The following is a 56,006-nucleotide window of genomic DNA, read 5'->3' on the forward strand; positions in this document are numbered from 1 at the left end:
CGCCGGAATCGACGCCGACTCGTACCAACCAGCCAGCTGCGGCTTCACCTTCGACTCGACGTACTTGCGCACCGTGTCGCGGATCGCGACATCCTCCTCCGAGAGCAACGCGTCGGTGTCGAAGAACTGGAGCGGCGTCATGGGTGCCTTCGACGCGGCGGTGGTGGGGTGGTCGTTCACGGGGTCACTCCTGGGCGGGATCGGTGGGGGCGTCATGCGGAACGGTCGGGCCGGGCGCTACTTCGCGAGGTCGGCGAAGGCGCGCTCGGAACCGGGGTGCACCGGCACGGGGTCGCTCTTCTCACCGTTCTCCAACGCGATCTCCTTGGCCGCCGGGTGGACGTCGACCAGCTTGTCGGTCTCGCCGAAGACCAGGGTGGTCAGCGCGCAGGCCAGGTTGTCGCGCATGTCGTTGCGGACCATCAGCAGGTTGGGCACCACGATCGACGGGACGTCCTTGTCGAGCTCGTAGGTGGCGGCGGGCACGGTGCCGGCCTCGTAGACCTGGTTGATCTTCTTCAGCTTCGGCAGCAGCGGTGTGGCGTCGAGGAACTTCACGTCGTCACCGACCGAGGTGACCAGGTCGGTCAGCGCCGGGGTCGGGATGCCACCGGACCACACGAGGCCGTCGATGCTGCCGTCCTTCATGCCGTCGATGGTCTTGGTCAGGTCGAGGCGCTGGGCCTTGACGTCGCTGGTCTTCAACCCGGCGGCCTCGATCAGCTTGTTGGCGATCACCTCGGTGCCGGACTGCGGCGAGCCTGTCGAGATCCGCTTGCCCTTGAAGTCGGCCACCGAGTCGATGCCGGAGTCCGTGCGCACCACGATCTGGGTGTAGTTGGAGTAGATGCGACCGATCGTCGACACGTCTTCGGCCGAGTCGAAGTCACCTTCGCCGTTGACCGCGTCTGCAGCGGTGTCGGCCAGCGAGAACGCCACGTCGTAGTCGCCCTCGACCAGCTGCTGGATGTTCTGCACCGACGCCCCGGTCTCCGCGGAGGTGGCCTGCACGTCGGTCTCGTCGTTGATCAGCTTGGCGAGGCCGCCGCCGACCACGAAGTAGACGCCCGTGGAGTTGCCGGTGGCGATGCTGAGGCGCCCTTCGCCGGCGTCACAGCTGGACTCGTCGGCTCCGCTGCCGGCTTCGTCCCCGGCCTGTTGACCACCGCACGCGGCCAGGGTCAGGGCGGCGGTGGCGATGCCGGCGGTGAGGAGGGCGAGCTTCTTCTGCTTCTTCATGGGAGTGACCGTTTCTCTGATGGGGTGGGACGGAGGGAAGGTGACGCGTGGGCGGGAATGGGGATGCTCAGGACTGTGGGGCGGGCTCTGCGGTGCGGTCGCGCCCACGCACCGCCAGGTGGAGCAGTACGGCGACGGCCAGCACGACGCCGCCGGCGATCATCGAGAGCGGCTCGAGGTAGAGCAGCAGCAGCGCGGCGGCGAGGCAGAGGAGCCGTTCGACCAGGCGGGTGGGGCCGAACATCCACCCAGTGGTGGCGACGGCGAGCCCGGCGACGGCGAGGCAGCAGACCACCGTGGCACCGACGACGCCGGCCAGGCTCCCCCGGCCGAGCAGCAGCGACCCGTTGTCGGTGACCACGAACGCGAGCGGTGCCAGGAAGGCCGGCAGGGTGTACTTGCAGGCCTGCATCATCGTCGGGATCACCTTGCCGCCGGTGATGGCGGCGGAGGCGACCGCGGCCAGCGCCGTCGGCGGGGAGACCTCCGAGAGCACGGCGTAGTAGAAGATGAACATCGCCACCTCGGGGGCGCCGACACCCAGCGAGATCAGGGCCGGGCCGATGACCACCCAGCTGAGGATGAACGACGCGGTGACCGGCACGGCCAGGCCCAGGATCAGGATCGCGATGGCGGAGAAGATCGCCGACAGCAGGATCAGCACGGCGTGGTTCGGCGCGATCGCCTCGGCCGCCTGCACCAGGAAGTCGGCCAGGACCTGGCCGAGGCCGGTCTTGGCGATGGTGGAGGTGATGACACCTGCCGCCGCGCAGACGGCGATCACCGGCAGTCCGGAGCGGATGCCGCCGGCCAGGGCGCCGTACAGGCGGGAGACGAAGTTGACCAGCGAGGCCTTCAGCTCCATCCGCTCACCGGGGCCCTCGTCGGTCTCACTGAACCCGCTGACCACCGGGCGGCGGGAGAGGAACGCCTCGGCCAGGCCGAAGGCCGCGGCCACCAGCGTGGCGTAGACGACGGCCTTGAACGGCGGCACGTCGATGGCGAGGAAGAAGATGATCACGCCCAGGCTGAGGAAGTGGTAGCCGGAGCGGGCCAGCAGCTGCCAGGGGCTGCCGATCGCGAGCTCGACCCGCTTGGCGCCGAAGCGCCGGGCGTCGATCTCGACGGCGATGAAGATGCCGACGTAGTAGAGCAGGGTGGGCACGATCGCCCAGCCGAGCACGGTGATGTAGGAGACGCTGAGGTACTCCGCGATGATGAACGCGGCAGCACCCATGGTCGGCGGCGAGAGGATCGCGCCGATGCCGGAGGCGGCCAGCATGCCGCCGGCGGACTCCTTGGGGTAGCCGGCCCGCTTGAGGATCGGCCAGGCGAACGAGCCGAGGGTGACCGCGGTCGCCGTACCGGAGCCGGAGACGGTGCCGAGCAGGAAGCCCGAGGTGGCCACGGTGCGCCCCGGCGCGGTGGAGGACTTGCGGAAGAGCGAGAACGCGAACTCGACGAAGAACCGGCCTGCGCCCATCCGCTCGAGGACGGCGCCGTAGATCGTGAACAGCACGATGTACGTCGCGGCGACGTCGAGCGGCACCCCGAAGAATCCGCTGGCCTCGTTGTAGAGGGCGTTGACGATCTGGTCGATGTTCAGGCCCATGTGCGAGATGGTCCAGTGGATCGGCAGGTAGCCGCCGTAGTAGGCGTAGGCGAAGAAGACCAGGCAGACGGCGGGCAGGACCAGGCCGGTGGTGCGGCGCGTGGCCTCGAGGACCAGCACCATGAGCAGCAGGCCGGCCGCGATGTCGAGGTCGAGCAGCGATCCCTGCCGGTCGAGGAAGCCTTCGTAGCCACCGAACCCGTACGACGTCTGCGCGATCGGCAGCACCGGATAGAGCCCGACCACCAGGGTGATCAACGCCAGGGCCCAGTCGACGATGCCCGGGTTGTCGTTGCGTTCGGTGGCGTTGAGCGCCTCGATCGGGTCGTGTCGTGAGGCCCGGAACCGGTAGCAGACGAAGGCCAGCGGGAGCGTGGTGGCCAGGAACAGCACGAGGTAGTACTGGCTGCCCAGGGTCAGCGGCCAGAACACCTGCTTGAGCACGAACAGGGCGACCAGGAAGCACCAGAGGTTGACCAACCGGTCGACCCGCAGCGACAGCCGTCGGCCGGGCCGCTCCTCGTCGAACTCTGCGGCCAGCTTCTCGGCGTCGGCGGCGGACAGCTCGAGGCCGTCCGTGCGGTCGCGGGGGGTGGCGGTTGGGGTAGGCATGCTGGGTAACGTATGGACGTGAACCACGTCACATCCACACTTGGCTGCGAGACTTTACAGAGCCTTGAGGTACGCCGCTCCGATCCCTCCTGAGGACCCATGCGCATCCTTCTCGTCGAGGACGACGACCGAGTGGTCGCCGCCCTCGAACCGGCCCTGCAACGGGCCAACCTGATCGTCGACCGGGCGGCGACCGCGGCCCAGGCGATGACGATGCATGCGGCCGCCGACCTGATCCTGCTCGACATGGGGCTCCCCGACCAGGACGGCTTCGCCCTGTGCCGCCAGATCCGCGAGGTGAACCCCGTGCCGATCATCGCGGTCACCGCCCGCCGCGAGGAGTCCAGTGTCGTGGCCGCACTGCGTGCCGGGGTCGACGACTACGTCACCAAGCCCTACCGGCTCGCCGAGCTGATGGCGCGGATCGAGGCGGTGATGCGCCGCAGCGGTCGGCGTACGGTCTCCGAGCGCGCGGAGTTCGGCGGCATCCGGGTCGACACCGGGGCCCGCCAGGCGTACGTCGACGACGAGCCGGTCGCGCTCGCGCCCAAGGAGCTGGACCTGCTTGCCCTGCTGGTGCAGGGCAATGGCGACGTGGTCACCCGGGAGTCGATCATGGAGGCGATCTGGCACACCTCGTGGGTGGGCGCCTCCCGCACGATCGACGTACATGTCGCGAGCCTGCGCGGGAAGCTCGGCCGGCCGGAGCTCATCGAGACGGTGCGCGGCACCGGCTACCGGGTGGCTCCCGCTCGCGCCGAGGGGACGTGAGCGGGTGAGGCGCCGACTCGTCACGGTGGCGGCCGCCCTGCTCGGCATGCTGCTGGTCGCGCTGATGGTGCCGCTGGTCAACGCGTACGCCGAGGATCGCACCCAGGACGTCTTCGTCCGCCGCCTCACCGACGTGACCCGCTTCGCGGTGCTTGCCGAGCGGGCGTTGGAGGACGGCCACTTCAACGAGCTGGAGACCGACCTCGAACGCTACGCCGACGTGTACGGCGGCACCGTCGTCGTCACCGACGCCAACTCGGTGGTGATCGCCGCATCGACGCCGGGCGCCGACGCCCGGGACCCGGACGTCGCCCGGGCCGTCGAGCAGGCACTGTCCGGCAGTGGCACCTCACCGCCCCCGACCGCGTGGCCGTGGCAGGGCGACCCGATCGTGCTCGGTTCACCGGTGGGCCGCGACGCCCAGGTCCTCGGCTCGGTGATCCTCGTGACGCCCACCGACGACATCCGGTCCGACGTCGGGGTGCGGCTGGGCCTGCTGGTCCTGGCCGGTCTGGCCGTGCTGGTGCTGACCGCCGTGGGCGTGGTCGGGCCGTTCGTGCGCTGGGTGCTCCGACCGGTCAGCAGCCTGGACGAGGCGGCCCTGAAGCTGGCCGAGGGAGACCTGTCCACCCGGGTGCCGGCGCTGGCCGGGCCACCCGAGCTGCGGCACCTCGCACGGTCGTTCAACCAGATGGCCGACAACGTGGAGACCTCCCAGCAGCAACAGCGCGACCTGATCGCGGACGCCTCCCACCAGCTGGGCAACCCGTTGACCGCCCTACGGCTGCGCCTGGAGAACCTGCGCGCGACGACCGGCGACGAGGGCGAGGCCGACCTGGCGCTCGACGAGGCAGACCGGCTCAACTCGATCGTCGAGTCGCTGCTCGACCTGAGCCAGGTGGGTGCCCACCAGGTGACGGCGCAGCCGGTCGACGTGGCCGCGCAGGCCCGACACCGCTGCGAGATGTGGGCGCCGGTGATCGAGCACCTCGAGGTCGACCTGCCCGTGAGCGCGACGGCCCTGGCCACGCCCGACATCGTCGACGTCGCCCTCGACGCCCTGCTCGACAACGCCGCGAAGTTCGCCGCCGGGTCCCGGGTCGAGGTGCGGCTGCGCACGCTCGACGACCACGTCGTGCTCAGCGTGCGCGACCACGGTCGGGGCCTGCATGCCGATGACCTCTCGCAGGTCGGTGCCCGCTTCTTCCGGGGCCGCGAGCACCAGAACATCGGCGGCACCGGGCTCGGCCTGGCGATCGTGCGGGCGCGCGTGGAGACCTTCGCTGGCCACTTCGCGATCGGTCCGGCCGAGGGCGGCGGGCTGGTCGCCGAGGTGATGCTACCGCGTTGGACGGGGGCTCAGCCCCGCTCCCTGAAGTAGCGCAGCGCGCCGGGGTGCAGGTCGAGCGGGCTGGTGAAGATCGCCGCGTTCAGGTTCGGCTGCGGCACACCCGGTGCGATCCGGTCGATCGCGTCCTGCGCCTCGAAGATCACCCGGCAGACGGCGTAGGCCACGTCGTCCGACATGCCCGACGACACGACGAGGTAGTTCTTCACGCTGACCGTCGGCACCACGTCGGGCAGGTCGTACGTCGAGGCCGGCACCAGACCGTCGACGTACTCCGGGCCGTAGGTCTCGGCCATCGGGTCGACGGACTCGGACAGATCGACCAGGCGGATCGTCGTACGCCGACTCAGGTCGAGCACCGCTTCGTTCGGCAGCCCGCTGACGAAGAAGAACGCGTCGAGGTCACCGGCCTCGAGGGCCGCGGTGTCGTCCTGCAGTGACTGGCCCGAGGCCGACACGTCGTCGAGGCCCAGGCCGTTGCGGCCCAGGATGCGCTCGGCGGTGACCCGCGTTCCAGACGACAACGCACCCAGACCGACGCGGCGTCCGGCCAGCTGCTTCACCGCGGTGATGCGCGAGTCGGCCCTGACCACGAGGTGCACGAAGCTGTCGTAGGAGCGGGTCAGCGCCTGCACGTCCAGTGGTTCCGCGAAGCTGCCGTTGCCTCTGCTGGCGTCCGAGGCGGTGTCGCCGAGCGAGAACCCGAGGTCCGCTCCGCCCTCGGCGACGAGGCGCAGGTTCTCCACCGACGCATCAGTCGCGATGGTCCTCGCACTGAGCCCGTCGAGGCGGCGGGCCAGGACGGTCGCCAGCGCCTCGCCGTACCGCATGAACACGCCGCCCGGGTTGCCGGTGGCCAGGGTCAGGTCGACGTCCGCGAGGTCGGACCAGTCGTCGCCGAGGCACCCGGCCAACGACCAGGCGGCCGGCGCGACCAGGCCGGTCACCAGCAGTCGCCTGCGGGAGACGACGAGGGAGGGCATGACCCGAGGTTAGTGGCGAGGACCGCGGTCCGGGGCTGCGCCTGCGCTACGGCTCGGTCAAGGTGGCTTCTGAGTACAGCGCACCGACCTGAAGGTCTACAGGGACGCCCAGCTTCTTGGACAGGGCTGCCTGTTCCGTGCCGGGGTCGCGGTTGCCGAAAGCCTTTCGCCTCACGATGACCACCAGCATGCGATCGGCGACCAAGACATGGGCGACGGGGTAGTCCATGTCGGTGTGAAGCACTGCCAACCGGGCGCGTTCCAGATCACCTCTGTCGGGGGTTCCCGGTGCGGGTGAGACGTGTCCGACCGCGAACACGAGAAAGACGAGACATGCAACTGCGGACCCCACCGCAGCGACCCATCGGCGTCGGCTAGCCAGCACTGTGGCCACCCTCGCCGGGGTTGCCAGAAAAGTGGACCTTGGATACTTCAGTCGTCGACATGGGCGCCCACTCCGTCTAGTGGCTGGTGACGTCGACTGTAGGGATCGGAGAACGTCATGGTTGCGAATTCGCGCGACCGTATTCGTTCCGTGACCAGCATCAGGAAGCTACTTCTCGAATCCCTGCGCGCTGATCACAGGCTCGCGAAGTTGTGGGGCACGCCAGGGGATGCCCCGCGAAATCACAAGAACCGCAGGCCGGGAAACAAGCCCCTGACCTGCGGTCCTTCTCTGAGCCGCCTGTCAGAATCGAACTGACGACCTAATCATTACGAGTGATTCGCTCTACCGACTGAGCTAAGGCGGCGCGTTGTCCGGGACGGATCCCGGACAACGCGGGGAAGNGAAATCAGATCGACGACCGGCCCCGGAGCCGGTCGTCGAGGGTGAGGTTCCGGTGGATCAGGCCGCGTTGGCGGCAGTCTTGGCGGCGGGCTTGGCAGCGACCTCGGACTGTCCGCCGGTGGTGCCGTTGTGCCAGAGCTGCTCGGAGCCGCACCAGCAGGTGTAGGTCATTGCGGTGACGCCGTCGATCTGGGCCATGCCCGTGACCTGGCTCGGGAAGATCAGCATCTTCTGGTCGCATGCGGTGCAGTGGTTGACGAACATGGTGACCCCCTCAAGGTCTCGTTGATGCCGGTTGGTTGAAACTGGCACTACCAATTCTCCGACAGAACAACCAATAGGGGTAGCCTCTCTTTCCTGTAGATCCTCAAGGGAGTCCCTATGCTTTCCCTGCACCAGCTGCGCTGCTTCCTCACCGTCTATGAACGCGGCTCACTGACCGCGGCCGCCGAGCACCTCGGCTACGCCCAGCCCTCGATCTCCGAGCAGATCCGCACGCTGGAGAAGACGCTCGGCGTGCAGCTCTTCGCCCGGGTCGGTCGCGGCGTCACGCCCACGGCCGCGGCCGAGACCCTGCGTCCGCACGCCGAGCGGACCGTCGAGTCCGCCGAGGAGGCCAGGCGCGCGGTGCAGTCGGTGACCGCCCTCGAGACCGGCACGATCCGCTTCGGCATGTTCGGCACCGCCCGGTTGTACGCCGGCGCATCGTTGATCGCCGACGTGCTCGAACGGCACCCCGGCGTCCGCGTCGAGCTCGTCGGCCAGAACTCCTCTGACGTCCAGGAGGACCTCCGCCGCGGTCGCATCGAGGCGGCCATGATCGCCGTACCGCAGGTCAGCAGCGAGGGCATGGCCGTGACCCCGGTGGCCCACGACGAGCTGGTCTACATCAGCGCCCATCCCGAACGGCTGCGCACCCCGGTGACCGCACAGCGGCTCGCGAAGGCGTCACTCGTGATGCCCGAGACGACCTGGCGCGCCGACGACTCCACCCGGATCGTGCTGCGCGGGATGATGCACGAGACCGGCCTGAACCCACAGACCCGCATCGAGGTCGAGGACGTCGAGACCGCCGTCGAGCTGGTCGGCATGGGACTGGCCGACTCGGTGATCCCGCGCGGTGCGGCGGACTCGCTGCTCCCCCGGCTGGCACCCAAGGCCGGGTTCGTGTCGCTGCGACCGCGTCAGGTCGACACCATCGCGATCGTGCACCGGGTGGGGGCCACGCTCTCCCCCGCCGCGAAGCTGATGATCGAGCTGGCGACCGCGCGGATCCAGGCGATCGCCGAGCCGATCTGACCAGCCTGGGAACACTCGTTGGTGGCTCATGGCTGTTGCAAGGCGCCGAGACGACCAGCATCCACCAACGAAGCGACGAGCCGTCTCGAAGGGCGCTCGTTCCCCACTCCCCTCACACCGTGGAAGCTACTTGCACTCCACGTCGGCGGTGGGGACCTCGCCGTCGATCAGGTAGGACTCGATCACGTCGTCGACACAGTCGTTGCCCATGTTGTAGCCGGTGTGGCCGTCACCGTCGCGGCTGACCAGGATCGCCGGGTCGAGCTGCTTGGCCAGCGCCTGCGCCCACTCGTAGGGCGTGGCCGGGTCGCGCGTAGTCCCGACCACCAGCAGCGGGTCGGCGCCGGCGGCGGTGAGAGGCGGACGCTTGGCCGGCTTGGGTCCCTGGTAGCCCTCGCAGCCCGCCATGCCCCAGGCGAAGACCTCGCCGAAGGTCGGCGACGCCTTGCGGAACGCGGCGAACGTGGAGGGCACCTTGCGGATCGGTGTGAACGACGGGTCGTCCTGGCAGTTGATCGCGAAGATCGCCTCGGAGCTGTTGTCGTCGTAGCCGCCCGAGGCGTTGCGCGAGGAGTAGAGGTCGGAGAGCTGCAGGAGCCCGGTGCCGTCGCCGTCGAGGGCGTCGCCGAGGGCGTTGTCGAGCAGCGTCCAGTAGTCGGCGTTGTAGAGCGGCGCCACGATGCCGTAGAACGCGTTGCCGATGGCGAGCTGTCGGCTGCCCACCGTCATTGGCTTCTGGTCGACCCCGGCCAGGAAGTCCTTGATCGTCTTCAGTGCCGCGGCACGGGTGTCACCGAGGTAGCAGTCGCCGCCGTCCACGCAGTCGTCGACGTACGCCGTCAGCGCCCGCTGGAAGCCCTCGGCCTGGCCGAGGCTGGCCTGCTTCGAGCTCAGCGACACGTCGACGGCGCCGTCGAGCACGAGCCGGCCGGAGCGGTCGGGGAACAGGTCGGCGTACGTCGCACCGAGCTTCGTGCCGTACGACGCACCGAAGTAGGTCAGCTTGTCTTCGTCGAGGGCAGCGCGCAGGACGTCCATGTCACGGGCGGCCTCGACCGTCGAGACGTGGGCCGCGACGTCACCGCTGAGCCTCTTGCAGCCCGCGCCCATGCGCAGGTTCCACTGGCGGAACGCCTTCACCTCGGCGGGGGTGTCGGGGTCGGGGTCCCCGGCGATGTAGCGGTCGAGCTGGGCGTCGCTGAGACAGTCGACCGGCGAGCTCTTGCCCGTGCCGCGCGGGTCGAAGCCGACGATGTCGAACTTCTGGCGCACCGGGTCGCCGAACGCATAGTCGGCCTGGTCGGCGTAGCTGGTGCCGGGTGCGCCGGGGCCGCCCGGGTTGACGACCAGGTAGCCGACCTTGCCGGCGTCGTCGTCGGCCGGGCGCATCAGCAGGTTGAGGTCGATCGTCGCGCCGGTCGGGTCGTCATAGTCGAGCGGCACCTTGATGGTCGCGCACTTGCGGGCACCGCAGGCGGACCAGTCGACCCGCTGGTCGTAGAAGGTCTGGAGCGCGGGATCGGGAGCCGCCTGGTCGCCACCGGTCACCGAACCGTTCTCGTCGTCGGGGACCGCCGGTTCGCCGATCGTGCCGGACGAGTCGTCCTCGTTGTCGAGGGCGAGGTTCCAGACCGTGGTGCCGACCACGAACAGCACCAGGACGGCGAGGCAGACGATGGCGACGATTCGTTTCACGCTGGCTTCTCCTGGGTCACGGACGGGTCCCCTCGGGCAGGCGCAGGGCGACCATCATGGACTCCAGCGCCAGGGCGGGCGGCACGTTGAACTCGAGCATCTGCTCGCGGGCGGTGAAGATCGCGGTGATCCGCTGGAGGTTCTCCTCGGGCGTGGTCACCCGGACCAGTCGGTCGAGGTCACGCCGCAGCTCCTCGTTGACCAGGTCGGTGCCGGCGCCGGTGGCGATCACGAGGGCGTCGCGGTAGACCGAGACGAGGTCCATGAGCCCACGGTCGATGACGTCGAGGACCCGGCGCTTGGCCCGGGTCTTCTGCCCCTTCTCCAGTGCGGAGAGGGCCGGGTTGTACTCGCGCGGTCGTCGGCCGCGGTCGACCACGCCGTACGTCGTGTCGAGGTCGGACTTCTCACGCACGTCGAGCTCGGCGGTGATCGCCTCGGCCTCCTCCTTGGCCACCTCGTGCAGGTTGGTGGCCGCGGTCATCGCGGAACCGAGCGAGGTGAGGGTCACCGGCATCGACACGACGTCGCGTCGCCGGTTGAGGGTGGCCTCGTCGGTGGCCAGCGCTCGGGCCCGCCCGATGTGGCCCTGGCTGGCGCGTGCGGCGTACGACGCCTTGGCCTCGCCGACCCCGAGGGTGCGCACGAGGAACGACGCGACGTCGGCGGTCGACGGGGTCGACAGCGTGACGAGCCGGCACCGCGAGCGGATCGTCGGCAGCACGTCGTCGACGGTGGGCGCGCAGAGCATCCAGACGGTGCGGTCGGTCGGCTCCTCGATGGCCTTGAGCAGGGCGTTGCAGGCCTGCTCGGTGAGCCGGTCTGCGTCTTCGACGATCAGGATCTGCCAACGCCGGCCGACCGGGGCGAGTGCCGAGCGGCGGACCAGGTCACGCACCTCGTCGACGCCGATGGAGAGGCGCTCGGTGCGGATCACTGAGACGTCGGCGTGGGAGCCGGCCAGCACCGTGTGGCAGGAGTGGCACACCCCGCACCCCGGGCCGGCGTCGCTCTCGCACTGCAGGGCCGCGGCAAAGGCGATCGCGGCGTTGGAGCGTCCGGAGCCTGGAGGGCCGGTGAAGAGGAACGCCTGGCTCATGCCGTGGCCACCCGCGGCCGTGCGCAGCGCGGAGATCACCGGCCGCTGCCCGACCAGGCTGCTCCAGACGTCGCCGGGCCGCGTCGCGGGCTGTGTCGTGCTGGTCATCGGCGTGCCGCCTGGCCCAGCATCGGCTCGACGCGTTCGCGCACGGCCTTGGCGATCGCGTCGATCGGCAGCCGGGCGTCACACACGAGGTAGTGGTCGGGGTTGGCCTCGGCCATCCGCAGGAACGCCCCGCGCACCCGCTGGTGGAAGTCGTCGGTCTCGCCCTCGATGCGGTCGCGCTCGGTGAAACGACCGAGCCCGTGCTGCGGCTCGAGGTCGAGCACGACGGTGAGGTGCGGGCGCAGGTCGTGGGTGGCCCAGCGGTTGACCTGCTCGACCTCGTCGACGACCAGGTCACGGCCGGCGCCCTGGTAGGCCAGTGCGGAGTCGACGTAGCGGTCGGTGATCACGACCTCGCCGCGGGCCAGCGCCGGCGAGACCACGGTGTCGATGTGTTCGGCCTTGTCGGCCGCATAGAGGAGCGCCTCGGTGCGGTGGGACAGCTCGCCGGTCGCCGGGTCGAGCACGATCTGCCGGATCTGGCGACCGACCGCGGTGTCACCCGGCTCGAAGGTGAGGACGACGGCGTAGCCCTGCTCCTCGAGCCACGCCCGCAGCAGCGTCGACTGGGTCGACTTGCCGGCGCCCTCGCCACCCTCGAAGCAGACGAAGACGCCCACACTTGAATAGCTGCCCGGTGACGTCACGTCGTACACCCTATGAGGTGCCACCCACTGGTGGCCTCACGCCTTCTTGGCAGTCTTCTTCGCCGCAGCCTTCTTCGTCGTCTTCTTGGCCGCAGCCTTCTTGGCGGTCTTCTTCGCCGGGGCCTTCTTCGCGCCCTTCTTGGCCGTCTTCTTCGCCGGGCCCTTCTCGCGACGCTCGGCCAGCAGCTCGGCCGCGCGCTCGATGGTGATCGCCTCGACGGTGTCGTCCTTGCGCAGGGTGGCGTTGTACTCGCCGTCGGTCACGTAGTCACCGAAACGACCGGACTTCACCACCACGGGCTGGCCGGAGACCGGGTCGGGCCCGAGCTCCTTGAGCGGCGGGGCGGCCGCGGCGCGACCACGCTGCTTGGGCTGGGCGTAGATCGCCAGCGCCTCGTCGAGCGTGATCGAGAGCAGCTTCTCCTCGGAGTCGATCGACCGGGAGTCGGTGCCCTTCTTCAGGTAGGGACCGTAGCGACCGTTCTGCGCGGTGATCTCGACACCCTCGGCGTCCTCGCCGACCACCCGCGGCAGTGAGAGCAGCTTGACCGCGTCGTCGAGCGAGATGGTGTCGAGCGACATCGACTTGAAGAGCGAGCCGGTGCGCGGCTTGGCCTTCTTCGGAGCATCCTCGGGCAGCACCTCGGTGACGAACGGGCCGTAGCGGCCGTTCTTGGCGACCACGGTCAGGCCGGTCTCGGGGTGCTCGCCGAGGTGGATCTCCTCGCCGGCCGGGTTGGCCAGGAGCTCCTTGGCCTTCTCCATGGTCAGCTCGTCGGGCGGCAGGTCGTCGGGCACGTTGGCCCGCTTGCCGGCCGGCGCCCCGTCGTCGCCGGGGCCCTCGAGGTAGGGGCCGTAGCGGCCGACGCGCAGCGCGATGCCGCTGTCGGGTCCGCCGACCGGGAAGGTCGCCAGCTCCTTGGCGTCGATGTCACCGAGGCCGTTGACCAGCGGGTGCAGCCCGGCGACCTTGTCGGAGCCGTAGTAGAACTCGGCCAGCTCGGTGTTGCGGTCGCGGCGGCCACCGGCGATGTCGTCGAGGATGTCTTCCATGCCGGCGGTGAACTCGTAGGAGATCAGCCGGGTGAAGTGGTCGGTCAGCAGCCGCACCACGGAGAACGCCAGCCAGGCCGGCACCAGCGCGGTGCCCTTCTTGTAGACGTAGCCGCGGTTCAGGATCGTGCCGATGATCGAGGCGTACGTCGACGGGCGGCCGATCTCGCGCTCCTCGAGCTCCTTGATCAGCGTGGCCTCGGTGAAGCGGGCCGGCGGCTTCGTGTCGTGGCCCTGGGCCTGCAGCGACGCCGCGGTGACCCGGTTGCCCTCCACGAGCAGCGGAAGGCGGGTCTCCTGGTCGTCACGTGCGGCGGCCTTGTCGTCGGTGCCCTCGACGTACGCCTTGAGGAAGCCGTGGAAGGTGATCACGCGGCCGCTCGAGGAGAACACGACGTCCTCGCCCGAGGCGGCGGCCCCGCCGTAGCGGATCGAGACCGAGTTGCCGACGGCGTCCTTCATCTGGGAGGCGACGGTGCGCATCCAGATCAGCTCGTAGAGGCGGAACTGCTCACCGGTCAGGCCGGTCTGCGCCGGGGTACGGAAGCTCTCGCCGGCGGGGCGGATCGCCTCGTGCGCCTCCTGGGCGTTCTTGACCTTCGAGGCGTAGACCCGCGGCTTGTCGGGGAGGTACTCGGCGCCGTACAGCTCGCGGACCTGGTCGCGGGCGGCACCGATCGCCGACCCCGACAGCGTCGTGGAGTCGGTACGCATGTAGGTGATGAAGCCGTTCTCGTAGAGACGCTGCGCCACCGACATGGTGCCGGAGGCGCTCATGCCGAGCTTGCGGCTGGCCTCCTGCTGGAGCGTGGTCGTGCGGAACGGGGCGTACGGCGACCGCTTGTAGGGCTTGGACTCGACCGAACGGACGTCGTACGTCGTGTCCTGGAGACCCGAGACCAGGGCCTCGGCACGGGCGCGGTCGAGGTGTACGACGGACTTGCTGGCACTGGACGCCTTGAGCTGGCCGTCGTCGCCGAAGTCGGAGCCGCGGGCGACCCGCGAGCCGTCGATGGAGTGCAGCTTGCCCGGGAAGATGCGCGGGTCGAGACCGGCGCCGGCGTCGAAGGAGCCGTCGATGTCCCAGTAGGACGCGGAGCGGAAGGCCATCCGCTCCTTCTCGCGGTCCACCACGAGGCGGGTGGCCACCGACTGCACGCGGCCGGCGGAGAGACCGCTCATCACCTTGCGCCACAGGACCGGCGAGACCTCGTAGCCGTAGAGGCGGTCGAGGATGCGGCGGGTCTCCTGGGCCTCGACGAGGTCCATCGCGATCTCGCGGGGGTTCTCGACGGCGGCCAGGATCGCGGCCTTGGTGATCTCGTGGAAGACCATCCGCTTGACCGGGATGTTCTTCGGCTTCAGCTCGTCGAGGAGGTGCCAGGCGATGGCCTCGCCCTCGCGGTCCTCATCGGTGGCGAGGAAGAGCTCGTCGGCGTCCTTCAGCAAGCCCTTGAGCTTGGTGATGTGGCTCTTCTTGTCACGCGGGACGACGTAGTAGGGCGTGAAGTCGTGCTCGACGTCGACCGCCAGGCGGCCCCACGGCTTGTCCTTGATCTTCGCCGGGGTGTCGGCCGCGTTGTTCGGAAGGTCACGGATGTGGCCGATCGACGACTCGACGACGTATCCCGCGCCGAGGTAACCCGCAATGGTGCGGGCCTTGGCGGGGGACTCGACGATCACCAACTTGTGTGCCACTGAACTCGTTGTCTCCTTCTCGAAGCAGAGCTCCGTCGGGAATCGAACAGGGCTCTCGGCGGCTTACGGTAGCGCGTGCAGCAATCGGGCCGACCCGGACCGGCCAACGGGTGGTCAGTCCACGGTGATGCCGGCCACTGCGGCGTTGAGCTGCTCGAGGAGCTGGGTGTCACCGATCGGGACCACTCCCGCGAAGATCGCGAAGGTCTCCGGGTCGCCGGTGTCGACCGCCACCACGACCGCCGTGTCACCGGTCGCCTTGACCTTGGGCTCGTTGATCTCGATCTCGGTGTCGACCCGCCAGGCGTCGTGGCCACCCACGTCGAGCGCCTCGGAGGCGCCCGGACGGATGTCGGTCACGTTGCGGTAGAGCCGCGTGGACCTGGCCATGCAGCCGGCGATGCTCTCGGCGGCCTGTTGCACGTCGGTGTAGCCGTCAGACTTCTTCACGCTGCCGACCACGACCATCGAGATCCAGCCGGAGTCCTTGGTCTTCTCGATGACCTTCATCTGCCCGTTGGGAGCGCTCAGGAAGTCGAACGCGTCCTCGTTCTGGTCGGCGTCGGCGCCGTCGCTGTAGCCGTTGGTCAGCGGGAACGAGATGCCGCCGCCGCTGACCTGACCGGGCTTCGACACGCCCTTGGCGGCCGGCCCGGCGGTCGGGCAGGTCTCCAGGACGGGGGCGCCGGACGTCTCGGCGTCCGTGGGCCCGTCGGTCGGCTCGTCGGTCTGGTCGGTGGTCGGCTCGTCGGTGGGATCGTCGGTCTGCGACGAGTCGTCGGAGGCCTTCTTGTCATCGGAGTCGTCGTCACCGAGCGTCAGCACCGCGGCGATGCCGCCGCCGACCAGGATCAACACGGCCAGCACACCGCCGATCAGCACCCAGAGCTTGCCCTTGCCGCCACCGCCGTTGCCCCCGCCGGCGCTGGGCATCGGCGACCACTGCTGACCCGACGTCGACTCCTGGCCGGGCCACCCCTGGGACTGCTGCCCCTGCGGCGACCACTGCTGCTGCGGCTGCTGTGCCGACGGCTGGGGCTGCTGCGGCGCGCCCGGAGCCTGACCCTGCACGCTGGGCGGCGGGTCGGCGTACGGGTTGGAGGTGGTCTCCGCGCTCCACGACTGGCCGTTCCAGTAACGGTAGGAATTCGGCTGGCCGGAGGGGTCGGGATACCAAGCGGGCTGGGACACGCCCACAGAGTAGACGACGAAGCCGGACCTCTCGTCCGGCCGACGTCGGGCCGGCGCTCGGAGCGCCTACGCCAGGAAGCCCTCGGCGACGAGCTCGCGGACGGTCGGCAGGTGCGCCGCGCGGGCCTCCTCCGCGTCGACCTCGAGCAGCACCGACAGTGCGTCGATGATCTGCCCGACGGTGAGCTCGCCGTCGCAGGCGCCGACCAGCGCGGCCACCAGGGTGTCGGCCTGCCGGGCCCGGCGCAGGCCGCGCTGCTGGCGGAGCACCACCGTGTGCGGGTCCTCCGCACCCGGGGCACCCACGGTCTCCTGCTGCACGTCCGTGCGTACGACGAGCCGCGCGGCGAGCAGTGCCTCGTCGTCGAGGCCGGCCAGCCGGTCGACGGCGACGCCCCAGTCGTGGACCGTGGGCGCGATCGGCTGCTCCACGTCGTAGGGCCACTCCTCGAGTCGCACGGTGGGAGCACTGTCGGTGCGGCGAAGGTTGATCCAGCCGAACCCGACGGCCTCGATGCCCTGTTGGTCGAACCAGCCCAGCCAGGTGTCGTAGCGGCGGACGTAGTCGGGCGACCCCTGGAGGCCGGCGTCCTTGAGCCACAGCTCGACGTACGTCGCCGGGTCGACCACCTCGCGCTGCACGACCCACGCGTCGCAGTCGGTGACCCACTCGGCCAGTCGCTCGTCCCAGGAACGGTCGTCGGCGATCACCCAGTTGGCCAGCACCTGGCACCACCCACCGGTGGTCAGGTGCGCCGGCGCGGCCCGGACGATGTCCTCGACGACGCGGTCGCCGGGGAGCCCGGAGTCGCGGTAGACGAGCCGCTCCCCCGTCGCCGGCGAGATCACGAACGGCGGGTTGGTGGAGATCAGGTCGAACTGCTCGCCACGGACCGGCTCGAAGAACGACCCCTCGCGGACGTCGACCCGGCTCGCGACCTCGTTGAGCTCGGCGTTGAGGCGGGTCATCCACAGCGCACGCTGGTTGACGTCGGTGGCGACCACACGCTCGACGTGCCCGGCGAGGTGCAGGGCCTGGACGCCGCAGCCGGTGCCGAGGTCGAGTGCACTGCCCACGGCCTCGCGAATCGTCAACTGGGCAAGGGATGTGGAGGCCGAGCTGATCCCGAGAACGTGGTCGGCGCCGACCTTGTTCGGTGTGCCGTCCAGGCCGGGGGTCAGGTCGCTGACCACCCAGAGGTCGCGCTCCTCGTCGGCGTACGGGCGCACGTCGAGGCGGGCCGCCACCTCGCTGACGCTCTGCTCGAGGAGGCCCTCGACCGCCATCCGGTCGACCAAGCCGGGCAGTGCCTTCTCGGCGTCGGCCAGCGACACCGGGGTCTGCAGGAGGAACAGCCGGGTCAGGGTCTCGAGGGGTGTGCCACCGCGGGTGCGCTGCAGGCCCGGCACGGTCTCGTTGCGGGACAGTGCGCCGTGGGCCGTGGGCCCGAGCAGGTCGGCGACACCGTCGTAGGTGTAGTCCGCCGCGGCGAGCGCCGTACGCAGTCGGGTCGGCAGGTCGGAGGCGGGAGGGTTCGAGGAAGGCACGCGCCGAGCCTAGTTCGTGGCTCAGACCGTGGCGGAAACGAGCGACCCGTCGCCAGTTCGTGGAGAACTGGCGACGGGTCGATGGGTGATGAGGTCAGGCGCTGGCGGAGACCTCCGACGCCGTGGCGTCGTCGCCGATCGCGATCGGACGCCGCTTGGCGATGTAGACAGCGACCGCGATGATCGCCACGGCCACCAGGGCGATGGTGATCCGCAATGCGTCGTTCTGGTCCTCGCCGACGCTCATCGAGACGACGGCACTGGCGATCAGCAGCGAGACCAGGTTCATCACCTTGATCAGCGGGTTGATCGCCGGGCCGGCAGTGTCCTTGAACGGGTCACCGACGGTGTCACCGATGATCGTCGCCTCGTGGGCAGGGGAACCCTTGCCACCGTGGTTGCCGTCCTCGACGAGCTTCTTGGCGTTGTCCCAGGCCCCACCGGCGTTGGCCAGGAAGACCGCCATCAGGGTTCCGGTGCCAATCGCACCGGCCAGGAAGCCGGCCAACGAGGCCGCACCGAGTCCGAAGCCGACCGCGATCGGTGCCAGGACCGCGAGGAGTCCGGGTGTCACCAGCTCACGCAGCGAGTCCTTGGTGACGATGTCGACGACCTTGCCGTACTCCGGACGTCCGGTGCCCTCCATGATCCCGGGGATCTCGCGGAACTGGCGCCGCACCTCGTAGACCACGGCGCCGGCGGCCCGGCCGACGGCATTGATGGCCAGGCCGGAGAACAGGAAGACGACCGCTGCACCGAGCAGGACACCGACCAGGACGCCGGGGTTGTAGACGAGGAAGTTCAGCAGGGTCTCGTCACCCTTGGTCAGGTCGCCCGCGTCGTCGACGGCCTCTGCGACCGACGTCGAGTAGGAGCCGAACAGCGCCGTTGCCGCGAGCACCGCCGTGGCGATCGCGATGCCCTTGGTGATCGCCTTCGTGGTGTTGCCGACGGCGTCGAGCTCGGTGAGGATCTGCGCGCCCTCCTCGCTGACGTCACCGGACATCTCGGCGATGCCCTGGGCGTTGTCGGAGACCGGACCGAAGGTGTCCATCGCCACGATCACGCCGACGGTGGTGAGAAGGCCACAACCGGCGAGCGCCACCGCGAACAGGGACACCGTGACGGTGGCGCCACCGAGCAGGAACGCCCCGAACACTGCGGCGCCGATGACCAGCGTGGTGTAGACCGCCGACTCGAAGCCGACGGAGAGACCCGACAGGATCACGGTCGCGGCGCCGGTCAGCGACGTCTTGCCGACGTCCTTGACCGGACGGTGCTCGGTGCCGGTGTAGTAGCCGGTCAGCGCGAGGATGCCGGCCGCCATCACGATGCCGATGACGACCGCGGCCGAGGCGATCAGACGCGGGTCGCCGGACGCGTCGGCCATGTCGAGGCCGGTGGCGTTCTTGAAGTCGGCGAAGTCGCCGGGCAAGTAGGCGTACGAGAGGATCACGGAGCCGAGCGCGCCGACGGCCGCGGAGATGTAGAAGGCCCGGTTGATCGTCTTGAGGCCGTTCTCACCGACCTTGGGCTTGCACAGGTAGACACCGAGCACTGCGGTCAGGGCCCCGATGGCGGGAATCAGCAGTGGGTAGACCAGGCCCTTGTCACCGAAGGCCTGGGAGCCGAGGATCAGCGCGGCGACCAGCGTCACGGCGTACGACTCGAAGAGGTCGGCGGCCATGCCCGCACAGTCGCCCACGTTGTCGCCGACGTTGTCGGCGATCGTGGCGGCATTGCGGGGGTCGTCCTCGGGGATGCCCTGCTCGACCTTGCCGACCAGGTCGGCACCGACGTCGGCGGCCTTGGTGAAGATGCCGCCACCGACTCGCATGAACATCGCGAGCAGGGCGGCGCCGAAGCCGAAGCCCTCGAGCACGTGGGGCGCCTCGTCCTTGTAGAGGAGGACGACGACGCTGGCACCGAGGAGGCCGAGCCCGACGGTCAGCATGCCCACCGTCGCGCCGGTGCGGAAGCCGATCTTCATCGCCGGTTCTCGACCGGTCTCCTCCGCGGCGGCGGCCACCCGGAGGTTCGCCTTCACCGCCAGCGACATGCCGAGATAACCGACCGCGGCAGAGAATCCGGCACCGACCAGGAAGAAGATCGAGCGCCCGATCCTGACCGCAGTGTCATCTGCTGGCAGGGCGAGGAGGAAGAAGAACGCAACCACGGCAAAGATGCCGAGGGTGCGGAACTGGCGGGTGAGGTAGGCGTTGGCGCCTTCCTGGACGGCCTGAGCGATCCGCTTCATGTTGTCGGTGCCTTCACCGGCGGCCAACACCTCGGCCCGGAACATCGCGGCCAGGCCAAGTGCGACAAGCGCAATGGCTCCGACCACGATCACCAGGACGAGGTTGCCTCCGGAGACATCCACAGCAGCGGGGTAGATCCCGGGCATGGCTCTCCTTTGAGTGTGACGCGGGTAACACGAGTGGCCCGGAGTCTACGCATGACGCCGGGACCTGCATGTGACCCCCGCCACATTCGTCATAAGGGCGCGCGAAAACACCGGGACGAACCGGCGGGAAGGGACGAAAGGTCAGGCCGAGGTGGCGGCGTCGGCCGACGCGTGGATCGCGAACACCTTCGCCAGGCCGGTGATCCGGAAGATCTTCAGGAGGCGGTCCTGGTTGCACACCAGCTGGAGCGACCCGTCGTGGGCGCGCACCTTCTTGAGGCCGCCGACCAGGACACCGAGACCGGTGGAGTCGAGGAACTCGACGCCCTCCATGTCGATGATCAGGTGGTAGGACCCGTCGGCGACGAGCTCGGTGATCTTGTCGCGCAACTTGGGAGCGGTGTAGACATCGATCTCGCCCTCGACCGCGACGATGGTCGCGCCATCGACCTCGCGTGTCACAAGCGTCAGGTCCACGTCTCTCCTCCGAGGGCCGGCTGGCCATTGCGCGCCGGAGCCCCCAGTTGCCCCGACACTTCTCGCCATATCAAACCATGCACATCCGCCTCGCGCATGTGGTGGCGCGAATCCGGGCTGTCGGAGGCCCTTGCCACACTGGTCCCGTGCCCCCACTCCACCCTCCCTCACGGCCTGAGGTGCGGGGCCTGATCGACGCCGTGGCGACCCCGTCCCGCGCCGACCGGCTCCGTCATGTCGAGGTGCTGCCCCCGCGCGCCCCGACGTACGCCGAATGGCCGGCGTGGGTGGCCGCGCCGGTGCGCGAGGCGTTCGCCGCTCGGGGAGTCGTACGCCCGTGGCAGCACCAGGTCGAGGGCGCCGAGGCGGCGCACTCCGGGCGACACGTGGTGGTGGCCACCGGCACCGCGTCCGGCAAGTCGCTGGTCTACCAGGCGCCTGCCCTCACGGCCTGCCTGGAGCAGCGCGGGCCGCGCGGCGAGCGGGGCGCGACTGCGCTGTACGTCGCCCCGACCAAGGCGCTGGCCCAGGACCAGCTGGCCTCCCTGCATGCCCTGGGACTCGACGTCCGGGCGGCCACGCACGACGGTGACAGCTCCCGCGAGCAGCGCGACTGGGCCCGCGACCACGGCGAGTACCTCCTCACCAACCCCGACATGCTGCACCGTTCGATGCTGCCCGGGCACGCCCGCTGGGCCAGGTTCTGGCGGTCCCTGCGCTACGTGGTCATCGACGAGTGCCACCACTACCGCGGGGTCTTCGGCGCCCACGTCTCCCACGTGCTGCGCCGGCTGCGCCGGGTGTGCGCGCTCTACGGCGCGTCCCCGACGTTCGTGCTCGCCTCGGCCACGGTCGCCTCACCTGCCGAGCTCGGCCTGCGCCTGACCGGTCACGAGATGGTCGCGGTCACCGACGACACCTCTCCTCGCGGCCAGGTGGCGCTGGCGCTGTGGGAGCCGCCGTTCGTCTCCCACCTCGGCGAGAACGGCGCACCCGTACGCCGGGCCGCGACCTCCGAGGTCGCCGACCTGCTCACGGACCTCGTCGTCGCGGGAGTGCGCACGCTCGCGTTCGTGCGCTCCCGCCGTGGCGCGGAGTCCGTCGCGGCCATCGCCGCCGAATCGCTCGGCCAGGTCGCCCCCGAGCTGGCCGGCCGGGTGGCGCCGTACCGCGGCGGCTACCTGCCCGAGGAGCGCCGCGCCCTCGAGCAGCGGCTCCGCTCCGGCGACCTGGTCGGGCTGGCTGCCACCAACGCCCTCGAGCTCGGCATCGACGTGAGCGGACTCGACGCCGTGCTGCTCGCCGGTTTCCCGGGCACCCGGGCCGCCCTCTGGCAGCAGGTCGGCCGCGCCGGGCGTGAGGGCCAGGACGCGCTCGGCATCCTCGTGGCGCGCGACGACCCGCTCGACACCTACCTGGTCACCCACCCCGAGGCCCTGATCGGTCGTCCGGTCGAGGCGTGCGTCTTCGACCCGTCGAACCACTACATCCTGGGCCCGCACCTGCTGGCCGCCGCCGAGGAGTTGCCGCTCTCGCCGGACGAGCTCGGGCTGTTCGGCGAGACGGCGCGCGAAGCGGTCGACGCGCTGACCGAGGCCGGCCTCCTGCGCCGGCGCGGCCGGGACTGGTTCTGGACCGACCGGCGGCGGGCCAGCGACTTCGCCGACATCCGCTCGGCCGGCGGGTCGCCCGTGCAGCTCATCGAGGGCTCAACGGGTCGCGTGATCGGCACCGTCGATGCGGGGTCGGCCCACGGCACCGCCCACGCCGGTGCCGTCTACGTGCACCTAGGAGAGACGTGGCTGGTCTCCTCGCTCGACGTCGAGGACAACGTCGCGATGATGGACCGCGCCGACCCGTCGTACTCCACGTCGGCCCGCGAGACCACCGACATCCGCATCGCCCAGGAGCGGCGCCACGAGCCGTGGGGGCGCTGTCGCATGTCGTTCGGTGAGGTCGACGTCTCCCACCAGGTGGTCTCGTTCCTGAAGCGGCGCGTCCCCAGTGGCGAGGTGATCTCGGAGGAGCCGCTCGACCTGCCCGAGCGCACGCTGCGCACCGCTGCGGTGTGGTGGACCGTCCCGGCCGCGGTGCTCGAGGACGCCGGACTCGCCGAGGCCGACCTGCCGGGATCGGCACACGCGGCCGAGCACGCCTCCATCGGCCTGCTGCCGCTCTTCGCGACGTGCGACCGGTGGGACATCGGCGGCGTCTCCACGGCCCTGCACGCCGACACCGGCCAGCTGACCGTCTTCGTCTACGACGGCCACCCGGGCGGCGCGGGCTTCGCCGAGCGCGGCTTCACGGTGGCACGCGAGTGGCTGGCCGCCACCCGCGAGGCGATCGCGAGCTGCGCCTGCACCGAGGGCTGCCCGTCGTGCGTCCAGTCACCCAAGTGCGGCAACCAGAACCACCCCCTCGACAAGCCGGGGGCGGTCCGGTTGCTCGACGTGCTGCTGGGGTGATCCGTCAGCCGAAGCAGTCCTGGCTGTCGAGCTCGACGGCCAGCTCGCCGACGCGTCCGTCCTGTTCCACGCCGAAGTAGTACGACGTTCCCTTCTGGCCGGCCACCGGCACGTACCAACCGTTGGGTGCTTCCTCCACCGTCGGATAGGCGGCGCGCACCTGGTCGAGGGTCGACCCGAGGCCGATGCCCTCGGGAGTCTCCATGTCGTCGGCCGCGAAGACCGCCGCGACGCCGTACTTCTCGGAGTAGTAGCCGGACGTCGTGTTCCTGGCCGGCGGGTGGGCGGTCAGCGACATCGTGCGACACGTCTGTCCCGGACCGCCCCCGCCGATGTCGACCACGCCGGTCGCCTCGGCCTCGTCGAGCCCCATGCCGAGCTTGAGGTCGCCGTACCCGTCGGGTCCGAGCACGTCGGCCTCGGCCGCCACGACCTGGTCCTTGTCGCCACCGTGGTCGTCGGGCGAGGCCAGCCAGGCGGTCGCTCCGGCACCGCCGATCAGCACTGCGGCGGCGAGTCCGCCGATGGCCGCGGTGCGCCGGTGGCGCCTCTGGGCACCCGACCGACGGACCAGCCCGGGGTTGACCGGTGTGGCCCGGTCCTGCGCGGTGCGCGCGAGGGTGAGCAGCGCGCCGAGTTCGTCGTCAGCCATGGTGTGCCTCCGTCTGGTCGGACTTGTCTGTGAGGAGTTCGGCGAGGGCGGCGCGTCCGCGGGCCAGCCGTGCCTTGACGGTGCCCGTCGGTACGCCGGTCTCGCGGGCCACGTCCGCGACGGAGAGGTCGCAGAGGTGGTGGAGGACGATCGCCCGGCGCTGGTCGGCCGTGATGCCGCGCAGGGCCGTGACCAAAGCCGTGTGTTCGACGTCGGGGACCACGGGTGGCGCGTGCCCTTCGTTGAGCCGGTTCAGCTCGCGACCGCGTCTCGCCCGGTTGAAGCGGCTGATCGCGATCCGCCAGGCGACCGTGCGCACCCAGGCCTCGGGCGAACCGACGTTCCGGAGCGTGCGTCGGTGGTCCCAGGCACGGACGAACGCCTCCTGGACGCAGTCCTGGGCCTCGGTGAAGTTGCCGGTCATCACATAGAGATGTCCGACCAGCCTCGAGAACGACGCCGCGTAGAAGTCGTCGAAGTCCGCCTCGTCCACGGTGCTCCCTCCGGGTTGGTGTGACTCCACGGTGTCCGGAGTCCTGAACACAAGAGCGATGGCGCGCTGATCCGGTTGCATCGATCTGGTTTGCACCGTTGCGGGGAGTAGCGTGACCGACATGGTGATTCTCGGTCTTCTGCTCATCGCCCTCGCGGTCATCGCGATCCTCGGTGGCGTCTTCCTCGTCGACGGCGGCAACGTCGAGTACTTCGGCATGGAGGTGCCGCCGGTGACGCTCTTCGTGGTCGGCGCGCTCAGCGTCGTGTTCATCGGCCTGGGCGCCAAGTTGATGGCCTCGGGCACCAAGCGCAGCATCCAGGCCCGTCGCGAGCACAAGCAGCTCGAGAAGCTCGCCGAGCAGCGTCAGGCCGATGCCGACCCGGGTCGCGAGGCCTGAGCGAGACCTCAACGGCTTCAGCGAGACCTCAGCGGAGGAACCGGAGCACGGCCAGCACCCGCCGGTGTGCGGACTCGTCGGGCAGCAGGCCGAGCTTGGCGAAGATGCGCTGGGTGTGCTTCTCGACGCCGCCGAGCGTGACCATGAGGCGCTCCGCGATCGAGGTGTTGGAGAGCCCCTCGGCCATCAGCCCGAGCACCTCGCGCTCGCGCGGCGTCAGCGACTCGAGCGGGTCCGGTCGGCGGCCCATCAGCTGGGAGATGACCAGCGGGTCCATCACCGTGCCGCCCTCGGCGACCCGCTGGAGCGAGTCGAGGAAGTCGTCGATGTCGCTGACCCGGTCCTTGAGCAGGTAGCCGATGCTGCCCTGGCCGCCGGCGATCAGCTCGTCGGCGTAGGAGACCTCGACGTACTGCGAGAGCACCATCACCGGTGCGGCCGGCCAGGCGCGGCGTACGTCGACCGCGGCGCGGAGGCCCTCGTCGGTGTGTGAGGGCGGCATCCGGATGTCGACGATGCTCACGTCGGGGCGTTCAGCCAGGGCAGCCTCGACGAACGACGGACCGTCGCCCACAGAGGAGACCACGTCGTGGCCGGCCTCGGTGAGCAACAGCTGCAGCCCCTCGCGGAGCAGCAGGGAGTCGTCGGCGATGACTATGCGCACGGAAGCTCCGCCCTGATCGTGGTCGGACCGCCGGCCGGCGAGTCGATCCGGAGCACACCGTCGGCGGCACGCACCCGCTGTTCGAGCCCGGCCAGGCCGTGCCCCTTGCCCGACGCGGCACCACCGACGCCGTGGTCGACGACCTCGACCGCGAGCAGGTCGCCGTCGCGGCGGACGTCGAGGCGGGCGTGGTCGACCCCGCTGTGCTTGGCGACGTTGGTCAGCGCCTCGGAGGCGACGTAGTAGGCGGCGGTCTCGACGTGGGGCGGCACCTCACCCAGGTCGTCGATGGCTGCCGTGACCGGCACCGCGGCGCGTCCGGCCAGCTCCTGGAGGGCAGCGGCCAGGCCGCGGTCGACGAGGATCGGTGGCGCGATCCCGCGGGAGAGTGATCGCAGCTCCTCCACGGCCTCACGCGCCTGCTTCAGGGCGGTGTCGATGGTGGTGCGGGCCAGGTCGGGGTCGGTGTCGAGCTGCTTGCGAGCCCGACCGAGGTCCATCCCGAGGCGGACCAGGCGCTGCTGGGGACCGTCGTGGATGTCGCGTTCGAGGCGGCGCAGTGACCCGGCCTCGGCGAGGCGAGCGGCGTGGCGGGTGTCCTCGAGGCGGGTCATCTCCTGCTGCAGCACGCCCCGGCTCGAGAGCATCACACGACTCAGGCTGGACTGCACCAGCGCGACCAGGCGCATCACGAACGGCAGGGTCAGCAGGGCCACGACGCCGATGATCAGCATCAGCACGCTCTCGGCCCGGCGCCCGTCACCGAAGCCGAGCAGCTCGGCGAGCGTCTGGTTGCCCTCGTCGTCGAAGGGGATGTAGCGCTGCCAGAACCAGTAGGTCAGGCCGCCGGCGGTCACGGACCACCAGACCACCGTGGCGACGAACGCGAGGATCGAGGTCGCGAAGCCGACCACGGACCAGACGATGTCGAGCCACGACTGCGGATCGGTCAGGGGCGCGACGGCCCGTCGCAGCCAGCCCGACTCGTCACGGGCCCGGCGGTAGTGCGGCGTCGGTGCGTCGGCGTACAACAGGGTGCGCACGCGGCGGCGCTCGACGTGGGCGAAGCCACGGGCGACGTACGCCGTCAGGGCCAGGACCGGGAGCCCGAACAGGGTGACCGCCAGCGCCACGCCGACGGCCAGCCCGGTGACCATCAGCACGAAGGCAGGTACGGCGAGCGCGAGGGCGCTCACGTTGTAGGCCGAGTCGAGCAGCACGCGGCGCCCCCACGACGGCGAACGTCGTGCGGTGTCGTGGGGTGCTGACGGTGTGGCGATCGGCTCGATCCAGGTCGTGGTGTCCCCGCCGGGGACGGCGGGCTCGGCGGGGTGCTCTGTCAGTGCGTGGCTCATGTCGTCAACGCTAGGAATTCGGGCGTCCGGAAACGATCCTGCCAGCACCACACCTGTTGTCGGGGAAACCCGACACCCGCTCGGCGATCTCACCCGGTGGGTTGAGGGCCGGCACGCGAGTGGCCGGTGATCTCGAAGGTGTGGCCCAGGAACTCGGGGCCCTCGACCCGCACGGAGACCACCACGTCCTCGCCGAACAGGTCACACGTGGTCAGCTCGGCCTCGTTGGCCGCCGCCACTCCCGACGCGGCCGCGCAGGCATCGCCGGCGTCCTGCAGGGTCACCGCACCCGCGAGCGCCGCCAGGTCTGCCCCGGCCTGGGCCCGGCGGTGGGCGGCCGCCGTCGCCGTCATGAACGCGGCGGCGAGCCCGAGCAGCACGACCACGCCGATCAGCGAGACCACGAGCAGGGACGCCGAGCCGCGTTCACCCCGCATCGTCGGACTCCTCCCGCAGGGCAGTCGCCTCGCCGTGGGTGTCGCCGCTCAGCCCGTCGAACACGCCTCCGGGCGACGGCACCTGGTCGCTGACCACCACGGTCACCGTGCCGTCGCCCTCGCTGATGCTCACCGACGCACCGGGAGCGACCTCGTGCGCGAGCGCGACGGCCCGGTCGGCGGTCTCACCACGGGCCAGCGCACGAGCGGCCTCACGCGCGGCATCGGTCGACTTCATCTGGGCGACGCCGAAGGTCAGCAGCCACACCATCGCCAGGGTCACCGCGACCAGGAGCGGGAGGGCGAGCGCCGTCTCCGCGGTGACCGCCCCCCGCTCGTCGCGCCTCATCCGATGCCGAGCATCCCGAGCACATGGTTGAACATCTGCCGCAGCATCTGGTCGCCGAAGCCGCCGGTCACCAGCTGGTAGAGCACACCGGCCAGGCCCGCCCCGGCCGCCGTGCCCACCGCGTATTCGGCCGTGGTGATACCCCGCTCGTCGCGGCGCGTCGTGCCTGTCACTGTCATGGACAACCTCCTTCTTCTCCGGCCACGGGCGCGGCCGGTGCTTCCACCCTCGCCGTTTCCGGGTCCCCTCGTGGACGCCCCGACCCGCCCTGTGGAGAACACCTGCAGCAACCTTCCTGTGCACGGAAACCGGTGGGATCACCACGACAGCGACCCCAACGCCGCGGCGATCACCGGCACGATGCCGATCACCAGGAACGCGGGCAGCAGGAACAGGCCGAGAGGCACCGCCGCGCGGACGCCGACCGTGCGGGCACGGTCCTCGACCCGGGCCCTCTCCTCGCGTTCGAGGTCGTTGCCGAGCCGGCGTACGACATCGGCGATGGGAACACCGGACGCCTCCGCCCGCAGGAGTGCGCGCCCCACCCGGTCGTACGCCGGCACGGCGGACAGCTCGCGCCACACGTCGACCGGCGCCATCCCGATGCCGAGCCTGGCCTCGGCCCGACGCAGTGGTTCGGCCCCGGGGCCGGGAAGCGCCCGGGACACCTGTCGCACCGCCTCGGGCAGGGACCCGCCGGCGGCCAGCACGAGTCCCAGCAGGTGCACGACCTGCGGCAGCTCACGCACGGCGGCCTCGCGTTGTCGGCGTACGGCAGCCGGCTCCGAGCGGCCGATGGTCACCCACGCGGCCACGAACCCGACGACGGCCACCACGCCTCCCAGCGGCATCGAGAAGAACGTCACTCCCCCGAGTGCGGCGCACGCACTCACCAGCGGCCGGAACCGCACCAGGAGCGAAGCCTCCCGCTGCAGGTCCGCCGGGTTGTGTCGGTCTGGTCGACGCACGGTGCGGCGCGGCGGGAACACGAGGAACACCGCGGCAGCCGCCAGCAGCGCCGTCATCACCGCGGGGGTCACGCCGTCGCCTCGACTCCGGACGCGATGGACTCGATCCAGCGCAGCCCCACCACGGTCAGCAGGACGCCGACGGCCAGGCAGCCCAGGCCCAGAGGAGTGCCGACCAGGAACCGGAACGGGTCGCCGCCCGCGCCGGACCCCATGGCCAGGGTGAGCGCCGGGAGTGCTGCCATCAACCTCGCCGTCGAGCGCGCCGAGGCCAGCTCCGAGCGGACCAGCCGCCGGGTCGCCTCGCGAGCCCGGACGGTCTCGGCGACCCCGGCGAGTGCCTCCGCCAGGCCGCTCCCCGACCGGACCGCGACCTGCCAGGCCGCCGCCACCAGCCGCAGGTCACCCGCTCCGGGGCGCACCGCCAGCTCACGCAACGCGTCGGGCACCGAGCCGCCGAGGGTGTGGGCAGACGTCACGGCTGACATGGGAGGCCACACCGAGGCGGCCTCGGAGAGACACCGACCCACCGGCATGCCGGCCTGGAGCTCACCGCTGATCAGCTCGCACACCTCCTGGATGTGCGCGCCGGTGCGGGCCGCCTCGACGGACCGACGGCGCTTGGTGCGCAGGGAGCCGAGGCCGGCAACGGCACCGACGCCGATCACCGCGGGTGCCGCGAACCTCCACGGCACTCCACCCGAGAGGGCGACGGCACAGACAGCGACGACCAGGCCCGCGAACCAGACGTGCCTGGCGAGCGGACGACACCGCGGTAGCGGCCGGACCAGGAGCACGGCGACTCCGGCGAGGCCCGCCGCGACCAGGGCACTCACGGCTCCGCCAGGCGGTCGGCCAGGCGCTCGATGCCCGGCCCCTCACGCACCCGGCCGTCGACCGGGAAGCTGACGGCGGTGAGCGCGTCGACGAAGCCGGTCGGTCCGCGGGCGGGCACGGCGATCTCTGCCAGCCGGCGCTCGCCCGCGCGGTCGCGACCGAGGTGCAGGAAGACGTCTATCGCCGACGCCAGCTGGCTGTGCACGGCGTCGCGCCCGAGCCCGGCGGGCAGGGCCAGCGCCTCGACGCGGGCGGGTACGTCGGCGGCGGAGTTGGCGTGGAGCGTGCCGCAGCCGCCCTCGTGCCCGGTGTTGAGGGCGGCCAGCAGGTCGACCACCTCGATGCCACGGACCTCGCCCACGACCAGCCGGTCGGGCCGCATGCGCAGGGCCTGGCGCACGAGGGTGCGCATCGGGATCTCGCCGGCGCCCTCGACGTTGGCCACCCGTGCCTCCAGCCCCACCACGTGGGGGTGGTCGGGGCGGAGCTCACTGGAGTCCTCGACGAGGACCAGCCGGTGCGCCGGGTCGACCTCGCCCAGCATCGCGGCCAGGAGGGTCGTCTTGCCGCTGCCCGTGCCGCCCGAGACCAGGAACGAGAGGCGCGCGGCCAGCACCCGGCGGATCAACGTGAGCGCGTCGCCACCCAGCATTCCGCGGTCGGCGAGCTCGTCGAGGGACCAGCCGGCCGGCCGCGGCACCCGGAGCGAGATCACCGTGCCGGGGCGGGCGACCGGAGCGAGCACGGCATGGCAGCGGGTGCCGTCGCGCAGGCGCACGTCGACGTAGGGGGTGGCGTCGTCGAGGCGACGCCCACCGGACGAGGCCAGCCGTTGCGCGAGTCGGCGTACGGCCTCCTCGTTCGGGAACCGGACTCCGGCCGACTCGAGGCCGCGGCCACGGTCGAACCAGACCGAGTCGGGGCTGTTCACCAGGACGTCGGTCACGCCCTCCTGTCGCAGCAGCGGCTCGAGGATGCCCACGCCGACCACGTCGGCGCGCAACGACTCGTGCACCGCGAGCACCGTGGCGTCGCCGACCGGTCGCCCCGCCGACCGCAGTGCCTCCGCCACCCGCTGCGGGGTGAGCAGGTGCCCGTCGCGGGCCAGGCGTTCGCGGACCTCATCGAGGAGCTCCTCGGGCACCTCACCGATCACGCCGCCGACCTGGCCGCGGCCGCCGGGCCCACCGCCCGCAACACGTCCCGGGCAGCCTTCGCGAGGACTCCGCGGCGCGACTTCACCGGCCCCTGGCCGAGGTCGATCGCCTCGTCGAGGCCGCGTTGGTCGGGCATCGCCGCAAGCACCGGCGCACCGACCAGTCGCTGGGCCTCGGCCGCGTCGACCCCCGACCCGCGGACCACCAGGGCCAAGGGCCCGGACCTGCGGGCCAGCTCCGCGAAGCGAGCCGCGGACGACAGACCGGGCAGGGTCGCCCGGGTCACGACGACCAGCGACTGGCATCGCGCCATCAGCTCCTCGGCAAGGTCGCCCCCGGCGCGCGGCAGGTCGAGCACCACCACACGATGGCCCCGGGTCGCCGCCGCCACGGCCGCCCGGGCAGCGAACGGCTGCAGGGTCTCGACGCCACTCGGGCCGCCGGCGCCGAAGGTCAGCACACCCAGATCGCCTCGCCGGGGCAGGGCATCGCGCAGCGCCCGCGCACCGAGCCGGCCGGTGGTCTGCTGCAACGCGTCCCACCGGACGCCGTCTAGGCGCTCCATGCCGAGCACCTGGTCGGCGCCGGGCCCGAGCGGATCGGTGTCGATCAGGCAGGCCGGGCCCTCACGGGCGGCCATCATCGCCAGGGCACAGGAGAACGTGGTGGCCCCGGCACCGCCCGACCCGCCGACCACGCCGATGGTCACGCCGTCGACGTCGAAGCGCTCCGAGGAGTCGGCCAGCACCTCGAGGACCCAGGAGTCGCAGCCCGGCAGCTCGACGACGTTCTCGATGCCGAGGGCCAGGGCGGTGCGGAACGCCTCGTCGGGCAGGTGGCCCCAGGCCACGAGATGGACGCCCACGCGTCTCGGCGGTTCGATCGCGGCCAGCTCGTCGGCCACGTCGGCACCGAGGAGGACGACGGACGCCGTCGACCAGGACCGCAGGGCGGCGGCCGGGTCGGAGGTGACGTCGGGAACCACACCGGCCGCCGCGGCCAGTCGCTGGAGCTCGTCGTGGAGGGCCTGGTCGCGCGTGATGATGAGGGGATTCGTCATGCCACCAGAGTTGCCCGCATGAGGGGCGGTCGACTCCTCGTCGTACGGCATCTGTGGATAACCTGGTCGCGACCGCGCCTGTGCACGGAAACCGGCCGGCTGCCTGCCCAGGTGGGCGATTCCAAGGGTGCCGGATCGGGGAGCGGCGCACCGCGAGCCCGGCACTCCCCTTGGAATCGTCCACCTAGGATGTGGCCATGCCTGCATCGGCCCAGCGCCCGCACCATCCGGGCGGCTCTCGCGAAGCCGCCTTCTTCGACCTCGACAAGACGATCATCGCCAAGTCGAGCACGCTCGCGTTCAGCAAGCCCTTCCAGGCCGGTGGCCTGATCTCGCGGCGGGCCGTGCTGCGCAGCGCCTACGCCCAGTTCGTCTACCTCGTCGGGGGCGCCGACCACGACCAGATGGAGAAGCTGCGGCAGTTCATGTCGCAGCTGTGCGCCGGCTGGAACGTCGCCACCGTGCGGGAGATCGTCGCCGAGACACTGCACAACATCGTCGACCCGCTGGTCTACGACGAGGCGGTCAGCCTGATCGAGGAGCACCACCTGGCCGGCCGCGAGGTGATCATCGTGTCGACCTCGGGTGCCGAGGTGGTCGGCCCGATCGGAGAGATGCTCGGCGCCGACCGGGTCATCGCCACGCGCCTGGAGATCGTGGACGGCAAGTACACCGGCGAGATCGACTACTACGCCTACGCGGAGACGAAGGCCGAGGCGATCCGCGAGCTCGCCGCGGAGGAAGGCTTCGACCTCTCCCACTGCTACGCCTACAGCGACTCGATCACCGACCTGCCCATGCTCGAGGCGGTGGGGCACCCGCACGCGGTGAACCCCGACAAGGAGCTGCGCAAGGCGGCCGTGGAGCACGAGTGGCCGGTGCTGGTCTTCACCAAGCCGGTCAACCTCGGCCGCCGGGTGAAGCTGCCTCCGGCCAAGCCGACACTGGCCGCACTGGCGGTCGGAGGCCTGATGGTAGCCGGTGGGGCGATCGCGGTGAACCTGCGCAGGCGTGGCCCCGCCTGACCGCTCCACGTGGCCCCGCGGCACACATCAATGGACCCGTAAGTCAACCCTTGAAGTGCATCCGGAACCGGCGTACACATGGACATACAACTCAAGAGTTTGCACGTGAACCAGGTACCCACGCGGCGATCTACCCTTCTTCAGGGCGCTTGCCAAGATCGGGTCTGACCCCGAGGGCAGTAGTTAGATAGTGCACGCTTGTTACCCGGGTTTCGCGTGTCAGCGGCGGCACCCGAATCCATGCGAGTCGGGTGCCGCTCGCATGTCCGGACCGATGCAGACTCAGCCGCGCACGGGGCTGGCCTCGGCCGCCGCCGCGTAGGCCTCCGCCGCGTAGAGCAACCACGCGTGCACTCCGCTGCTGCCGCTGGCGTTCGCATAGGCGCGCAGGTTCGACTCGTACTCCGCGCGCAGGGCCAGGTGGCCCGCCTCGGGCACCAGCAGCGACTTCTCGTCGACCCCGCGGGCCACCAGCACGAGGCGTTCGGCGGCCCGGGCGACGATGCCGTTGTGCGAGGCGAACGGTGCCGCCGTCGCCAGCTCGGCGTGTACGACGGCCGCGACCAGCATCGCCGGCGCGGTGGTGGGTGCCAGCAACCTCTGGCCGAGGATCCTCAGCCGCTCCGCCGCGTCGCCGTCCCGCGGGCGGCCCAGCTGCTCGTCGGCCAGGGTGCCCTTGCCGGCCAGGGCGTGCAGGCGGGCAAAGGCCTGCAGGGGCGCGGTCTTCAGCGTCGGCACCAGCGAGAGCGCCTGGGTCGAGACCCTGATCGCCGCCTGTGCGGTCTCGTCGCCGTCTCCGGCGCGGATCTCGTCCAGGCTGGAGCCGGAGCCTTCCAGCACGCCGCTGGCACAGGCGCCTCGGAGCAGCGACTCGGTGGTCAGCTCGGGCGCCGTCTTGCGCAGGCCGCGATCCCGCAGCATCGCGTCGACGCCGTCCCTGGTGCCGGCGAAGGCCGACGGCACTCCCTCGAGCGCAGCGAGGGAGGCCAGCGGATCGCCGTTCGTGACACTGCTCATGCCTCGCAACGTTAGAGGTGCCGCGGGTGGGGGCTGTCGAGCGGGGCTGCGGGCAGCCGACATTCGGCCTGTCCGCGGGACCTCTTGCTACGCAGCTTCGGCGGGTCCAGCAGGTAGCCTCGGATCAATGGACCACCAGCGCGCTCCCCAGGACCGACCCGCCTTCCCGGCCGAGGCCGTGCAGTGGTTGCTGGGCTCCTCGCCGCGCACCGTCGTGGTGCTGGGTGACGCGGACGTCGCCGAGGCGATCGCCGTGGACGGCCACGACGTCACCGACGTGGAGGGCACCGGCGAGCCGCTTCCGTTCCCCGACCGCAGCATCGACGTCGTCCTCTCCACGCACGGCGTGCCCGACGACCTCGAGGCGATCGCGCGGGTGCTGCGTCCCGGTGGCCAGGTCGCCCTGGTCTGCAACGAGCGCGACCAGCGCATCCCCTGGGCCCGCAAGCTCGACGGTGTGCTCGGCAACACCCCCGCTGGCGACGCCCCGGCAGTCGGCCTGGTCAACTCCACCCTCTTCGGCTTCGTGAGCGACTCCCCCTTCCGCTACTGGCAGGTCGTGAACCGCGAGTCCCTCGAGGCGATGGTGCGCACCGAGCTCTCCGGGCGTGGTGACACCGAGATCGAGCGTCGTACGACGGCCGCACTCGCGCTGTACGACGACTACGGTCGGGGCGCCGACGGGATGCAGATGCCGTGGCTGAGCCGGTGCTTCAAGGCGACCGTGGTCGAGAACGCCTGGGCGCCGCCACACGGGCTCGACGAGCAGCACGACCCCGACGCGACGGACCAGGCAGACGACTCCGGTGACGACACCGACCAGCGGCCGCCCACACCGCAGGACGGCTCGGAGTCCGATCTGCTGCTGATCGACTTCCGCTAGCGCGGTTACGCCCTAGTGTGTGGCCATGGCGTTCGGCTGGCGGCGTTCCCACCTCGTCACAGAGGCTGATCGGGCGACGTTCCGCACCCTGCACACCGCATCACGGGCCTCGCCCGCACTGCGTGAGGGCCTGACGAGTGCCAGCGCCGAGCGCAGCGTGCGCCACCTGCGGGCCCTGCTGGGCGCCCCGGCGCTGGCCCTCACCGACACCGCCGGCCTGCTGGCGTGGGACGGCACCGGCGACCACCACTCCACCCACTGCCCCGAGCTCGCCGCGATCGCCGTCGAGGAGGGCCGCACGCACGTGGCGCAGCGCAGCGTCACGTGCCACGTGCCGAACTGCCCGATCCGCTACGCCGTCGTCTCCCCACTCGTCGTGGACGACCTGATCGTCGGCACCCTGCAGGCGTTCACCCCCAGCGCCACCGCCGGCCTGGTGCGCGCCGCCGACGAGGTCGCCACATGGGTCTCGGGGCAGCTCGAGCTGGCTGAGCTCGACGCGTCGCGCACCCGGTTGATGGAGGCCGAGGTGCGGGCCCTGCGCGCCCAGATCAGCCCGCACTTCATCTACAACTCGCTGGGCGCGATCGCGTCGTTCGTGCGCACCGATCCCGACCGGGCCCGTGAGCTGCTGCTGGAGTTCGCCGACTTCACCCGCTACTCGTTCCGCAGGCACGGCGAGTTCACCACCCTCGCCGAGGAGCTCCGGTCCGTCGAGCGCTACCTGCTGCTCGAACAGGCCCGGTTCGGTGACCGGCTCGGCGTCACCCTCCGGATCGCGCCGGAGGTGCTGCCGGTCGCCGTACCCTTCCTCTGCATCCAGCCGCTCGTCGAGAACGCCGTACGCCACGGCCTGGCGGAGAAGGGGGACGGCCACATCACGATCACCGCCCGCGACCACGACGCCGACTGCGTGATCGAGGTCGAGGACAACGGCGCGGGCGAGGATCCCGAGCGGGTACGCCGGGCGCTGGCCGGCGACGCCGACCTCGACTCGGTCGGCCTCGGCAACGTCGACGTCCGGCTGCGTGACACCTTCGGCGACGACTACGGCCTGATCGTCGAGACCGCCCCCGGCGCCGGGACGAGAGTGATCGTCCGGGTGCCCAAGTTCGCCCCGGGAGTGCACCCATGACCGCCCTGAGAGTCCTCGTCGTCGACGACGAACGCCCGGCCCTGGACGAGCTCACGTTCCTGCTGGAGCGCCACCCCGACGTGGCCTCGGTGGTGGCCGTCGACTCCGCCACCGAGGGGCTCCGGCTGCTCCAGGACACGACCATCGACGCGGTCTTCCTCGACATCCAGATGCCCGGCCTGACCGGGGTGGAGCTCGCCCAGGTGCTGAGCCGCTTCCGCAACCCTCCCCCGATCGTGTTCGTGACCGCCCACGAGCAGCATGCCGTCGACGCCTTCGAGCTGCGGGCCGTCGACTACGTGCTCAAGCCGGTGCGGGAGGAGCGCCTCGCCGAGGCGGTACGCCGCGTGGTCGAGGGCGTGGCCCAGCCGGCGGCCAGCGGCGACGAGCAGATCCCGGTCGAACGCGGCGGCGTGACCCGCTTCATCAACCGCAGCGACATCACGCACGTCGAGGCGCAGGGCGACTACGCGCGACTGCACACCCCGCACGACTCCTACCTGTTGCGCACTCCCCTGACCGTGCTCGAGGAGCAGTGGGGCCCGGCCGGCTTCGTGCGCGTCCACCGCTCCCTGCTGGTCGCGCTCGCGCACATCAGCGAGGTGCGCATGGAGAGCGGCCGATGCACCGTGCGGGTCGGTGAGGGCATCGACCTGGTCGTGAGCCGGCGGCACACCCCGGCGTTGCGCGAGCTGCTCAACCGGGGCCGGCCATGAGCACCGGTCCCCCCGAGCGGGTCCGGGTCACCGGGCCTCCACGGCGTACGACGAGTCGCCGGACCAGGGCCCACGAGATCGACGACCAGACCCTCCTCGGAGCGGTGATGATCCAGTCGCTGCTGCGCGCCCAGCTGCGGCTCGCCGTACTCACCCTGGCGCCGCTCTTCGCGTTCGCGGTCGCGCTGCCGCTGACCTTCCACCTCTTCCCGCGGTTCTCGGACCTCCGGGTGGCCGGGGTCCCGGTGGCGATCCTGCTGCTCGGCGTCCTCATCTACCCCGTGCTGGTCCTGCTCGGCTGGTCCTACGTACGGCGGGCCGAGCGCCACGAACGCGACTTCGCCGAGCTCGTCGAGATCGCCGAGTCATGACGGTGCAGACATGACGGGGCAGCCATGACGGGGCAGCCATGATCACCTCGGTGCCGAGCGTCGTCGCGGTGGCACTGGTCGCCGTCGCCACGCTGGCCATCGGCACATGGGGACTGCGCTTCTCGCGCACCACCAGCGACTTCTTCGTCGCCTCCCGGTCGGTGCGACCGGCGCTCAACGCCTCGGCGATCGGCGGCGAGTACCTCTCCGCGGCGTCGTTCCTCGGCGTCGCCGGGCTGGTGCTGGTCTTCGGCGCCGACATGCTCTGGTACCCCGTCGGCTGGACGGCCGGCTACCTGGTGCTGCTGGTGCTGGTGGCCGCGCCGTTGCGTCGCTCGGGCGCCTACACACTGCCCGACTTCGCCGAGGCCCGGCTGGCCTCGGCGCGGGTCCGCACCACGTGCACCCTGTTGGTGGTGGCCATCGGCTGGCTCTACCTCGTGCCCCAGTTCCAGGGCGCCGGCATCACGCTCGAGTCGACGACCGGGGCGCCGCCCTGGCTCGGTGCCATGGTCGTGGCGGGCGTCGTGCTGGTCAACGTGCTCTCCGGAGGCATGCGCAGCATCACGTTCGTGCAGGCCTTCCAGTACTGGCTCAAGCTGACCGCCCTCCTGGTGCCGGCGGTGGTGATGGTCGGCGTGTGGCTCGGCGACGGACGGCCCGGCCCGGGCGCCGGGTCCGGCGGCGACTGGTCCCTCCCCCTCGGCGAGGGCGGCGGGCAGGGCCTCTACCTGACCTGGTCCCTGATCATCGCCACGTTCCTCGGCACCATGGGCCTCCCCCACGTCGTGGTGCGGTTCTACACGAACCCCGACGGCCGGGCGGCTCGACGTACGACGGTGGTGGTGCTGGCCCTGCTCAGCGCGTTCTACCTGCTGCCACCGGTGTACGCCGCACTCGGCCGGGTGTACGGCGACACGACCCACTCCGACGTGTTGGTGCTCGAGCTGCCGAGGCTGATGGTCCCGGGCGCGGCCGGCGAGCTGCTCTCGGCACTGGTCACCGCCGGCGCGTTCGCGGCGTTCCTCTCGACCTCGTCGGGGCTGTCCCTGGCGGTGACCGGCGTGCTCACCCAGGACGTCTTCCGCGGCACGCGCCTCACCGGCGTACGCGCCTTCCGCGTCGCGGCCGTGGTCGCCGTGGTGACGCCGTGCGTGGCCGCCGTCTCGGCGCCGGACCTCGGCATCGCGAAGGCGGTCGGGTTGGCCTTCGCGGTCGCCGCCTCGACGTTCTGTCCCCTGCTGGTGCTGGGCATCTGGTGGCGCGGGCTGACCGACGTCGGCGCCCTGGCGGGGCTCGGCGCCGGCTTCGTCTCGTCCGGCATCGGCGTCACCTACTCCCTGAGCCCCTACTCGACCACCGGCTGGGTCGACGCACTGCTGAGCCAACCGGCCGCGTGGTCGGTGCCGCTGGCCTTCGTCACCATGTACGTCGTCTCGCGGGCCACCGCCTCTCGTGTGCCGCCACACGTGCGCCGGTTCATGGTGCGACTGCACACGCCGGAAGCCGTGGCGCTCGACCGCGGCTGACCGTTCGTCGCACCGATCGCACCGCCCGCCGATTCGGCCGTTCCACTGGCCGCGCAGTCTGGTCGCACCCCTGATGCTGCGGCGCCGTAGTTCCTAGCGTGACTGGTGTCACACCCCCGCACGAGAGGCGATCCCGTGACCGATGCACACGGCGTACACCGACGCTCGCAACATCCGATCTACCAAGAGCTCCACGACTCGGCCGAGTTCGCCGACCTGCGTCGGCGCTACCGCAGCTTCGTCATCCCGTGGACCGTGGCCTTCCTGGCCTGGTACCTGCTCTACGTGATCATGTCGAACTGGGCGAACGACTTCATGAACACCAAGCTCGTCGGGCACATCAACGTGGCCCTGGTCTTCGGGCTGCTGCAGTTCGCCTCGACGTTCCTGATCGCCTGGCTCTACGCGCGGCACATGAACCGCAATGTGGACCCGGTCGCCCGCCAGCTCGAGGCCCGCTACGACGCGGTCATCGAGGGCGAGGGGAGGCCCGCATGAACGGCACCGAGCTCCTCACCGCCGTCCTCTTCGTCGGCGTCGTCCTGATCACGGTGGCGATCACCTTCTGGGCCAGCCGACAGACCTCGGGCACGGCGAACTTCTACGCCGGAGGGCGCCAGTTCAGCGGCTTCCAGAACGGGATGGCGGTCTCGGGCGACTACATGTCGGCCGCCTCGTTCCTCGGCATCTCCGGGCTGATCGCCCTCAACGGCTACGACGGCTTCCTCTACTCGATCGGGTTCCTGGTCGCCTGGCTGGTGGCCCTGTTGCTCGTCGCCGAGCTGCTCCGCAACTCGGGCCGCTACACGATGGCCGACCAGCTGGCCTACCGCATGAAGCAGCGGCCCGTGCGTACGGCGGCCGCCACGTCCACCGTCGTGGTCTCGATCTTCTACCTGCTCGCCCAGATGGTCGGTGCGGGTGCACTCGTGACCCTCCTCCTCGGTGTCGAGAGCGAGCTCATGAAGGCCCTCGTGATCGTCGGAGTCGGCCTGCTGATGATCTTCTACGTCACCGTCGGCGGCATGAAGGGCACCACCTGGGTGCAGATCGTCAAGGCCGTGCTGCTGATGGCCGGCACCGTCCTGATCACCTTCCTGGTCCTGGCGAAGTTCGACTTCAACTTCTCCGAGCTTCTCGGTGCCGCCTCGGACAACACCGGCAAGGGCGAGGCGTTCCTCCAGCCCGGCCTGAAGTACGGCATCGACATGACCAGCAAGCTCGACTTCATCTCGCTCGGCATCGCGTTGGTGCTCGGCACCGCCGGCCTGCCGCACATCCTGATCCGCTTCTACACGGTGCCGACCGCCAAGGCGGCCCGCACCTCAGTGATGTGGGCGATCGGCCTGATCGGCACGTTCTACCTGATGACCCTTGCCCTCGGGTTCGGTGCGGCTGCCCTGCTGGACACCGGTCCGGGCAGCAAGGTCGCGGAGAGCGGCGGAAACCTGGCCTCACCACTTCTGGCCGAAGCCGTGGGCGGTGGAGCCGGCACCACCGGAGGCGCCGTACTGCTGGCCCTGATCTCGGCGGTCGCCTTCGCGACGATCCTCGCAGTCGTGGCCGGGCTGACCCTGACCTCCGCGTCGTCGGTGGCGCACGACCTCTACGCCAACGTGTGGAAGAAGGGCACCGCGACGGAGACCCAGGAGGTCCACGTGGCCCGCATCTCCGCGTTCGTGATCGGTGGTGTGGCCATCGCGCTGGCGATCCCGGCCCAGAAGCTGAACATCGCCTTTTTGGTGGCCCTGGCGTTCGCGGTGGCGGCCTCGGCGAACCTGCCGTCGATCATCTACAACCTGTTCTGGAGGCGGTTCAACACCCAGGGCGCGACGTGGGCGATCTACGGCGGCCTGATCTCCTGCCTGGTCCTGGTGATCTCCTCGCCGGTCGTGTCGGGGAAGCTCAACGCCGACGGGACCAATGCCGCGCTGCTGCCGAAGAGCGTCGACTTCTCCTGGTTCCCACTGGACAACCCCGGCATCGTCTCGATCCCGCTCGGCTTCTTCTTCGGCTGGCTCGGCACGGTGCTGTCGAAGGAGACGGACTCGGAGGCGGCGTACGACGAGCTGGAGGTGCGTGCGCTGACCGGCGCGGGCGCCGAGGCGGCCGTCAAGGAGTGAGATCCACCTGATTCCGGTCCGGGGGTCGCTGCAACGTGGCCGCAACCTCCGGACCGGAATCCTGCTTTGTGCCGAGACCGCTCTCGTCGCACAGCGGATACCGGCCTAGGCTGCATGTGACGGCCGGCACAGAAGAGCGAATCAAATCAGGAGTGAATGTGAGCGAGCGTCCAACGTCCAGCGAGACCCTGTCCAACCTGAGCCACGAGGAGCGACGCTTCGCTCCCCCCGAGGAGCTGGCCGCCGCCGCCAACGTGAAGGCAGACGCCTACGCCGCCGCGGACGAGGACTTCGAGGGCTTCTGGGCCACGCAGGCCGAGCGCCTCGACTGGGGCCAGAAGTGGGACCGCGTCCTCGACTGGGACAACCCACCGTTCGCCAAGTGGTTCACCGGCGGCACGATCAACGCGGCCGTCAACTGCGTGGACCGGCACATCGAGGCCGGCAACGGCGACAAGGTCGCCATCCACTGGGTCGGTGAGCCCGAGGAGGACTTCCGCGACATCACCTACGCGCAGCTGGGCGAGGAGGTCAACAAGGCCACGAACGCGCTCATCTCGCTCGGCGTCCAGAAGGGCGACCGGGTCGCGATCTACCTGCCGATGATCCCCGAGTGCGTCTTCACGATGCTGGCCTGCGCCCGTCTCGGTGCGCCGCACACCGTGATCTTCGGCGGCTTCTCGGCCGACGCGCTGGCGTCCCGCATCACCGACTGCGGCGCGAAGCTGGTCGTCACCTCCGACGGCGGCTACCGCCGGGGCGCCCCCTCCGCGTTGAAGCCCGCGGTCGACGAGGCGGTCACCAAGGTCGACGGGCTCGTGGACAACGTGCTGGTGGTGCGCCGTACCGGCCAGGACGTCGCGTGGAACGACGACGTCGACGTGTGGTGGCACGAGCTGGTCGACTCGCAGTCGACCGAGCACGAGGCCGAGATGCACGACGCGGAGCACCCGCTCTACGTCATGTACACCTCCGGCACGACCGGCAAGCCCAAGGGCATCCTGCACACCACCGGCGGCTACCTGGTCGGCACGTCCTACACGCACTGGTCGGTCTTCGACCTCAAGCCCGAGACCGACGTCTACTGGTGCACCGCCGACGTGGGCTGGGTGACCGGCCACTCCTACCTGGTCTACGGCCCGCTCGCCAACGGTGCCACCCAGGTGATGTACGAAGGCACGCCCGACGCACCTCGCAAGGGCCGTTGGTGGGAGATCGTCGCGAAGTACGGCGTCACGATCTTCTACACGGCGCCCACCGCGATCCGCACGTTCATGAAGCAGGGCAGCGAGATCCCCGACCAGCACGACCTCTCCTCGATCCGGCTGCTCGGATCGGTCGGCGAGCCGATCAACCCCGAGGCCTACATCTGGTACCGCGACACCATCGGCGCCGGCAAGACGCCCGTGGTCGACACGTGGTGGCAGACCGAGACCGGGCAGATCCTGATCTCGCCGCTGCCCGGCGTCACCCACGGCAAGCCCGGCTCGGCGATGAAGGCCCTGCCCGGCATCAGCGCCGACGTGGTCAACGACGAGGGTGAGTCCGTGCCCGACGGCTCGGGCGGCTACCTGATCCTGCGCAAGCCGTGGCCCGCCATGCTGCGCACCATCTGGGGCGACGACGAGCGCTACAAGGACACCTACTGGTCGCGCTGGCCCGGCGTCTACTTCGCCGGCGACGGTGCCAAGAAGGACGAGGACGGCGACATCTGGGTGCTCGGGCGCGTCGACGACGTCATGAACGTCTCCGGCCACCGCCTCTCCACCACCGAGATCGAGTCCGCGCTGGTGTCGCACCCGAAGGTCGCCGAGGCGGCAGTGGTCGGTGCCACCGACGAGATGACCGGCCAGGCCGTCTGTGCGTTCGTGATCCTGCGTGAGAGCGCCGGCGGCGAGTCCGGTGACGCCCTCGTCCAGGAGCTGCGCAACCACGTCGCCAAGGAGATCGGCGCGATCGCCAAGCCGCGCCAGATCATGATCGTCCCCGAGCTGCCCAAGACCCGCTCGGGCAAGATCATGCGTCGCCTGCTGCGCGACGTGGCCGAGAACCGCGAGATCGGCGACGTCACCACGCTTGCCGACTCGTCGGTGATGAACCTGATCCAGACCGGCCTGTCCGGCGGAGGCTCCGACGAGTAGTCCCGCCCTCCACCCCTCCTCCCCGTGTAACGCGGGGTTACGGTCGCTCCACACGTGTTGTGACGCGTGCGGAGCGACCACACCACCGCACAAGTCCGGGCACGCGTCGTACGACGAACGAAAACGGCCGCCACTCCCGCGAGGGGAGTGGCGGCCGTTTCGTCGTCGTACGGCGTGTGGCGTCAGCGTGCGCGGCGGGAGAGCCGCTCGATGTCCATGATGACCACGGAGCGGGGCTCGAGGCGCAGCCAGCCACGGGAGGCGAAGTCGGCCAGGGCCTTGTTGACCGTCTCGCGGGAGGCGCCGACCAGCTGGGCGAGCTCCTCCTGGGTGAGGTCGTGGTGCACGTGCACGCCGTCGTCGGCGGTGCGGCCGAAGCGGTCGGCGAGGTCGAGCAGCGCCTTGGCCACGCGACCGGGCACGTCGGAGAAGACCAGGTCGGCGTTGACGTCGTTGGCCTTGCGCAGCCGGGCCGCGATCTGGCCGAGGAGGCTGTGCGCCACGATCGGGCGACCCTCGAGCCACTTGAGCAGGTCCTCGTGGGAGAGCGAGGCGAAGGTGGCGTCGGTGACCGTGGTGACGGTGGCCGAGCGCGGACCGGGGTCGAAGAGCGAGAGCTCACCGAACATCTGGCCCGGGCCGAGGATCGCGAGCAGGTTCTCGCGGCCGTCGGAAGACGTGCGACCCAGCTTCACCTTGCCCTCGAGTACGACGTAGCACTTGTCGCCGGAGTCGCCCTCATGGAAGAGCACCTCGCCTCGGCGAAGCCTGGACTCGGCCATCGACGACCGGAGCGCCGTCGCTGCCTCGTCGTCGAGCGCGCTGAACAGCGGGGCCTGACGAAGCACGTCGTTGTCCACAAGTTCCTCCCATGTAGTAGCGGGTTCCGAGCCGATCCTAGCCGTGGCCCACGTCACATCATCAACCATGGGTGGCGAAAAGGCCGAACGCGACCAGGATCCGGGCCCTGTCGGCGTCTCCACGTAGGGTGTGGCTGTGCCCCAGACTCCATCGCAGACGGTCCTGGTTCGACGGGCCCGCAAGATCGATCGGGTCCTTGGCGAAACCTACCCTGAGGCCAAGTGTGAACTCGACTTCGCCAACCCCTTCGAGCTTCTCGTGGTCACCGTGCTCAGCGCGCAGACCACCGACAAGCGGGTCAACGCCGTGCGTCCGACGCTGTTCGCGGCCTATCCCGACGCCGCTGCCATGGCCGGCGCCGAGCGCGAGAAGATGGAGCAGATCATCGGTCCGCTCGGCTTCTTCCGGGCCAAGACCGAGTCGCTCCTCAAGCTCAGCAGCGCGCTCGTCGAGCACCACGGCGGCCAGGTGCCGCCCCGCCTCGACGACCTCGTGAAGCTGCCCGGCGTGGGACGCAAGACCGCCAACGTCGTGCTGGGCAACGCCTTCGACATCCCTGGCATCACCGTCGACACCCACTTCGGCCGGCTGGTCCGCCGCTTCGGCTGGACCGAGGAGACCGACCCGGTGAAGGTCGAGCACGCCATCGGCGCCCTGTTCCCCAAGCGTGACTGGACGATGCTGTCGCACCACGTCATCTGGCACGGCCGCCGCATCTGCCATGCCCGCAAGCCCGCCTGCGGCGCATGCCCGATCGCGCGCTGGTGCCCGGCGTACGGCGAGGGCCCGACCGACGCCGACGAGGCGGCCAAGCTGGTCCGCACCGAGGGCCGCGCATGAGAAGGGCGCTGGCCGCTTCCCTGCTGGTCCTCCTGGCGTTGCAGGGGTGCGACAAGATCTCGCCGCCCGAGATCGACCGGGCCGGCAAGTCCGACGTCGACGTCGACACCCCGGCGCTGCGCACGCTCAAGGCCCGGGCCGACGTCGCTCCGTGTGCGCCCGGTCCCGGCGACCACGTCGACGGCGGCCTCCCCGAGGTCACGTTGCCCTGCCTGGGCGGCGGCGAGGACGTCGACGTCTCCAGCCTGCGCGGGCCGATGGTGGTCAACCTGTGGGCGGTCTGGTGCGAGCCGTGCCGTCGCGAGCTGCCGATCTACCAGCAGTTCCACGAGAAGTACGGCGACCGGGTGTCGGTGCTCGGCATCGATTTCCAGGACACCCAGCCGGGCCCTGCGCTAGAGCTGATCCGCGACTCGGGGGTCACCTATCCGCAGCTGGCCGACCCGCAGACCGACCTGAGCCTGAAGGAGCCGCTGCCCAACATCGCCGGGCTGCCCTACATCATCCTCATCGACGAGGACGGCACGGTCGTCGACCAGCGCTTCGAGAAGATCACGAAGCTCCGCCAGCTCGAGGACCTCGTCGAGAAGCACCTCGGGGTCACCCTGTGATCCCGCAGTGGCTCGAGCCGCTCCGCGAGGGCGCGCAGTCCATCACCGTGCACGACCTGACCCGCTTCATGCCGCCCGAGGGCAGCGACCCGCGGCGTGGCGCCGTCCTCATGCTCTTCGGCGAGGGTGAGCAGGGCCGTGAGCTGCTGCTGACCGAGCGGTCCCACACGATGCGCAGCCACCCCGGTCAGGTGTCGTTCCCCGGCGGCGGCATCGACGCCGGCGAGAGCGCCCACGACGCGGCGCTGCGTGAGGCCTGGGAGGAGACCGGCCTCGACCCCGACGGCGTCGAGGTGTTCGCCGAGCTGCCCGAGCTGTGGCTGCCGCCGAGCAACTACGCAGTGACGCCGGTGCTGGCCTGGTGGGCCGACCCGTCGCCGGTCACCACTCACTCGGTCGAGGAGGTGCACGCGATCCACCGGGTGCTGATCTCCGACCTGGTCGAGCCCACGCACCGCATCATGGTGCGCCACCCCAGCGGCTGGCTGGGCCCGGGCTTCCTGATCGGCGACGGCCGCGACGTCATCCTGTGGGGCTTCACCGCCGGCATCATCTCGCGGCTCTTCGAGCACGTCGGGTGGTCCAGCGAGTGGGACACCGGCGTGGTGCGCGAGTTGCCCGCCTACATGCTGCAAGGTGAACCCGCACGTTCGGAGATCCCGCCGAACACCCGCTTCCAGGAAGGACCCGGCCGATGAACGCCCTCGACTGGATCCTCGTCCTCCTCGTTCTCGCCTACGCGCTCTCGGGCTACTGGCAGGGCTTCGTCACCGGCGCGTTCGCGACGGCCGGCCTGCTGCTCGGGGGCCTCTTCGGCATCTGGCTGGCGCCGATCGCCCTGGGCAACGCCGACCCGTCGGTGTGGGTCTCGATGGGTGCCCTGTTCATCGTGGTCCTGTCGGCCACCCTCGGCCAGGCGCTGCTCCAGTACGCCGGCGCGAAGGTGCGCGACCAGATCACCTGGCAACCCGTGCGCGCGGTCGACGCCGTGGGCGGTGCCGCGCTCAGTGCGGTCGCCGTACTCCTCGTCGCGTGGGCGCTGGGCGTGGCCGTCTCCGGCTCGCGCATCGGCTCGGTGACGCCGATGGTGCGCGAGTCCGTGGTGCTGGCCAAGGTCGACAGCGTGCTGCCCGCCCGCGCCTACGAGACGCTCAACGCCTTCAACAACGTGGTCGGCACGACGTTCTTCCCGCGCTACCTCGAGCCGTTCGCACCGGAGCGCATCGTCGAGGTCGGCCCGCCGAACGCACGCATCGCGCGCGACCCCGACGTCGCCGACGCCCAGGAGAGCGTGCTCAAGATCCACGGCGACAACAGCTGTGGCCGTGGCGTCGAGGGCACCGGCTTCGTCTACGCGCCCGGCCGCGTGATGACCAACGCCCACGTGGTGGCCGGCGTCTCCGACCCCGAGCTGGTGGTCGGTGACGACACAGTCGACGCCGACGTCGTCTACTACAACAGCGACCTCGACGTGGCGGTGCTCAGCGCCGACGGCCTCGACCGGCCCAAGCTCGACTTCGCGACGAACGCCGAGTCCAACGACGACGCCGCCGTCCTGGGCTACCCGCAGGACGGCCCCTACGACGTCCAGCCGGCGCGTGTGCGCGCCGAGCAACGCCTGCGCTCACCCGACATCTACGGCCACGGTTCGGTGATCCGCGACGTCTACTCGTTGCGTGCGCTGATCCGGCCGGGCAACTCCGGTGGGCCGATGGTCAACTCCAAGGGGCAGGTGACCGGAGTGATCTTCGCGGCGTCGGTGACCGACGAGCAGACCGGCTACGCACTCACCGCCGGCGCGGTGACCGAGGCCGCCGCCCAGGGTCTGACCAACAACAACGAGGTCAGCACCGGCGACTGCGCCGGCTGAAGGCCAGCCCACGCGGCAGAATCGTGTCGTTTAGGCAGTTTCACAGGCCCGCCTGTGAAACTGCCCGAAGCGGCGGCCCGTCAGGAGCGCTTGAGCGCGGTCTTGGTGGCCTGGGCCTGGGCGATCGCCTTCTCGGGGCCCTTGACCTTCTTCACCGAGCGCACGCCGAGGAATCCGAGCAGTGCGGCGATCAGGACGTAGAGCACGAACACGATCAGGTAGGCCCAGTGGCGGTCGAGGCCGTCGCCGTTCCAGTGGATCAGCTCGGCCAGGAAGATCGAGAAGATGATGACGGCGAGCACCAGCATGAAGCCGGCGGCAGCGAAGAGCCCGATGCCCATGCCACCAGCCTTGACGCTGACCTTGAGCTCAGACTTCGCGAGCTTGATCTCGTTGGAGATGAGGCTCGAGATGTCACGTTGCGCGTCGACGACCAGCTTTCCGATGGTCGGCTCTTCGCCCTTCACCTCGTCGAGGGACATGCGGTTTGCTCCCTGGTGTCTCGCGGTCAGTCAGTCCGTTGCGGACTCTACACGTCACCACGGGCCTGCTCGGCGACCCTACGGTGCACGCGATTGCGCCCGACCAGGATCGTCGCGCCGAGGCATGCGGCGATCAGTGAACCGAACAGCACGGCCGTCTTGGCGGCCTCACGTTCGGCTCCGGTGAAGGAGAGATCGGAGACCAGGAGCGAGACGGTGAATCCCACCCCGGCCAGGACGGCGATGCCGAAGACGTCGACCCAGTTGATGTCCTCGTCGATCTCCGCGCGGGTCAGCTTGGTCAGCAGCCAGGAGCCGCCGAACACGCCGATCGGCTTGCCGAGGACCAGGCCGAGCACGACGCCGATCACCACCGGGTCGCCGACCAGCTCTGCTCCACCACCGATGACGACGCCGGCCGACATGAGGGCGAAGAACGGCACGGCCACCCCGGAGGACCAGGGCGAGAGCACGTGCTCGATCCGCTCCGCCGGGCTGCTGTCCTCGGCGTTGTCGGTGCGCACCCGGGTCAGGAGGCCGAGCACCACACCGGCGATGGTGGCGTGGATGCCGCTCTCGTGGGTGAACCACCAGGCTCCCACGGCGAACGGAAGGTAGACCAGGACGTTGGGCACGCGCAGGTACTGGAGTGCGGCGTACGCGGCGCAGCACAGGACCGCGAGCACGAGGGCCCCGAAGTCGAAGCCGTGGGCGTAGAAGGCGGCGATGATCACGATGACGATCAGGTCGTCGACGACCGCGAGGGTCAGCAGGAAGGCGCGCAGCTGTCCGGGCAGCGACGAGCCGACGATCGCCAGCACGGCAAGGGCGAACGCGATGTCGGTGGCCGACGGGATCGCCCAACCGCCGCGGTGCCCGTCGCCCACCACGTTGACGATGGTGTAGATCAGCGCCGGTACGGCGACGCCGCAGGCGGCCGCCACGACCGGGACGATGGCGTCGGAGATCTTGCTGAGCGAGCCGATCAGGAACTCGCGCTTGAGCTCGAGCCCGGTGACGAAGAAGAAGAGCGTCAGGGCACCGTCGGCCGCCCACTGCTCGACGTTGAGCGGACCGATCTCGAACGCTCGAAGGTGTTCGTAGCCGTCGCCGAACGTCGAGTTGGCCCAGACCACGGCGACAAGGGCGGCGATGAGGGCGACCGCTCCGCCGACCGTCTCGCGACGCAGGAAGTCGCCGACGAAAGTGTCTTCGCGGGTGGTCGGGTCGGGCAGGAACCTCAGGCGGGTGAGCTTGGACATGGTCCTCGTTCAGGAGTCGGTTGCAGAGCTTCCGCCGGCAGTTGCGCGCGACGGGCCGACCAGACTTCCCGGCTCACCAGAACCCACCCTACCGATACTCCCTGACGTTCGCGTCCTTCAGGTCGCGGCGAGGTAGGCGAGCTGGGCGCGGACGCTCAGCTCGGCGGCCCCCCACAGGACCGGGTCGACGTCGGCGTAGACGATCTCGACGACCTGGCGGGGCACGTCGTCGGCAGCCACGCCCTCGGGATGGGGCCGCGCCTCGAGCGCGGCGACGGCGGCCTCGACCTGCGCCAGCCGTTCGCGCCGGTGGGCGAGGTAGAAGTCGAGCGCCGCGAGGGCGTCGTCGATCACCGGCCCGTGTCCGGGCCAGATCGAGGTGATCGAGTGCTCTGCGGCCAGCCGATGCAGTCTGTCGAGGGAGTCGAGGTAGGCGCCGAGCTGCCCGTCGGGGTGTGCCACGACCGTCGTACCGCGGCCGAGCACGGTGTCGCCGGTGAGCACCGCGCCTTCGGCCGGCACCAGGAAGGAGAGCGAGTCGGCGGTGTGGCCGGGGGTGGCGACCACGTGCACCTCGAGCCCGTCGACGGCGACCACGTCTCCGTCGCCCAGGCCCTCACTGCCCAGCTGGTACGCCGGGTCGAGCGCGCGCACCCCGCACCCCATGCGCTCGGCGAACTCGCGCGCGGCCTCGGAGTGGTCGTGGTGGTGATGGGTGAGGAGTACGGCGGCCACCGGCCCGGAGGCGGCCTCGATGGCGTCGAGGTGGCTCATGATCGACGGCCCGGGGTCGATGACCACCGAGCGCCGGGCGTCGGGCTCGCGCAGCACCCAGGTGTTGGTGCCGTCGAGCGTCATCATGTTCGCGTTGGGAGCGAGCACGCACTCCGCCCGCTCGCCGAACGACCCGCCGGCCCAGCTCAACGCGACCAGCTCATCGGGCGAGTGCCTCGCCGACCCGGGTGCCCAGCTGCACGATGCGGTCGTTGCTCTCGAGGCGGTTCGTCTCCGGGTTGAACGTGGGCGTGATCATCTCGAACGGCACCGACGTCGCGTGCTCCAGCGCCGCGGCCGGCGACGTGGCGTCGTACATGTCGCAGAGGGTCGCGTAGGTCGGCGGCATCAGCATCATCTGCCCGTCGTCGGCCAGCCGGAGCGCGTCACGCACGCTGAACCAGGCCACCTTGTCGGACTCCGTGGAGACGTCGCGGGTGACCTGTCCCTCGGGCAGCGCGGCCACGAAGAACCAGGTGAGGAACCGCTTGGGCTCGAACACCGGGGTCAGCCAGCCGCCGAGCACCGCGAGCAGGTCGGTGCGCAGCACGAGTCCGCGCGCGGTCAGGAAGTCGGAGAAGGCCAGCTCGTGAGCCTCGAGCGCCGCCCGGTCGCGCTCCCAGTCGTCGCCGGTGGTGTCGGCGACGACGGTGTCGGCGGTGCCGGCGAGGAGGACGCCGGACTCCTCGAACGTCTCACGCACGGCGGCACAGACCAGCTCGCGCGCCTCGACCGGCGTGCAGCCCATGCGTGAGGCCCACTCCTCCGGTGAGGGCCCGGCCCACAGCGAGGGGTCGACCTCCGAGTCGCGCGGGTCGACGCCGCCGCCGGGGAAGACGCTCATTCCGGCGGCGAACTTCATGCCGACGTGACGGCGCAGCAGGTAGGACTCCAGGCCGCCGGGGCGACCGTCGCCGTCGCGCAGCAGCACGACCGTCGAGGCCGACCGCGGCGCAGCCGGCTCACGAGTGCCGTCCATGAACTCCCGGGCCTGCTCGAGGAAGCCGGGCGGCAGGGTGCGTGTGGGATCCACGGATCAGACCTCGACGATGACTTCGACCTCGACCGGTGCGTCCAGCGGCAGGACGGGTACGCCGACCGCCGAGCGCGCGTGCACACCCGCGTCGCCGAAGACCTTGCCGAACAGCTCGGAGGCACCGTTGGCCACCCGCGGCTGCCCGGTGAAGTCGGGCGTCGAGGCGATGAACGCGACGACCTTCACGATGCGCTTGACCTGGTCGAGGTCGCCGATCTCGGACTTCACGGCGGCGATCGCGTTGAGCGCGCACTGCTGGGCGCAGGCGAGCGCCTCCTCCTCGGAGACCTCGCCGCCGACCTTGCCGGTGACCATCAGCTCACCGGACTGCATCGGCAGCTGGCCCGAGGTGAAGATGTGGTTGCCGGAGCGCACGGCGGACACGTAGGCGGCGACCGGCTTGGCCACCTCCGGAACGGCCAGGCCCAGTTCGGCGAGGCGGTCCTCTACGGCGCTCATGCGATCGGCCTCTTGAAGAAGGCGACGGTGCCGCCCTGCGCGCTGGTCTGCAGCTGAACCAGCTCCCAGCCGTCCTGGCCGAAGTTGTTCAGCATCAGGGCCTCGTTGTGGAGCGGAATCGGCGCCACCTGGTATTCCCACTTCGTCATGCTCGGCACCCTACTCGCGCCCGCCCGACGTCATCGAGCAGCCCTGTCACGCATGCTTGAGGGCCTCGCGCCGCGACAGCCCCGAGAGCCGGCCCTCGCGCTCGGTGACGAACGCGCGCACCCAGTCCGGGTCGGTTCTGAAATGGTCGCGGAGCGCCCACCCGATCGCCTTGCGCACGAAGAACTCCCGGCCGTACGGCGACTCCGGCGGGCTGGTGCGCGTGGAGCCGTCGAGGTTGGCGTCGATCGCGTGCGTGAGGAGCTCGCGGTCGATCCGCTCGCGCAGCCCGACCTGGCAGATGATCGCCGTACGCCGCAGCCACAGGTCGTCGTCGACGGCCCAGTCACGCAGTGTGGGCGTGACCGCGTCCGGGAAGCGCTCCAGGAGCTCACGGACCCGGTGGGTCGCGACGTCGTCGACGTGGTCCCACCACGCGCCCGTCACGACCAGGTGCCGCCACAGGTCCAGCGTGCAGGGCTGCCGGTGCTCGCGGTAGAGCCGGTGGCCGGCCAGCGTCGTCGCGGCGTACCGCTCCTCACGGAACTCCGCGTCGTCCCAGAGCTCCAGCACAGCCTCGCGCCACGACTCCTCGTCGGGCAGCACCCACTCGGCGTACACGTCGCGGCACAGGCGGGTGAGTGGCTGCGAGGTCACGCCGCGGTAGGGCATCGTCGACTTCATGTAGGCCTGCATGGCCGGCGCCTTCTCCGGGTCGGCCGCGGCGGCGATCTGGTCGCGCACCATCGCGACGAGCTCGTCGGGTCGGATCGCGTGCGGCACGCCGTCAGCGTAGTTGTGCACACACCGCCCACCCGACGCCACCGAGGATCAGACCACGGTCTGACGTACGACGGGCTGGCGCCGCATAGTCTCTGGCCATGCGGCAGCCGTGGCGACTCGACGAGCGCGGACAGCGCGTCCTCGACGCCTCGCTGGCCGGGTTCCTCGTCTTCACCGCCGTCGCCGGCACCCTGCTCGGCGGCTTCGACCCCGCGGTCGGCCTGCTGTGCCTGGTCCAGTTCGTGCCCCTGTTCTGGCGCCGGCACCATCCGGTCGCCTCGGCCACGGTGGTGGTGGCGGCGTCGCTGCTGCAGGCGGTGGTGCTCGACGAGCCGATCTGGGGCCAGGTCGCCTTCCCGGTCGCGGTCTACTCGGTGGCGCGTTTCGCCAGTGCACGTTGGGGATTCGCTGTGTTGGCGGTCGGCGTGATCGGTGCGGGCGTGTCGTCGTACGACTGGCTGAGCCCCTACCCCACCGCCGGGACGCCCACCGCCTACACGGCGTACTTCCTGTCCATCGCCGCCATCGTCGCGGCAGCCTGGGCCCTCGGCACCCTCGGTCGCACCCGGGCGGCGTACGTCGCCTCGCTGGTCGAGCGCGGCGAACGACTCGAGCGCGAGGCCGTCCAGCAGGCGCAGCTGGCCGCACAGGACGAACGCGCCCGCATCGCCCGCGAGATGCACGACGTCGTGGCGCACGGCCTCTCGGTGATCGTGGTGCAGGCCGACGGTGCCCGCTACGCCTCCGCCAAGGATCCCGCCGCGGCGACCACGGCGCTCCAGACGATCTCCGAGACCGGGCGCGATGCGCTCACCGAGATGCGCCGCATGCTGGGTCTGCTGCGCTCAGACGGCGGATCCGGCACCGCCCCGCAGCCCGGCCTGGTCGACCTGCTCCACCTCGTCGACGAGACCCGCGCCAGTGGCATGGACCTCGTGGCCCACCTTCCCGACCCGATGCCCGAGGTCGCCGAAGGCGTGGGCCTGACCGTCTACCGCATCGCGCAGGAGGCGCTGACGAACGTGCGCAAGCACGCCGGGGTGGCGCACGTCCGGCTCGACCTGGCCCATCGGAACGGCGAGCTGCGCCTCGACGTGGCCGACGACGGCCGCGGAGCCGCGGCGCGTTCCGACGGCAAGGGGCTCGGCCTGCTGGGCATGCGCGAACGGGTCACGGTGCACGGGGGGACCCTGACCGCGGCCCCGGCCGATGGTGGCGGATTCGCTGTCTCTGCAAGGATTCCCACATGATCCGGGTCTTCCTCGTCGACGACCAGGAGATGGTCCGCGCCGGTTTCCAGATGCTGGTCGAGTCCCAGGACGACATGTCGGTCGTCGGCCAGGCCGGCGACGGCGCCGAGGCCACCGAGAAGCTCGCGGTGACCGCAGCTGACGTCGTCCTCATGGACGTCCGGATGCCGCGCATGGACGGCGTCGAGGCCACTAGGCTCCTGGCCGCTCGGCCCGACTCGCCACGGGTGATCGTGCTGACCACCTTCGACCTCGACGAATACGCGTTCGCCGCGATCAAGGCCGGCGCGGCCGCGTTCCTGCTGAAGGACGCCCGGCCGGCCGACCTGCTCGACGCCATCCGCTCGGTGCACTCCGGCGACTCCGTCGTCGCCCCCAGCACCACCCGGCGACTGCTCGACCACTTCGCCTCGACGCTGCCCGAACCCGGCGCTGAACGCTCGCGCGACTCCCGCCTCGCCGCACTCACCGAGCGCGAGCACGAAGTCCTCACCCTGATCGGGCGCGGGCTCTCCAACACCGAGATCGCCGCCGACCTGGTGGTCGCCGAGGCGACGGTGAAGACGCACGTCGGCCGGGTCCTGGCCAAAACCGCCTCCCGCGACCGCGTGCAGCTCGTCGTGCTCGCCTACGAGTCCGGCCTGGTCGGCTGAGGCCCGGGGCGAGACCAGCGCCCGGAGGCACCGGCACTCGAACAGGACCGGGCCGGCACTCGGTGGCGGGCGCGACGCGACACGGGTCGTACGACGAACGCCCGCGTCATCCCCAGGTCGTACGACGGGTTCCACCGCCGGCCTGACGTTCGGGAGCCGCAGAATTCCTAGCGTGGTGGTCATGATCGAGACCACCGCCCCCACCGCCCTCCGAACCGCCGCGACTGCCCGCGGCCTGACCAAGACCTACGGCGTCGGAACCCACGCCGAGGTGCATGCGCTTCGCGGTGTCGACCTCGACCTCCCGGCCGGCCGGTTCACCGCGATCATGGGCCCCTCGGGCTCCGGGAAGTCGACACTGATGCACTGCCTGGCCGGGCTCGACCAGCCGACCGCCGGCACGGTCGAGGTGGCGGGCGTGGCGTTGGAGTCGCTCGACGACACCGCGCTGACGAAGTTCCGGCGCGACCACGTCGGCTTCGTCTTCCAGTCGTTCAACCTGCTGCCGATGCTGACCGCGGGCCAGAACATCCTGCTCCCGCTGGAGCTCGCCGGTCGCAAGGTCAGGCGCGAAGAGCGGGCCAGGTTCGAGATGGTCGTCGACGTGCTCGGGCTCGCCGACCGCACCGGCCACCTCCCCAGCCAGCTCTCCGGCGGACAGCAGCAGCGCGTGGCGATCGCCCGCGCCCTGGTCGCCCAGCCCGCGATCGTCTTCGCCGACGAGCCGACCGGCAACCTCGACTCGACCGCGAGCGCCGAGGTCCTCGATTTCCTGCGCCACTCGGTGCGCGAGCTCGGCCAGACCGTCGTCATGGTCACCCACGAGCTCGACGCCGCCGCCTATGCCGACGACGTGCTCGTCATCGCCGACGGCGCCATCCGCAACCACCTCACCACGCCCACCCGCGACGAGCTCGTCGCGGCGCTGCGCCACCGGGCGGCGTGATGCGCACCGTCCTGCTCGCCTCGATGCGGCGGCACACCCGGCGGTACGTCGCCGCGAGCCTGGCCGTGGTCATCGGGGTCACCTTCATCATCGTCACCAACGCGCTCTCCTCCGCGGCCCGCGACGGCCTGACCTCGGGCCTCGACGCGCCGTTCGCACATGCCGACGTGGTGGTCTCCGGGATCGACGGCCCCGACGCGGCCCGACTGCTGGACCGCGCCGAGAAGGAGGGCGCCTCGGCCTCCGTGCTGGGCTGGGCGTGGCTCTCCGTGTCACGCGACGGCACCGAGATCACCGACGGCGCCGACGTCGGCGCCCTCCCCCGCGACAACGCGATGCGTTGGCAGGAGCTGGTCGACGGCCGCTTCCCCTCCACCGACCACGAGGCAGTCGTCGACGCGAACGCGGCCAAGGCCAATGACGTCGGGATCGGCGACACCCTCACCATCGGAACCGGCAAGCAGGCCCTCGACGTGAAGGTCGTCGGCAGCGTCGACAGCCCGTCGTCGATGGTCTGGTCCGCGGTCTACCTCACCCAGGACGCCCAGGACCGGTGGCTCGACCAGAGCATGATCAACAGCGTCGCCTGGAACGGCGCCGGCTCCGCGGACGAGCAGATCCGTGCCCTCGAGAGCGCCTACCCGGACGCGACCGTGCAGACCACCGACGACTTCGTGGCCGACCAGCAGAAGGCGGCCACCAACGGCGTCGACGTCATCGCGTTCATCCTGCTGCTCTTCGCGGCGATCGCCATCGGCACCTCGGTGATGGTCATCGCCAACACGTTCTCGATCCTGTTCGCGCAGCGGATTCGCGACTTCGCCCTGCTGCGCTGCGTCGGCGCCACCCGGCGGCAGGTGCTTCGCTCGATCCGCCTCGAGGCCCTCGCGCTCGGTGTCGTCTCCGCCCTGGTCGGCCTGGTGGCCGGCGCTGGGCTCGGACTCGGCCTGGTCGCGCTGATCCGCGACCTCGCCCCGAGCGCTCGACTGGGCGAGGCGTCCTTCTCCCCCGTCTGGTTCGCCGGCGCCTTCCTTGTCGGCACCGCCGTCACGGTCATGGCGTCCTGGCTTCCTACCCGCCGGGTCACCCGGGTCAGCCCGCTCGCCGCACTTCGTCCGGACACCGGTGTCGACGTACGCACGACGGCCGGCCGGCTCCGCATCGGGTTCGGCATCCTCGTCGTCGCCGCCGGGGTGCTGACGATGGCCGCGGCCATCGCCGGAGCCGTGGTCCCGCTGATGGTGGTGGGCGGAGGCGCCACGTTCTTCGGGGTGATCCTGCTCGGGCCGACGATCGTTCCCGCCCTGATCCGGGTCGCCGGATCGCTCACCGCCCGGGTCATGGGCCCGCCCGGACGACTGGCCACCTCCAACGCGGTCCGCAACCCACGGCGTACGGCGGCCACGACCGCCTCGTTGCTCGTCGGGGTCACCCTCACGACCGCCGTCCTCACCGGGCTGGCCAGTGGACGCAGCATCATCGACGACGAGATGGCCACCGACCATCCCCTCGACGCCACCGTCTCGGCGACCACGGGGGCCGGACTGGCACCGGAGGTGCTCACCGGCGTGCGCGACCTGCCCGCCGTCGAGAGTGCCGTGGAGGTCCCCGGAACGGTCGGCACCCTCGACCGCGGGATCGGCCGGATGCGGGTCGTCGCCCCCGGCCCGGACGCTGCCGG

General features: G+C 70.6%; 55 protein-coding genes, 1 tRNA gene and 1 pseudogene (1 of these 57 only partly in view). 22 read left to right on the top strand and 35 right to left on the bottom strand.

What is annotated here, in order from left to right; all coding sequences use genetic code 11:
- The 3 genes and pseudogenes from ASD66_RS24685 to ASD66_RS06140 all read right to left on the bottom strand — a co-directional run.
- Positions 1–180 (bottom strand): annotated as a pseudogene (locus ASD66_RS24685) (hypothetical protein); the annotation flags it as partial.
- Between the two features lie 57 nt (positions 181–237).
- A complete protein-coding gene (locus tag ASD66_RS06135; protein WP_056679907.1) occupies positions 238–1,239 on the bottom strand; it encodes a TAXI family TRAP transporter solute-binding subunit in 1,002 nt (333 codons plus the stop codon).
- A 67-nt stretch (positions 1,240–1,306) separates the two neighbouring features.
- Positions 1,307–3,463 (bottom strand): TRAP transporter permease, encoded by a 2,157-nt coding sequence (locus ASD66_RS06140; RefSeq protein ID WP_082599339.1) that lies wholly within the window; start codon positions 3,461–3,463, stop codon positions 1,307–1,309.
- A gap of 99 nt (positions 3,464–3,562) precedes the next feature.
- Here ASD66_RS06140 and ASD66_RS06145 point away from each other — a divergent pair, with 99 nt between their 5' ends.
- Both ASD66_RS06145 and ASD66_RS06150 read left to right on the top strand, forming a co-directional pair.
- Positions 3,563–4,234: a response regulator transcription factor gene (locus tag ASD66_RS06145; protein ID WP_056679904.1), complete on the top strand. Its 672-nt coding sequence runs from the start codon at positions 3,563–3,565 to the stop codon at positions 4,232–4,234.
- Between the two features lie 4 nt (positions 4,235–4,238).
- Positions 4,239–5,615 carry a sensor histidine kinase gene (locus ASD66_RS06150; RefSeq protein WP_056890311.1) on the top strand — a complete coding sequence of 459 codons (1,377 nt, stop codon included), beginning with the start codon at positions 4,239–4,241 and terminating at the stop codon, positions 5,613–5,615.
- Here the strand turns inward: ASD66_RS06150 and ASD66_RS06155 are convergent.
- The 4 genes from ASD66_RS06155 to ASD66_RS06170 all read right to left on the bottom strand — a co-directional run bounded on the left by ASD66_RS06155 (position 5,594) and on the right by ASD66_RS06170 (position 7,619).
- A complete protein-coding gene (locus ASD66_RS06155; protein WP_056890312.1) occupies positions 5,594–6,565 on the bottom strand; it encodes a TAXI family TRAP transporter solute-binding subunit in 972 nt (323 codons plus the stop codon). The genes ASD66_RS06150 and ASD66_RS06155 overlap by 22 nt on opposite strands.
- 46 nt (positions 6,566–6,611) lie before the next feature.
- Complete coding sequence (locus ASD66_RS06160; RefSeq protein WP_200949882.1) at positions 6,612–6,884, bottom strand: hypothetical protein; 273 nt, start codon at positions 6,882–6,884, stop codon at positions 6,612–6,614.
- A gap of 360 nt (positions 6,885–7,244) precedes the next feature.
- Positions 7,245–7,317: transfer RNA gene (locus ASD66_RS06165), tRNA-Thr, on the bottom strand.
- A gap of 95 nt (positions 7,318–7,412) precedes the next feature.
- Positions 7,413–7,619: a hypothetical protein gene (locus ASD66_RS06170; RefSeq protein ID WP_056679895.1), complete on the bottom strand. Its 207-nt coding sequence runs from the start codon at positions 7,617–7,619 to the stop codon at positions 7,413–7,415.
- Positions 7,620–7,736: 117 nt separating this feature from the next.
- Between ASD66_RS06170 and ASD66_RS06175 the strand changes: the two genes are divergently transcribed.
- Complete coding sequence (locus ASD66_RS06175; protein WP_056890314.1) at positions 7,737–8,654, top strand: LysR family transcriptional regulator; 918 nt, start codon at positions 7,737–7,739, stop codon at positions 8,652–8,654.
- Between the two features lie 126 nt (positions 8,655–8,780).
- Here ASD66_RS06175 and ASD66_RS06180 read toward each other — a convergent pair whose 3' ends face one another.
- The 8 genes from ASD66_RS06180 to ASD66_RS06215 form a co-directional block, all read right to left on the bottom strand.
- The gene (locus ASD66_RS06180; protein WP_056890315.1) at positions 8,781–10,349 is read right to left on the bottom strand and encodes an alpha/beta hydrolase; all 1,569 of its coding nucleotides are present in this window, start codon (positions 10,347–10,349) and stop codon (positions 8,781–8,783) included.
- Positions 10,350–10,365: 16 nt separating this feature from the next.
- Entirely contained in the window at positions 10,366–11,556 is a 1,191-nt protein-coding gene (locus ASD66_RS06185; RefSeq protein WP_056679887.1) for a DNA polymerase III subunit delta', read from the bottom strand.
- On the bottom strand, positions 11,553–12,203 hold the full coding sequence (gene tmk / locus ASD66_RS06190; protein WP_056679955.1) for a dTMP kinase: 651 nt from the start codon (positions 12,201–12,203) through the stop codon (positions 11,553–11,555). The genes ASD66_RS06185 and tmk overlap by 4 nt, the downstream gene beginning before the upstream one ends.
- Before the next feature lie 36 nt (positions 12,204–12,239).
- Complete coding sequence (gene topA / locus ASD66_RS06195) at positions 12,240–14,954, bottom strand: type I DNA topoisomerase (protein ID WP_056890316.1); 2,715 nt, start codon at positions 14,952–14,954, stop codon at positions 12,240–12,242.
- 114 nt (positions 14,955–15,068) lie between these two features.
- The gene (locus ASD66_RS06200; RefSeq protein WP_162254250.1) at positions 15,069–16,145 is read right to left on the bottom strand and encodes a DUF2510 domain-containing protein; all 1,077 of its coding nucleotides are present in this window, start codon (positions 16,143–16,145) and stop codon (positions 15,069–15,071) included.
- Positions 16,146–16,211: 66 nt separating this feature from the next.
- Complete coding sequence (locus tag ASD66_RS06205; RefSeq protein ID WP_056890318.1) at positions 16,212–17,693, bottom strand: methyltransferase; 1,482 nt, start codon at positions 17,691–17,693, stop codon at positions 16,212–16,214.
- 94 nt (positions 17,694–17,787) lie between these two features.
- Positions 17,788–20,097: a sodium-translocating pyrophosphatase gene (locus tag ASD66_RS06210; RefSeq protein WP_056679875.1), complete on the bottom strand. Its 2,310-nt coding sequence runs from the start codon at positions 20,095–20,097 to the stop codon at positions 17,788–17,790.
- A gap of 141 nt (positions 20,098–20,238) precedes the next feature.
- Positions 20,239–20,574 (bottom strand): STAS domain-containing protein, encoded by a 336-nt coding sequence (locus ASD66_RS06215; RefSeq protein ID WP_056679872.1) that lies wholly within the window; start codon positions 20,572–20,574, stop codon positions 20,239–20,241.
- 146 nt (positions 20,575–20,720) lie between these two features.
- Between ASD66_RS06215 and ASD66_RS06220 the strand changes: the two genes are divergently transcribed.
- Complete coding sequence (locus ASD66_RS06220; RefSeq protein WP_235529974.1) at positions 20,721–23,039, top strand: DEAD/DEAH box helicase; 2,319 nt, start codon at positions 20,721–20,723, stop codon at positions 23,037–23,039.
- Positions 23,040–23,043: 4 nt separating this feature from the next.
- On the opposite strand, the gene ASD66_RS06225 is transcribed toward ASD66_RS06220, so the two are convergent.
- Positions 23,044–23,691 (bottom strand): hypothetical protein, encoded by a 648-nt coding sequence (locus ASD66_RS06225; RefSeq protein ID WP_056679869.1) that lies wholly within the window; start codon positions 23,689–23,691, stop codon positions 23,044–23,046.
- Positions 23,684–24,184 (bottom strand): SigE family RNA polymerase sigma factor, encoded by a 501-nt coding sequence (locus ASD66_RS06230; protein ID WP_056679867.1) that lies wholly within the window; start codon positions 24,182–24,184, stop codon positions 23,684–23,686. The genes ASD66_RS06225 and ASD66_RS06230 overlap by 8 nt, the downstream gene beginning before the upstream one ends.
- A gap of 121 nt (positions 24,185–24,305) precedes the next feature.
- Between ASD66_RS06230 and ASD66_RS06235 the strand changes: the two genes are divergently transcribed.
- Positions 24,306–24,584, top strand: a complete 279-nt coding sequence (locus tag ASD66_RS06235; RefSeq protein WP_156388553.1) for a hypothetical protein — start codon at positions 24,306–24,308, stop codon at positions 24,582–24,584.
- 28 nt (positions 24,585–24,612) lie between these two features.
- Here the strand turns inward: ASD66_RS06235 and ASD66_RS06240 are convergent, their stop codons facing one another.
- From ASD66_RS06240 to ssd, 9 genes are all read right to left on the bottom strand, one after another.
- Positions 24,613–25,248 (bottom strand): response regulator, encoded by a 636-nt coding sequence (locus ASD66_RS06240; RefSeq protein ID WP_056890320.1) that lies wholly within the window; start codon positions 25,246–25,248, stop codon positions 24,613–24,615.
- Complete coding sequence (locus ASD66_RS06245; RefSeq protein ID WP_056890321.1) at positions 25,239–26,603, bottom strand: sensor histidine kinase; 1,365 nt, start codon at positions 26,601–26,603, stop codon at positions 25,239–25,241. Before ASD66_RS06245 ends, ASD66_RS06240 begins: the two co-directional genes overlap by 10 nt.
- An 89-nt stretch (positions 26,604–26,692) precedes the next feature.
- On the bottom strand, positions 26,693–27,040 hold the full coding sequence (locus ASD66_RS06250; protein ID WP_082563681.1) for an Rv3654c family TadE-like protein: 348 nt from the start codon (positions 27,038–27,040) through the stop codon (positions 26,693–26,695).
- Complete coding sequence (locus tag ASD66_RS06255; RefSeq protein WP_056679852.1) at positions 27,030–27,389, bottom strand: TadE family type IV pilus minor pilin; 360 nt, start codon at positions 27,387–27,389, stop codon at positions 27,030–27,032. Before ASD66_RS06255 ends, ASD66_RS06250 begins: the two co-directional genes overlap by 11 nt.
- Complete coding sequence (locus ASD66_RS06260; protein ID WP_056679849.1) at positions 27,386–27,568, bottom strand: DUF4244 domain-containing protein; 183 nt, start codon at positions 27,566–27,568, stop codon at positions 27,386–27,388. The genes ASD66_RS06255 and ASD66_RS06260 overlap by 4 nt, the downstream gene beginning before the upstream one ends.
- A 138-nt stretch (positions 27,569–27,706) precedes the next feature.
- On the bottom strand, positions 27,707–28,429 hold the full coding sequence (locus tag ASD66_RS06265; protein WP_056890322.1) for a type II secretion system F family protein: 723 nt from the start codon (positions 28,427–28,429) through the stop codon (positions 27,707–27,709).
- Complete coding sequence (locus ASD66_RS06270) at positions 28,426–29,193, bottom strand: type II secretion system F family protein (RefSeq protein WP_056890323.1); 768 nt, start codon at positions 29,191–29,193, stop codon at positions 28,426–28,428. Before ASD66_RS06270 ends, ASD66_RS06265 begins: the two co-directional genes overlap by 4 nt.
- Complete coding sequence (locus ASD66_RS06275) at positions 29,190–30,350, bottom strand: TadA family conjugal transfer-associated ATPase (RefSeq protein ID WP_414858563.1); 1,161 nt, start codon at positions 30,348–30,350, stop codon at positions 29,190–29,192. The genes ASD66_RS06270 and ASD66_RS06275 overlap by 4 nt, the downstream gene beginning before the upstream one ends.
- Positions 30,347–31,411, bottom strand: coding sequence for a septum site-determining protein Ssd (gene ssd / locus ASD66_RS24900; RefSeq protein WP_056679943.1), 1,065 nt, complete (start codon positions 31,409–31,411; stop codon positions 30,347–30,349). The genes ASD66_RS06275 and ssd overlap by 4 nt, the downstream gene beginning before the upstream one ends.
- Before the next feature lie 197 nt (positions 31,412–31,608).
- On the opposite strand from ssd, the gene ASD66_RS06285 reads away from it, so the two are divergent.
- Complete coding sequence (locus ASD66_RS06285; RefSeq protein WP_056679840.1) at positions 31,609–32,436, top strand: HAD family hydrolase; 828 nt, start codon at positions 31,609–31,611, stop codon at positions 32,434–32,436.
- 282 nt (positions 32,437–32,718) lie between these two features.
- Here ASD66_RS06285 and ASD66_RS06290 read toward each other — a convergent pair whose 3' ends face one another.
- A complete protein-coding gene (locus ASD66_RS06290) occupies positions 32,719–33,453 on the bottom strand; it encodes a hypothetical protein (RefSeq protein ID WP_056890324.1) in 735 nt (244 codons plus the stop codon).
- 127 nt (positions 33,454–33,580) lie between these two features.
- Here ASD66_RS06290 and ASD66_RS06295 point away from each other — a divergent pair, with 127 nt between their 5' ends.
- The 8 genes from ASD66_RS06295 to acs all read left to right on the top strand — a co-directional run bounded on the left by ASD66_RS06295 (position 33,581) and on the right by acs (position 42,351).
- The gene (locus ASD66_RS06295; RefSeq protein ID WP_056890325.1) at positions 33,581–34,336 is read left to right on the top strand and encodes a class I SAM-dependent methyltransferase; all 756 of its coding nucleotides are present in this window, start codon (positions 33,581–33,583) and stop codon (positions 34,334–34,336) included.
- Positions 34,337–34,361: 25 nt separating this feature from the next.
- Positions 34,362–35,471: a sensor histidine kinase gene (locus ASD66_RS06300; protein ID WP_056679832.1), complete on the top strand. Its 1,110-nt coding sequence runs from the start codon at positions 34,362–34,364 to the stop codon at positions 35,469–35,471.
- Positions 35,468–36,187, top strand: a complete 720-nt coding sequence (locus ASD66_RS06305) for a LytR/AlgR family response regulator transcription factor (protein ID WP_056679829.1) — start codon at positions 35,468–35,470, stop codon at positions 36,185–36,187. The genes ASD66_RS06300 and ASD66_RS06305 overlap by 4 nt, the downstream gene beginning before the upstream one ends.
- The gene (locus tag ASD66_RS06310) at positions 36,184–36,558 is read left to right on the top strand and encodes a hypothetical protein (RefSeq protein WP_056890326.1); all 375 of its coding nucleotides are present in this window, start codon (positions 36,184–36,186) and stop codon (positions 36,556–36,558) included. The genes ASD66_RS06305 and ASD66_RS06310 overlap by 4 nt, the downstream gene beginning before the upstream one ends.
- 38 nt (positions 36,559–36,596) lie before the next feature.
- The gene (locus ASD66_RS06315) at positions 36,597–38,087 is read left to right on the top strand and encodes a cation acetate symporter (protein WP_056679823.1); all 1,491 of its coding nucleotides are present in this window, start codon (positions 36,597–36,599) and stop codon (positions 38,085–38,087) included.
- Between the two features lie 135 nt (positions 38,088–38,222).
- Positions 38,223–38,585 carry a DUF485 domain-containing protein gene (locus ASD66_RS06320; protein ID WP_056679820.1) on the top strand — a complete coding sequence of 121 codons (363 nt, stop codon included), beginning with the start codon at positions 38,223–38,225 and terminating at the stop codon, positions 38,583–38,585.
- On the top strand, positions 38,582–40,210 hold the full coding sequence (locus ASD66_RS06325; RefSeq protein WP_056679817.1) for a cation acetate symporter: 1,629 nt from the start codon (positions 38,582–38,584) through the stop codon (positions 40,208–40,210). Before ASD66_RS06320 ends, ASD66_RS06325 begins: the two co-directional genes overlap by 4 nt.
- A 158-nt stretch (positions 40,211–40,368) precedes the next feature.
- On the top strand, positions 40,369–42,351 hold the full coding sequence (acs, locus tag ASD66_RS06330) for an acetate--CoA ligase (RefSeq protein ID WP_056890327.1): 1,983 nt from the start codon (positions 40,369–40,371) through the stop codon (positions 42,349–42,351).
- 182 nt (positions 42,352–42,533) lie between these two features.
- On the opposite strand, the gene ASD66_RS06335 is transcribed toward acs, so the two are convergent.
- Positions 42,534–43,211, bottom strand: coding sequence for a Crp/Fnr family transcriptional regulator (locus ASD66_RS06335; RefSeq protein WP_056679811.1), 678 nt, complete (start codon positions 43,209–43,211; stop codon positions 42,534–42,536).
- A gap of 136 nt (positions 43,212–43,347) precedes the next feature.
- On the opposite strand from ASD66_RS06335, the gene nth reads away from it, so the two are divergent.
- Genes nth through ASD66_RS06355 form a run of 4 tightly spaced genes read left to right on the top strand, consistent with a single transcriptional unit; the run spans position 43,348 to position 46,533 of the window.
- The gene (gene nth, locus ASD66_RS06340) at positions 43,348–44,052 is read left to right on the top strand and encodes an endonuclease III (RefSeq protein WP_200949886.1); all 705 of its coding nucleotides are present in this window, start codon (positions 43,348–43,350) and stop codon (positions 44,050–44,052) included.
- A complete protein-coding gene (locus tag ASD66_RS06345; RefSeq protein ID WP_056890329.1) occupies positions 44,049–44,663 on the top strand; it encodes a TlpA family protein disulfide reductase in 615 nt (204 codons plus the stop codon). Before nth ends, ASD66_RS06345 begins: the two co-directional genes overlap by 4 nt.
- Entirely contained in the window at positions 44,660–45,361 is a 702-nt protein-coding gene (locus tag ASD66_RS06350; protein WP_056679803.1) for an NUDIX hydrolase, read from the top strand. Before ASD66_RS06345 ends, ASD66_RS06350 begins: the two co-directional genes overlap by 4 nt.
- Positions 45,358–46,533: a MarP family serine protease gene (locus ASD66_RS06355; protein WP_056890330.1), complete on the top strand. Its 1,176-nt coding sequence runs from the start codon at positions 45,358–45,360 to the stop codon at positions 46,531–46,533. Before ASD66_RS06350 ends, ASD66_RS06355 begins: the two co-directional genes overlap by 4 nt.
- Before the next feature lie 80 nt (positions 46,534–46,613).
- Here ASD66_RS06355 and ASD66_RS06360 read toward each other — a convergent pair whose 3' ends face one another.
- The 7 genes from ASD66_RS06360 to ASD66_RS06385 form a co-directional block, all read right to left on the bottom strand.
- Complete coding sequence (locus tag ASD66_RS06360) at positions 46,614–47,015, bottom strand: phage holin family protein (RefSeq protein ID WP_056890331.1); 402 nt, start codon at positions 47,013–47,015, stop codon at positions 46,614–46,616.
- A gap of 47 nt (positions 47,016–47,062) precedes the next feature.
- A complete protein-coding gene (gene nhaA / locus ASD66_RS06365; protein ID WP_056679794.1) occupies positions 47,063–48,277 on the bottom strand; it encodes a Na+/H+ antiporter NhaA in 1,215 nt (404 codons plus the stop codon).
- A gap of 117 nt (positions 48,278–48,394) precedes the next feature.
- A complete protein-coding gene (locus ASD66_RS06370; protein WP_321163494.1) occupies positions 48,395–49,201 on the bottom strand; it encodes an MBL fold metallo-hydrolase in 807 nt (268 codons plus the stop codon).
- Between the two features lie 10 nt (positions 49,202–49,211).
- Complete coding sequence (locus tag ASD66_RS06375; protein ID WP_056679788.1) at positions 49,212–50,084, bottom strand: NUDIX hydrolase; 873 nt, start codon at positions 50,082–50,084, stop codon at positions 49,212–49,214.
- Between the two features lie 3 nt (positions 50,085–50,087).
- Positions 50,088–50,546: a RidA family protein gene (locus ASD66_RS06380; RefSeq protein ID WP_056890332.1), complete on the bottom strand. Its 459-nt coding sequence runs from the start codon at positions 50,544–50,546 to the stop codon at positions 50,088–50,090.
- Positions 50,543–50,695 carry a DUF4177 domain-containing protein gene (locus ASD66_RS24690; RefSeq protein ID WP_162250925.1) on the bottom strand — a complete coding sequence of 51 codons (153 nt, stop codon included), beginning with the start codon at positions 50,693–50,695 and terminating at the stop codon, positions 50,543–50,545. Before ASD66_RS24690 ends, ASD66_RS06380 begins: the two co-directional genes overlap by 4 nt.
- Positions 50,696–50,741: 46 nt before the next feature.
- On the bottom strand, positions 50,742–51,476 hold the full coding sequence (locus ASD66_RS06385) for a DNA alkylation repair protein (protein WP_235529975.1): 735 nt from the start codon (positions 51,474–51,476) through the stop codon (positions 50,742–50,744).
- Between the two features lie 98 nt (positions 51,477–51,574).
- Here ASD66_RS06385 and ASD66_RS06390 point away from each other — a divergent pair, with 98 nt between their 5' ends.
- The 4 genes from ASD66_RS06390 to ASD66_RS06405 form a co-directional block, all read left to right on the top strand.
- Entirely contained in the window at positions 51,575–52,726 is a 1,152-nt protein-coding gene (locus ASD66_RS06390) for a sensor histidine kinase (RefSeq protein ID WP_056890333.1), read from the top strand.
- Complete coding sequence (locus ASD66_RS06395) at positions 52,723–53,379, top strand: response regulator (protein WP_056890334.1); 657 nt, start codon at positions 52,723–52,725, stop codon at positions 53,377–53,379. Before ASD66_RS06390 ends, ASD66_RS06395 begins: the two co-directional genes overlap by 4 nt.
- A gap of 181 nt (positions 53,380–53,560) precedes the next feature.
- Positions 53,561–54,325: an ABC transporter ATP-binding protein gene (locus ASD66_RS06400; protein WP_056890335.1), complete on the top strand. Its 765-nt coding sequence runs from the start codon at positions 53,561–53,563 to the stop codon at positions 54,323–54,325.
- A protein-coding gene (locus ASD66_RS06405) for an ABC transporter permease (RefSeq protein ID WP_056890336.1) crosses the window boundary here: on the top strand, positions 54,325–56,006 show its 5' portion. The gene runs 757 nt beyond the window's last position; only the first 1,682 of its 2,439 coding nucleotides appear in the window; it begins with the start codon at positions 54,325–54,327; the stop codon falls past the right edge of the window. The genes ASD66_RS06400 and ASD66_RS06405 overlap by 1 nt, the downstream gene beginning before the upstream one ends.

The sequence above is a fragment of the Nocardioides sp. Root151 genome, from assembly GCF_001427925.1.
Classification (GTDB): domain Bacteria; phylum Actinomycetota; class Actinomycetes; order Propionibacteriales; family Nocardioidaceae; genus Nocardioides.

What these genes read in the sequence shown, in the direction of transcription:
- ASD66_RS06255 (WP_056679852.1), bottom strand. Translation starts at nt 27,389, where the DNA reads ATGAGGCGCGACGAGCGGGGGGCGGTCACCGCGGAGACGGCGCTCGCC.
- ASD66_RS06250 (WP_082563681.1), bottom strand. Translation starts at nt 27,040, where the DNA reads ATGCGGGGTGAACGCGGCTCGGCGTCCCTGCTCGTGGTCTCGCTGATC.
- ASD66_RS06315 (WP_056679823.1), top strand. Translation starts at nt 36,597, where the DNA reads ATGATCACCTCGGTGCCGAGCGTCGTCGCGGTGGCACTGGTCGCCGTC.
- ASD66_RS06135 (WP_056679907.1), bottom strand. Translation starts at nt 1,239, where the DNA reads ATGAAGAAGCAGAAGAAGCTCGCCCTCCTCACCGCCGGCATCGCCACC.
- ASD66_RS06400 (WP_056890335.1), top strand. Translation starts at nt 53,561, where the DNA reads ATGATCGAGACCACCGCCCCCACCGCCCTCCGAACCGCCGCGACTGCC.
- ASD66_RS06140 (WP_082599339.1), bottom strand. Translation starts at nt 3,463, where the DNA reads ATGCCTACCCCAACCGCCACCCCCCGCGACCGCACGGACGGCCTCGAG.
- ASD66_RS06310 (WP_056890326.1), top strand. Translation starts at nt 36,184, where the DNA reads ATGAGCACCGGTCCCCCCGAGCGGGTCCGGGTCACCGGGCCTCCACGG.
- ASD66_RS06175 (WP_056890314.1), top strand. Translation starts at nt 7,737, where the DNA reads ATGCTTTCCCTGCACCAGCTGCGCTGCTTCCTCACCGTCTATGAACGC.
- ASD66_RS06225 (WP_056679869.1), bottom strand. Translation starts at nt 23,691, where the DNA reads ATGGCTGACGACGAACTCGGCGCGCTGCTCACCCTCGCGCGCACCGCG.
- ASD66_RS06260 (WP_056679849.1), bottom strand. Translation starts at nt 27,568, where the DNA reads ATGACAGTGACAGGCACGACGCGCCGCGACGAGCGGGGTATCACCACG.
- ASD66_RS06355 (WP_056890330.1), top strand. Translation starts at nt 45,358, where the DNA reads ATGAACGCCCTCGACTGGATCCTCGTCCTCCTCGTTCTCGCCTACGCG.
- ASD66_RS06145 (WP_056679904.1), top strand. Translation starts at nt 3,563, where the DNA reads ATGCGCATCCTTCTCGTCGAGGACGACGACCGAGTGGTCGCCGCCCTC.
- ASD66_RS06390 (WP_056890333.1), top strand. Translation starts at nt 51,575, where the DNA reads ATGCGGCAGCCGTGGCGACTCGACGAGCGCGGACAGCGCGTCCTCGAC.
- ASD66_RS06290 (WP_056890324.1), bottom strand. Translation starts at nt 33,453, where the DNA reads ATGAGCAGTGTCACGAACGGCGATCCGCTGGCCTCCCTCGCTGCGCTC.
- ASD66_RS06170 (WP_056679895.1), bottom strand. Translation starts at nt 7,619, where the DNA reads ATGTTCGTCAACCACTGCACCGCATGCGACCAGAAGATGCTGATCTTC.
- ASD66_RS06210 (WP_056679875.1), bottom strand. Translation starts at nt 20,097, where the DNA reads ATGCCCGGGATCTACCCCGCTGCTGTGGATGTCTCCGGAGGCAACCTC.
- ASD66_RS06305 (WP_056679829.1), top strand. Translation starts at nt 35,468, where the DNA reads ATGACCGCCCTGAGAGTCCTCGTCGTCGACGACGAACGCCCGGCCCTG.
- ASD66_RS06245 (WP_056890321.1), bottom strand. Translation starts at nt 26,603, where the DNA reads ATGAGCCACGCACTGACAGAGCACCCCGCCGAGCCCGCCGTCCCCGGC.
- ASD66_RS06185 (WP_056679887.1), bottom strand. Translation starts at nt 11,556, where the DNA reads ATGACCAGCACGACACAGCCCGCGACGCGGCCCGGCGACGTCTGGAGC.
- ASD66_RS06300 (WP_056679832.1), top strand. Translation starts at nt 34,362, where the DNA reads ATGGCGTTCGGCTGGCGGCGTTCCCACCTCGTCACAGAGGCTGATCGG.
- ASD66_RS06155 (WP_056890312.1), bottom strand. Translation starts at nt 6,565, where the DNA reads ATGCCCTCCCTCGTCGTCTCCCGCAGGCGACTGCTGGTGACCGGCCTG.
- nhaA (WP_056679794.1), bottom strand. Translation starts at nt 48,277, where the DNA reads ATGTCCAAGCTCACCCGCCTGAGGTTCCTGCCCGACCCGACCACCCGC.
- ASD66_RS06235 (WP_156388553.1), top strand. Translation starts at nt 24,306, where the DNA reads ATGGTGATTCTCGGTCTTCTGCTCATCGCCCTCGCGGTCATCGCGATC.
- ASD66_RS06360 (WP_056890331.1), bottom strand. Translation starts at nt 47,015, where the DNA reads ATGTCCCTCGACGAGGTGAAGGGCGAAGAGCCGACCATCGGAAAGCTG.
- ASD66_RS24690 (WP_162250925.1), bottom strand. Translation starts at nt 50,695, where the DNA reads ATGACGAAGTGGGAATACCAGGTGGCGCCGATTCCGCTCCACAACGAG.
- ASD66_RS06395 (WP_056890334.1), top strand. Translation starts at nt 52,723, where the DNA reads ATGATCCGGGTCTTCCTCGTCGACGACCAGGAGATGGTCCGCGCCGGT.
- ASD66_RS06285 (WP_056679840.1), top strand. Translation starts at nt 31,609, where the DNA reads ATGCCTGCATCGGCCCAGCGCCCGCACCATCCGGGCGGCTCTCGCGAA.
- ssd (WP_056679943.1), bottom strand. Translation starts at nt 31,411, where the DNA reads ATGACGAATCCCCTCATCATCACGCGCGACCAGGCCCTCCACGACGAG.
- ASD66_RS06380 (WP_056890332.1), bottom strand. Translation starts at nt 50,546, where the DNA reads ATGAGCGCCGTAGAGGACCGCCTCGCCGAACTGGGCCTGGCCGTTCCG.
- ASD66_RS06345 (WP_056890329.1), top strand. Translation starts at nt 44,049, where the DNA reads ATGAGAAGGGCGCTGGCCGCTTCCCTGCTGGTCCTCCTGGCGTTGCAG.
- ASD66_RS06295 (WP_056890325.1), top strand. Translation starts at nt 33,581, where the DNA reads ATGGACCACCAGCGCGCTCCCCAGGACCGACCCGCCTTCCCGGCCGAG.
- ASD66_RS06325 (WP_056679817.1), top strand. Translation starts at nt 38,582, where the DNA reads ATGAACGGCACCGAGCTCCTCACCGCCGTCCTCTTCGTCGGCGTCGTC.